The organism is Paraburkholderia sp. RL17-381-BIF-C (genome assembly GCF_046026435.1).
Classification (GTDB): Bacteria; Pseudomonadota; Gammaproteobacteria; order Burkholderiales; family Burkholderiaceae; genus Paraburkholderia.
Genome location: NZ_JARESX010000020.1, coordinates 1 through 57,671, shown reverse-complemented (window position 1 = coordinate 57,671; position 57,671 = coordinate 1). Strand labels below are relative to the sequence as shown.

At 62.7% G+C, this 57,671-nt stretch carries 47 protein-coding genes (1 of these 47 running past the window's edge); 14 read left to right on the top strand and 33 right to left on the bottom strand.

The annotated features are described in order from the left end of the window. The 4 genes in view from P0D70_RS14895 to P0D70_RS14880 are tightly spaced (at most 25 nt apart) and all read right to left on the bottom strand, a layout consistent with a single transcriptional unit that may run on beyond the window. On the bottom strand, nucleotides 1-92 hold the start of the coding sequence (locus P0D70_RS14895; protein WP_408185062.1) for a UxaA family hydrolase. The gene continues 235 nt to the left of window position 1, outside the view; only the first 92 of its 327 coding nucleotides appear in the window; its start codon is at nucleotides 90-92; its stop codon lies beyond the left edge, outside the window. Between the two features lie 25 nt (nucleotides 93-117). Then, on the bottom strand, nucleotides 118-1,167 hold the full coding sequence (locus P0D70_RS14890; RefSeq protein ID WP_091805124.1) for an ABC transporter permease: 1,050 nt from the start codon (nucleotides 1,165-1,167) through the stop codon (nucleotides 118-120). Then, nucleotides 1,157-2,677 carry a sugar ABC transporter ATP-binding protein gene (locus tag P0D70_RS14885; protein WP_408185061.1) on the bottom strand — a complete coding sequence of 507 codons (1,521 nt, stop codon included), beginning with the start codon at nucleotides 2,675-2,677 and terminating at the stop codon, nucleotides 1,157-1,159. The genes P0D70_RS14890 and P0D70_RS14885 overlap by 11 nt, the downstream gene beginning before the upstream one ends. Before the next feature lie 8 nt (nucleotides 2,678-2,685). Beyond that, complete coding sequence (locus tag P0D70_RS14880; RefSeq protein ID WP_408185060.1) at nucleotides 2,686-3,735, bottom strand: sugar ABC transporter substrate-binding protein; 1,050 nt, start codon at nucleotides 3,733-3,735, stop codon at nucleotides 2,686-2,688. Nucleotides 3,736-4,079: 344 nt separating this feature from the next. On the opposite strand from P0D70_RS14880, the gene P0D70_RS14875 reads away from it, so the two are divergent. The 3 genes from P0D70_RS14875 (at nucleotide 4,080) to P0D70_RS14865 (ending at nucleotide 6,650) form a co-directional block, all read left to right on the top strand. Then, nucleotides 4,080-4,868 carry an IclR family transcriptional regulator gene (locus P0D70_RS14875; protein ID WP_091805133.1) on the top strand — a complete coding sequence of 263 codons (789 nt, stop codon included), beginning with the start codon at nucleotides 4,080-4,082 and terminating at the stop codon, nucleotides 4,866-4,868. A 194-nt stretch (nucleotides 4,869-5,062) separates the two neighbouring features. Next, on the top strand, nucleotides 5,063-5,995 hold the full coding sequence (locus P0D70_RS14870) for a fimbrial protein (protein ID WP_408185059.1): 933 nt from the start codon (nucleotides 5,063-5,065) through the stop codon (nucleotides 5,993-5,995). Between the two features lie 109 nt (nucleotides 5,996-6,104). Continuing rightward, entirely contained in the window at nucleotides 6,105-6,650 is a 546-nt protein-coding gene (locus tag P0D70_RS14865; RefSeq protein ID WP_091805141.1) for a hypothetical protein, read from the top strand. A 136-nt stretch (nucleotides 6,651-6,786) separates the two neighbouring features. Here the strand turns inward: P0D70_RS14865 and P0D70_RS14860 are convergent, their stop codons facing one another. Then, complete coding sequence (locus P0D70_RS14860; RefSeq protein ID WP_408185058.1) at nucleotides 6,787-9,216, bottom strand: bifunctional acetate--CoA ligase family protein/GNAT family N-acetyltransferase; 2,430 nt, start codon at nucleotides 9,214-9,216, stop codon at nucleotides 6,787-6,789. A 396-nt stretch (nucleotides 9,217-9,612) separates the two neighbouring features. On the opposite strand from P0D70_RS14860, the gene P0D70_RS14855 reads away from it, so the two are divergent. After that, nucleotides 9,613-10,488 (top strand): LysR substrate-binding domain-containing protein, encoded by an 876-nt coding sequence (locus P0D70_RS14855; protein ID WP_408185057.1) that lies wholly within the window; start codon nucleotides 9,613-9,615, stop codon nucleotides 10,486-10,488. 110 nt (nucleotides 10,489-10,598) lie between these two features. Here P0D70_RS14855 and P0D70_RS14850 read toward each other — a convergent pair whose 3' ends face one another. From P0D70_RS14850 to P0D70_RS14785, 14 genes are all read right to left on the bottom strand, one after another. Next, complete coding sequence (locus P0D70_RS14850; protein ID WP_091805156.1) at nucleotides 10,599-12,200, bottom strand: peptide chain release factor 3; 1,602 nt, start codon at nucleotides 12,198-12,200, stop codon at nucleotides 10,599-10,601. Nucleotides 12,201-12,935: 735 nt separating this feature from the next. Next, nucleotides 12,936-15,518, bottom strand: a complete 2,583-nt coding sequence (locus P0D70_RS14845; protein WP_408185056.1) for a fimbria/pilus outer membrane usher protein — start codon at nucleotides 15,516-15,518, stop codon at nucleotides 12,936-12,938. Nucleotides 15,519-15,702: 184 nt separating this feature from the next. Next, nucleotides 15,703-16,446, bottom strand: coding sequence for a fimbria/pilus periplasmic chaperone (locus P0D70_RS14840; RefSeq protein WP_408185055.1), 744 nt, complete (start codon nucleotides 16,444-16,446; stop codon nucleotides 15,703-15,705). 74 nt (nucleotides 16,447-16,520) lie between these two features. After that, the gene (locus tag P0D70_RS14835) at nucleotides 16,521-17,078 is read right to left on the bottom strand and encodes a fimbrial protein (protein WP_091805162.1); all 558 of its coding nucleotides are present in this window, start codon (nucleotides 17,076-17,078) and stop codon (nucleotides 16,521-16,523) included. A 277-nt stretch (nucleotides 17,079-17,355) separates the two neighbouring features. After that, nucleotides 17,356-17,916: a fimbrial protein gene (locus P0D70_RS14830; RefSeq protein ID WP_408185054.1), complete on the bottom strand. Its 561-nt coding sequence runs from the start codon at nucleotides 17,914-17,916 to the stop codon at nucleotides 17,356-17,358. Nucleotides 17,917-18,334: 418 nt separating this feature from the next. Then, nucleotides 18,335-19,717 carry an MFS transporter gene (locus P0D70_RS14825; protein WP_408185053.1) on the bottom strand — a complete coding sequence of 461 codons (1,383 nt, stop codon included), beginning with the start codon at nucleotides 19,715-19,717 and terminating at the stop codon, nucleotides 18,335-18,337. Nucleotides 19,718-19,835: 118 nt separating this feature from the next. Then, complete coding sequence (locus P0D70_RS14820) at nucleotides 19,836-21,275, bottom strand: NAD-dependent succinate-semialdehyde dehydrogenase (protein ID WP_408185052.1); 1,440 nt, start codon at nucleotides 21,273-21,275, stop codon at nucleotides 19,836-19,838. Further along, entirely contained in the window at nucleotides 21,272-22,309 is a 1,038-nt protein-coding gene (locus P0D70_RS14815; protein WP_408185051.1) for an aldo/keto reductase, read from the bottom strand. Before P0D70_RS14815 ends, P0D70_RS14820 begins: the two co-directional genes overlap by 4 nt. An 83-nt stretch (nucleotides 22,310-22,392) precedes the next feature. Continuing rightward, entirely contained in the window at nucleotides 22,393-22,917 is a 525-nt protein-coding gene (gene fae / locus P0D70_RS14810; RefSeq protein WP_408185050.1) for a formaldehyde-activating enzyme, read from the bottom strand. Between the two features lie 604 nt (nucleotides 22,918-23,521). Continuing rightward, on the bottom strand, nucleotides 23,522-23,812 hold the full coding sequence (locus P0D70_RS14805) for an H-NS histone family protein (RefSeq protein ID WP_408185049.1): 291 nt from the start codon (nucleotides 23,810-23,812) through the stop codon (nucleotides 23,522-23,524). A gap of 138 nt (nucleotides 23,813-23,950) precedes the next feature. Next, nucleotides 23,951-25,150 carry a serine hydrolase domain-containing protein gene (locus P0D70_RS14800; protein ID WP_408185048.1) on the bottom strand — a complete coding sequence of 400 codons (1,200 nt, stop codon included), beginning with the start codon at nucleotides 25,148-25,150 and terminating at the stop codon, nucleotides 23,951-23,953. Between the two features lie 241 nt (nucleotides 25,151-25,391). Beyond that, complete coding sequence (locus tag P0D70_RS14795) at nucleotides 25,392-25,595, bottom strand: hypothetical protein (RefSeq protein WP_007178697.1); 204 nt, start codon at nucleotides 25,593-25,595, stop codon at nucleotides 25,392-25,394. Nucleotides 25,596-26,094: 499 nt separating this feature from the next. Further along, nucleotides 26,095-26,355: a YgdI/YgdR family lipoprotein gene (locus tag P0D70_RS14790; protein WP_408185047.1), complete on the bottom strand. Its 261-nt coding sequence runs from the start codon at nucleotides 26,353-26,355 to the stop codon at nucleotides 26,095-26,097. 87 nt (nucleotides 26,356-26,442) lie between these two features. Then, nucleotides 26,443-27,918, bottom strand: a complete 1,476-nt coding sequence (locus P0D70_RS14785; protein ID WP_408185046.1) for a sigma-54 interaction domain-containing protein — start codon at nucleotides 27,916-27,918, stop codon at nucleotides 26,443-26,445. A 311-nt stretch (nucleotides 27,919-28,229) separates the two neighbouring features. Here P0D70_RS14785 and P0D70_RS14780 point away from each other — a divergent pair, with 311 nt between their 5' ends. Both P0D70_RS14780 and P0D70_RS14775 read left to right on the top strand, forming a co-directional pair. Beyond that, on the top strand, nucleotides 28,230-29,630 hold the full coding sequence (locus P0D70_RS14780) for a GntP family permease (RefSeq protein WP_091805191.1): 1,401 nt from the start codon (nucleotides 28,230-28,232) through the stop codon (nucleotides 29,628-29,630). Between the two features lie 103 nt (nucleotides 29,631-29,733). Further along, nucleotides 29,734-30,135, top strand: coding sequence for a RidA family protein (locus P0D70_RS14775; RefSeq protein ID WP_091805194.1), 402 nt, complete (start codon nucleotides 29,734-29,736; stop codon nucleotides 30,133-30,135). A gap of 22 nt (nucleotides 30,136-30,157) precedes the next feature. Here P0D70_RS14775 and P0D70_RS14770 read toward each other — a convergent pair whose 3' ends face one another. Further along, on the bottom strand, nucleotides 30,158-33,682 hold the full coding sequence (locus P0D70_RS14770) for an ATP-binding protein (protein WP_408185045.1): 3,525 nt from the start codon (nucleotides 33,680-33,682) through the stop codon (nucleotides 30,158-30,160). 301 nt (nucleotides 33,683-33,983) lie between these two features. Here P0D70_RS14770 and P0D70_RS14765 point away from each other — a divergent pair, with 301 nt between their 5' ends. From P0D70_RS14765 to P0D70_RS14740, 6 genes are all read left to right on the top strand, one after another. After that, the gene (locus P0D70_RS14765) at nucleotides 33,984-35,687 is read left to right on the top strand and encodes a methyl-accepting chemotaxis protein (RefSeq protein ID WP_408185044.1); all 1,704 of its coding nucleotides are present in this window, start codon (nucleotides 33,984-33,986) and stop codon (nucleotides 35,685-35,687) included. Between the two features lie 549 nt (nucleotides 35,688-36,236). Next, nucleotides 36,237-36,488 carry a hypothetical protein gene (locus tag P0D70_RS14760; RefSeq protein ID WP_007178686.1) on the top strand — a complete coding sequence of 84 codons (252 nt, stop codon included), beginning with the start codon at nucleotides 36,237-36,239 and terminating at the stop codon, nucleotides 36,486-36,488. A 339-nt stretch (nucleotides 36,489-36,827) separates the two neighbouring features. Next, the gene (locus P0D70_RS14755; protein ID WP_091805204.1) at nucleotides 36,828-37,820 is read left to right on the top strand and encodes a DedA family protein/thiosulfate sulfurtransferase GlpE; all 993 of its coding nucleotides are present in this window, start codon (nucleotides 36,828-36,830) and stop codon (nucleotides 37,818-37,820) included. A gap of 90 nt (nucleotides 37,821-37,910) precedes the next feature. Further along, nucleotides 37,911-39,644 (top strand): FAD-dependent oxidoreductase, encoded by a 1,734-nt coding sequence (locus P0D70_RS14750; protein WP_408185043.1) that lies wholly within the window; start codon nucleotides 37,911-37,913, stop codon nucleotides 39,642-39,644. Nucleotides 39,645-39,813: 169 nt separating this feature from the next. After that, a complete protein-coding gene (locus tag P0D70_RS14745; protein WP_408185042.1) occupies nucleotides 39,814-40,086 on the top strand; it encodes a hypothetical protein in 273 nt (90 codons plus the stop codon). 97 nt (nucleotides 40,087-40,183) lie between these two features. Beyond that, complete coding sequence (locus P0D70_RS14740; protein WP_408185041.1) at nucleotides 40,184-41,437, top strand: winged helix-turn-helix domain-containing protein; 1,254 nt, start codon at nucleotides 40,184-40,186, stop codon at nucleotides 41,435-41,437. Nucleotides 41,438-41,457: 20 nt separating this feature from the next. Here P0D70_RS14740 and P0D70_RS14735 read toward each other — a convergent pair whose 3' ends face one another. The 7 genes from P0D70_RS14735 to P0D70_RS14705 form a co-directional block, all read right to left on the bottom strand. Then, entirely contained in the window at nucleotides 41,458-42,057 is a 600-nt protein-coding gene (locus P0D70_RS14735; RefSeq protein ID WP_408185040.1) for a LysE family translocator, read from the bottom strand. A gap of 226 nt (nucleotides 42,058-42,283) precedes the next feature. Continuing rightward, nucleotides 42,284-42,541, bottom strand: coding sequence for a hypothetical protein (locus P0D70_RS14730; RefSeq protein WP_091809029.1), 258 nt, complete (start codon nucleotides 42,539-42,541; stop codon nucleotides 42,284-42,286). Between the two features lie 202 nt (nucleotides 42,542-42,743). Beyond that, nucleotides 42,744-43,952 carry an osmoprotectant ABC transporter ATP-binding protein OsmV gene (locus P0D70_RS14725; protein ID WP_091805223.1) on the bottom strand — a complete coding sequence of 403 codons (1,209 nt, stop codon included), beginning with the start codon at nucleotides 43,950-43,952 and terminating at the stop codon, nucleotides 42,744-42,746. Next, complete coding sequence (locus tag P0D70_RS14720) at nucleotides 43,949-44,602, bottom strand: ABC transporter permease (RefSeq protein WP_121320045.1); 654 nt, start codon at nucleotides 44,600-44,602, stop codon at nucleotides 43,949-43,951. The genes P0D70_RS14725 and P0D70_RS14720 overlap by 4 nt, the downstream gene beginning before the upstream one ends. 15 nt (nucleotides 44,603-44,617) lie before the next feature. Continuing rightward, nucleotides 44,618-45,514 (bottom strand): glycine betaine ABC transporter substrate-binding protein, encoded by an 897-nt coding sequence (locus P0D70_RS14715; RefSeq protein WP_408185039.1) that lies wholly within the window; start codon nucleotides 45,512-45,514, stop codon nucleotides 44,618-44,620. Then, on the bottom strand, nucleotides 45,511-46,227 hold the full coding sequence (locus P0D70_RS14710) for an ABC transporter permease (protein WP_091805232.1): 717 nt from the start codon (nucleotides 46,225-46,227) through the stop codon (nucleotides 45,511-45,513). Before P0D70_RS14710 ends, P0D70_RS14715 begins: the two co-directional genes overlap by 4 nt. A gap of 617 nt (nucleotides 46,228-46,844) precedes the next feature. Then, nucleotides 46,845-47,744 (bottom strand): DMT family transporter, encoded by a 900-nt coding sequence (locus tag P0D70_RS14705; RefSeq protein WP_408185038.1) that lies wholly within the window; start codon nucleotides 47,742-47,744, stop codon nucleotides 46,845-46,847. Between the two features lie 157 nt (nucleotides 47,745-47,901). Between P0D70_RS14705 and P0D70_RS14700 the strand changes: the two genes are divergently transcribed. After that, complete coding sequence (locus tag P0D70_RS14700; protein ID WP_408185091.1) at nucleotides 47,902-48,819, top strand: helix-turn-helix domain-containing protein; 918 nt, start codon at nucleotides 47,902-47,904, stop codon at nucleotides 48,817-48,819. A 35-nt stretch (nucleotides 48,820-48,854) separates the two neighbouring features. Here P0D70_RS14700 and P0D70_RS14695 read toward each other — a convergent pair whose 3' ends face one another. The 4 genes from P0D70_RS14695 to P0D70_RS14680 form a co-directional block, all read right to left on the bottom strand. Next, on the bottom strand, nucleotides 48,855-51,875 hold the full coding sequence (locus tag P0D70_RS14695; protein ID WP_408185037.1) for an FAD-binding and (Fe-S)-binding domain-containing protein: 3,021 nt from the start codon (nucleotides 51,873-51,875) through the stop codon (nucleotides 48,855-48,857). A gap of 32 nt (nucleotides 51,876-51,907) precedes the next feature. Further along, nucleotides 51,908-52,657, bottom strand: coding sequence for a 2-keto-4-pentenoate hydratase (locus P0D70_RS14690; RefSeq protein ID WP_408185036.1), 750 nt, complete (start codon nucleotides 52,655-52,657; stop codon nucleotides 51,908-51,910). 39 nt (nucleotides 52,658-52,696) lie between these two features. Continuing rightward, entirely contained in the window at nucleotides 52,697-53,983 is a 1,287-nt protein-coding gene (locus P0D70_RS14685; protein ID WP_408185035.1) for an MFS transporter, read from the bottom strand. A 180-nt stretch (nucleotides 53,984-54,163) separates the two neighbouring features. After that, nucleotides 54,164-55,384 carry a pyridoxal-phosphate-dependent aminotransferase family protein gene (locus P0D70_RS14680; protein ID WP_408185034.1) on the bottom strand — a complete coding sequence of 407 codons (1,221 nt, stop codon included), beginning with the start codon at nucleotides 55,382-55,384 and terminating at the stop codon, nucleotides 54,164-54,166. Nucleotides 55,385-55,545: 161 nt separating this feature from the next. Between P0D70_RS14680 and P0D70_RS14675 the strand changes: the two genes are divergently transcribed. Then, nucleotides 55,546-56,259 carry a GntR family transcriptional regulator gene (locus P0D70_RS14675; RefSeq protein WP_408185033.1) on the top strand — a complete coding sequence of 238 codons (714 nt, stop codon included), beginning with the start codon at nucleotides 55,546-55,548 and terminating at the stop codon, nucleotides 56,257-56,259. A gap of 413 nt (nucleotides 56,260-56,672) precedes the next feature. Here P0D70_RS14675 and P0D70_RS14670 read toward each other — a convergent pair whose 3' ends face one another. After that, entirely contained in the window at nucleotides 56,673-56,933 is a 261-nt protein-coding gene (locus P0D70_RS14670; protein ID WP_408185032.1) for a hypothetical protein, read from the bottom strand. Beyond that, the gene (locus P0D70_RS14665) at nucleotides 56,933-57,304 is read right to left on the bottom strand and encodes a hypothetical protein (RefSeq protein ID WP_408185031.1); all 372 of its coding nucleotides are present in this window, start codon (nucleotides 57,302-57,304) and stop codon (nucleotides 56,933-56,935) included. Before P0D70_RS14665 ends, P0D70_RS14670 begins: the two co-directional genes overlap by 1 nt. Between the last annotated feature and the right edge of the window lie 367 nt (nucleotides 57,305-57,671).

Genomic DNA, 57,671 nt, shown 5'->3' with positions numbered 1-57,671 from the left:
CCGCCGTCCAGCCGCGCCGCCGCGATCAGGCAGTTGTCGGCGGGGCTGAGCAGGATCAGGCGTGGGTCCGTTTGCATGGGGCGGCTGGTCAAGTGAGGTCTCCGGAATGCGTGTGCATTAGTTCTGGCCTTCGCCGCTTGCGAGGCGCGCCACCATCAGCGAGCCCAGGATGATCGCGCCGTAGATCGCCTGGATCCAGAAAGACGGCACCTGGGCAAGCGTCAGCAGGTTCTGCACGACGCCGAGCAGCAGCACGCCGGTGAGCGCACCGAACATGGTGCCCTTGCCGCCGTCGAGCGAAATGCCGCCGATCACCGCTGCCGCGAACACCGTGAAGATCATGCCGTTGCCCTGGTTCGCGTTGATCGCGCCGACATAGCCGGTCACGATCAAACCGCCTAGCGACGCGAGCACGCTGCCTAGCACGAACACGCCCCACGTAATGCGCTCCACCCGAATCCCCGCGGCGCGCGCCGCCTCGGGATTGCCGCCGATCGCATACAACGCGCGACCCAGCCGGTGATAGCGCAACACGAAGGCCGCGATCGCGAACGCCACTGCCGCGAGCCACACGGACAACGGCAAGCCGAACACGATGGTGGTCGCGAGCGTGAAGAACGACGGCGGCATATCGAACAGCGTGCCGCCCTTGGTCGCACCGACCAGCATGCCGCGCAGCACGATGAGCATGGCCAGCGTGACGATGAACGCGTTCAGCCGCAAACGCACCACCAGAAAGCCGTTGATGAAACCGATCACCGCGCCGACCGCCACGATGGCCAGCAAGCCGGCTGCCGCAGGCCATTGCAGGCCGAAGCCCGCGGACGCCGCCGGCATCACCAGCATCGCGCCCACGGCGGGCGCAATGCCAACCGTCGATTCGAGCGACAAATCGAACTTGCCGGTCAGCACGATCAGCGATTCGGCGAGCACGACCAGCGCCAACGCCGCGGAGGCGCCCAGTACGCTGATGAGATTCGCTTTGGTCAAGAAGCTGGGGCTGACAAATGCGCCGATCACGATCAGCAATGCGAGCGCGGGCAGCAATGCCAACTCGCGCAGACGCGCGAGTTCGGAGCGCGCGCGTTTGCCGCGAGTGGACTGCGCCAGCGGCTGAGCCTGAGCTTGCGCGGTGCCGAAGGCGGGACTGGGCACACTATTCTTCATGGAGACTGACTCCTTCAACGGATGCGATCAGGTCGTGGTCCTGCCAACCCGCCGGAAATTCGGCCGCGACACGGCCACGGAACATGACCAGCACGCGGTCACAGGTGCGCAGATCGTCGAGTTCGCCGGACACGACCAGCACGGCCTTGCCCTCTTCGCGCACGCGATCCACGACGGAGAGCAGTGCTTCTTTCGATTTCACGTCGACGCCTGCCGTGGGATCGATCAGCACCAGCACATTGGGATTGGTGGCGAGCGCACGCGCCATCACCACCTTCTGCTGATTGCCGCCCGACAGGCCGGACACCACATGCTCCGGACCTTGCGCAACGATGCCGAGCGCGTCGATCATCTTCTGGCCGAACGCGTTCTTCCTCGCGGGCGGGGCGATGCCGAACTTGCCGAGCAAACGCGCGATCGTCATCGAGGCGTTTTCCGCGACCGATTGCGTGAGCACGAGGCCTTCGTGATGACGATCCTTCGGCACACAGCCAATGCCGTGCGCGAGTGCCGCGGGCACGTCGCCGGGCGGCAAGGTCTTGCCATCCACCCGGATCGCGCCGCGTTTGGCGGCACGCAGGCCGGCAATCGCTTCGGCCACGCTCGTACGGCCGCTGCTCGTCGCGCCGGTCAGGCCGACCACTTCGCCGCGCTTGACGGTGAACGACACGCCTTCGTAATCGGCGCCCGCGAGGCCGTCGACGTGCAGCGCGATCGCCGTGTCGGCGGGCAATGCGTCGCGCGCCGCCGCGTCGGCGACGGCGAGTCCGCCGCGTTCGCCGGTCATCGCTTCGATCAACTGCTCGCGCGGCAGCGCTGAAACCGGCGCGCTGACGATATGCCGCGCGTCGCGCAGCACCGTCACGGCCTGGCAGATTTCATAGACTTCCTGAAGATGGTGCGAGATGAACAGGAAGGTCACGCCTTCGCGCTGCAACTCGCTGATGCGCCGGAACAGGCGCTTGATTTCGTCGCCGTCGAGCTGCGCGGTCGGTTCGTCGAGAATGATGAAGCGCGCGCCGTACGACAGCGCACGTGCGATTTCCACCAGCTGCCGTGCCTCCACCGTCAGATCGCCGGCGCGGGCGTCTTCGCGCACGTCGATCTTCCAGTGATCGAGCAGCTCGCGCGCATCGCGCCGCATGGCTTGCCAATCGATCACGCCGCCGCGCAGCGGCTGCCGGTTGATAAACAGATTCTCCGCGACGCTCAGGTCGCGGATGATCGTCGAATGCTGATAGACACACGCCACGCGCTCGCGCCACGCGTCGCGATCCGCGATCGACGGCGCGGCCGCTCCGCTGAAACGCACCTCGCCGGTGTCGGGCTTGCGCAGGCCGGTGAGGATCGACACCAGCGTCGATTTACCCGCGCCGTTGCGCCCGACGAGCGCATGCGACTCGCCGGGCATCACGCGGATGCTCACGTCTTTCAGAGCGGCCGTCGAACCGAAGCGTTTGGTGACTTCGAACGCTTCGACGACGGGCACGGAGGGCGTGGAATCGCTCATTTGACCGCTCATTTGACGGTATTGCCCCACAAGGCTTTGTCGTCGACATTCGACTTCGTCACGAGCGGTGCGGGCAGTTGGTCTTCCAGAATGCCCGGCGCCAGCTGGATGATGTTGCTGCCGTGATCGGTCGGGCCCGGCTTGAAGGTCTGCCCTGCCAGCGCCGCCTTGATATAGAACAGCCCGTATTTCGCGTACGAATCGGCGGGCTGCGACACGGTTGCGTCGATATCGCCGCGGCGGATCGCATCGAACTCCTGAGGAATGCCGTCGTTGCTAACGATCACGACGTGCTTCGCGTCGCCGACAGGAAAGAGCATTTGCTTGCGGCGCAGGGTTTGCAGCGTCGGCGACAGATAGACGCCGCCAGCCTGCATGTAGATGCCTTTCACGTCGGGATTCGCGGTCAGCAGGCTGTCGAGCGCGGTCGCCGCGACGTCGCCTTTCCAGGCCGCAGGGATCTCCAGCACCGACACGCCAGGATAGCCTTTCATGCATGAGCGGAACGCTTCGGACCGGTCGCGTCCGTTGACCGAGGCGAGGTCGCCCATAATCTGCACGACCTTGCCCGACTTCACGTGATCGCCAATGTACTTGCAGGCCTTTTCGCCATACGCGCGATTGTCGGCGCGGACCACCATCGCAACCTTGCCTTGTGTGGGCGCGACGTCCACGGCGACCACGGGCACGTTCTTCGCCGCGGCGGCGTCGAGCGCGCGGCTGATCGCCGCCGAATCCAGCGGGCCGACCACGATGCCCTTCGCACCGAGGTTCAGCAGGTTGTTCATGTCCGTGATCTGCTGCGCGGGATCGCCGTTTGAATTGACGGGCGCAAGAATGTCGAGGCCCATGTCCTTCGCGTACTTGGGCAGATAGTTGTTGTACGACTGCCAGAATGGCGACGTGAGCAGCGGCAGGCCGAGGCCGATCTTGCCTGCGTCGGCGGCCTGCGCGGCGCCGGTCACGCCAAGGCCGGCGAGACAGACGGCGGCCGCCGCGGCGGATAGCGAACTGCGGAACAAACTGCGAGCCGCGTGCGGCCCTTTCGCGAACGACATGGTTGTCTCCTGATATGCGTTGTTGAACTGCGTGAACCGACACGGAATGCCAGCACTTCGTCCTGCGCTTTCTTATCGAGGGCTCCCAAACCCGCCGATTCGCGCCAGGCCCCCGAGGGTGCGCGAACAATTTGGGATAACCCAGTGTTTTTCTTGTCGAGTATTGGCGTGCGTTCATTCACCAATGAACGTATTATTCATATACGGACTTTTCGAAGTCAAGCAATGTGCACTGCACCAAGCGTCCGTGTTTTCCCTGGACCGGTGCCAGCTCGCACGAGATTCGTCACGCACTTACACTCACGCGCCAGATAATGAGAACTGCACACGGAACCTCGCTCACGATGGACGCAGAAGACAAAGACGACGCCGACCGTTATCGTGCCCCGGCGCTCGACAAAGGCCTCGACATCCTCGAACTGCTCGCCGAGCAGAAGGAAGGCCTGACGCGCGCCGAAATCACCAAACTGCTGGGACGCAACGCGAGCGAGATGTATCGCATGCTCGAACGGCTGGTCGCGCGCCAATACGTGGTGCGCTCGGCGGCGGGCGACCGCTATTCGCTCAGTCTCAAGCTGTACGCGCTCGCCCATCGTCATCCGCCGATGAACCGTCTGATCTCCGAAGCGCTGCCGCTCATGCAGCGCTTTGCCGATGCTGCCGAACAATCGTGTCACCTCGTGGTGTACGACCGCGGCAATCTGCTGGTGATCGCGCAGGTGGATGGTCCCGGCACGTGGGGTATGTCGGTGCGACTCGGTTCGCGCGTCGGTCTGATCGATACGGGGTCGGGCCGCGTGATGCTCGCGTTTCAAAGCATCGAGCAGCGCGAACAGATGCTGGCCGAACATACCAAGGTGAAGGGCGAGGTGACGATCGACCGTGACGCGCTCGAACAGGCTTGCGCGCGGATTCGCGCGGCGGGCTTCTCGCAGAAAGACAGCCAGCAGACGTTCGGCGTGACCGACGTCACGTTTCCGATCCAGGGGCCGTCCGGCCAGGCGATCGCGGCCCTCACCTGTCCGTATCTGCGGCGTATCGACGAATACGTCGCGCCGACGCTGGAAGCCGCCACCGCGCTGCTGCGCGAGACGGTAGAGGCGTTGTCGATGTTTCGTGAGAATGCCGCGTAGCGTGACGAACCGTCGCGTGTATTCACCGGGCTAAACAAGTACTATGCGAGGCCGCCCGAATTCCCTCAGGCAGTGGCGAATTCACTCGCATACGAAACTCTGCCATGCACGAGTACTCTCCCCGAATTGCACGTCGTCGATGTCTCGCTGTTGCCACTCTGGGAGCCGCCGCGCTCGCCGCACTGACAGTTAGCATGCCTGCTGATGCATTTCCACAGTGCACGGTCACCGGGAACGGATCCGTCGACTTTGGCACGATAGCGGTGCCGCACGATGCGCCAATTGGTTCATCGATTGGTCCGCCCGTGTCCATCACGTTGTGGGTAAGCTGTCCGCGTAATGACTATGATGGCGGACACGGCTATTTTCTCCAGTACGCCGCCTACGCAGCTGTAAACGCATCCGTGCGCGATGTGTGGGATACGAGCTTGACGGGCATCGGAGTCCGGGTCACCGACGTCACTTATAACAACGCAATTCTGTCGCGTACACGGGAGGGGGATTTTGCGCCGGCCGTCGGGTCCGGGGTAACGTATAACGCCAACTATGTTTTCACATTTCAACTCGTGAAAACTTCGGCTGAAGCAAGCAACGGACAAATCCTCAACCTGGTGTTGGCGTTGCTGAAAAGTCACGACATTAGTCACAATGTCGACTCCGCGCCTCTCAACACTTTGTCGATCGGTACAGCGACAATCGCCGCGAGTACCTGCGACGTGACGACGCCGTCTCTCAGCGTCTCGCTACCGCCGGTCGCTGCGAATGCATTTCCCGCGCGGGGTGCAACGGCCGGCAATACGAATTTCAGCATTGACCTGTCCTGCCAGCCTGGCGCCAACGTTTTCGTTACGCTGACCGACGCTACCGATCCGGGCAACACAACGAGCAGTCTGACACTCACCGGCGATTCGACCGCCTTGGGCGTCAATCTCCGTGTGCTGGACAGTAACGGATCGCCGGTCAGTTTCGGACCGGACTCGGCTGCACCGGGTACGACAAATCAATGGCTGGTCGGCCCGTCTGCGACCACAACCGGCATCCCGCTCACGGCACAATACGTTTCAACCGGCAAGGTTTCACCTGGCACGGTAAAGGGGCTGATGACCTTTACATTGAGCTATCAATAGGCCAAGCACCCGGGCTCGAAACCGGACCGCTCCCGCACATGGTTTAGAATGGCGACCCTCTCAAAAATCACGCCGCATGGGTTCGCTCATGCGCGCCCATCGATAAGCAATGGCGAAACTTCTGACCGATTCCGAATTCCAGCGTTTTTCCGAACTCCAGCAGAAGCAGTCGAGCTTCACGATCACGCCTGAAGAAGCCGACGAACTGCGCGACATCGTCGCTCACGCGCAAAAGCGGCGCGACGATCGCGCGGCGGCGATGCAAAGCATCGAGACCTTCATTCAGCAATTCGACATCAGCCCGGACGAGCTGTTTTCGCCGGAGCAGATCGGTGAGGCCGCGCGCACGTATGGCCTGATTCCGGCCGCGAAGAAAGAACGCGTGCTGCCGCCGCAATTCACGTTCAACGGCAAGCCGTACCAGTGGACGGCGCGTCCGCTGCCGGACGATATTCGCGTGCCGCTGTTCGATGCGTTCAAGGCCGGTGAGTCGGTCAAGTCGTTCATCGCGACGCCGAAGGATGCGAGCCGTTGCGCTGCGACCATCGCGCGCCTGGAGCGCGAGACCGGCGCGGTGTATGGCGATGCGTGGCTTGAAGAACTGTCGGTGACGCGCACGCAAGTCGACGAAGCTGCGGCCAAGCTGGCGGCCTGAGGCGGCTCAGCTCATTCACGCTTCCTGCGGCGAGATGCCTTCAGCGCCTCTCGCCGCTTCGATCACCGCTGCAATTGCCGCAGTTGCCGCGGCCGCGCCGCCGACCCGTTGTACCGGCGACGCGACAGTGATCCAGTTAACTCTGCACCGTCGGCGCTCCGCCTTCCGCGCTTGCGTCGGCCGGTTCATCCAGCGCCATACGAAAGCCAACGACACCCGGATCCTCCGTCCGCGTAATCGTAAAGCCGCAAGCTTTGGCGAGCGAGATCATCGCCACATTCTCGCGCAGTGCCTCGCCGATCAGCCAATGCGTGCCGCGCGCCCGCGCGTATTTGATGATCCGGTCCATCAGCAATTGGCCAAGACGCCGGCCTTTCTGGTCCGAGCGCACCGCCACCGCGAATTCGGCCGTTTCGTTGTCGGGATCGGCGACCGCGCGCACCACGCCCAGTGTCCGCGAGAAACCTTCTTCGCTTCGCACGGTGGCGATCAGCGCCATTTCGCGGTCGTAGTCGATCTGCGTCATGCGCGCGAGTTGCGAGTGGTCGAAGCTGCTCACCGCGCCGAAAAATCGCAGGCGCAAATCTTCGGGCGTCATCGCTTCGACGAAGTCATGATGCGCGGCCTCGTCTTCCGGACGAATGGGCCGCACCGTCACCCGCAAACCCTGCCAGTCCAGCGTCTCTTCGAAGCGGCGCGGATAAGGCACGATCGCGAGGCGGCTGCGCTTCGCCGCGACGCTCAATGAAGGATCGACCACCGTCACCTGATCGCGATACACCCTGAGCGTCAGCGTAAGTCCGACGAGTTCCTTGACGTCGCACACGGCTTGCGAGAGCCCCGTGAGCGCGGCCAATGCCGGTTCCGGCGCAACCAGCCGCGCGTAGCGCGAGCGCGCGACGATGTCACGTGCGAGCATGGGATTGAGCGGCGGCAAGCCGTAAACCCGCAGCGGCTCGGCCAGGCCATCAACCGACGGCGCGGTGAAGCGAAATACGGGGCCGAAGTTGTCGTCGTCGTGAAGTTCGACGATGAGGTCGACTACGGGCTTGCCGGCTGATCCAGAGCTGGCTTCCGTGCCATCGGCGGCCTGCGGCGCCGTCTCCACGCGCAATCCGAATCGCTCCAGAAACCGCGCCGCTGCTTCGCCGGTGAGTTGGTGCTCACCTGCGGCGAGCGCTTCGCGTGCCTGTGCTTGAGCCGCGTCGATTGCGGCGGGGATTTGCGCCGGCAAACCCTCGGGCGTCTGCATCAGCAGTTCGCGTCCCATCCGATAATCGACCAGCCGCGCGAAGGCGCGCGCCAGCCGCTGCGGTGTCGTATGAACGGGAATGCCCTGCGCATGGAGCGCGTCGCGCGTGGCGGCATCCACGCCGCCGAAAAAGCACGCGAGCAAACCGCGATACGCGAAGCGCTGATTCGCGATCAAGGCTTGCGCCACTTCGCCCACCGGTGCGCTGTGCGTCGACGCATGCACGACGAAAGCCGTGCCCGTACTCCGCTGGTTCGCCAGCAGTTCGAGGGCGGTCCCGAAGTGCTCGGGGCGCGCGTCGTCGCCGAGCCGCAGTGGATTGCCGCCGATCGCATGCGGCAATGCCTGTTTCAATGCCTCGGACGCTTCGTCGGGCCACGGCGCGAGCGTGTCGCCGGCCGCCGCGAAGGCATCGCAGGCGAGCGTGGCGAGGCCGCTGTCGCTCGTAATCAGTGTGGCCGTTGCACCCGCCGCCACGCGGCCCACGCCCAGCGTCTCGATTTCGTCGAGCAGATCGTCGAGCGAGTCGACCCGCACCATGCCCGCACGGCGGAACGCAGCGGTGTAGAGTCCGTCGGCGGGATCGGCGCGGCCGGAGCGCAGCGCCAGCACCGGCTTGTTGCGCGCCGCCGCGCGAGCGGCCGACATGAACTTGCGCGCCGCGCGCACGCTGTCCAGTTCGAGCAGGATGGCGCGTGTGCCGGGGTCGCTGGCCAGATAGTCGAGCACGTCGCCCGCGTCCACGTCCGCCTCGCCGCCGAGCGCCACGGCGTGCGAAAAGCCGAGGCCGCGCGCCCGCGCCCAGCCGAGCACGGCATTGGTCAGCGCGTTCGACTGCGATACCCACGCGACGCCGCCCGCCTTCACCGTGCACGACGGCGCGCCCAGATGCGCGCGCAGCGCCGGCGACACCACGCCGAGACTGCCCGGCCCGACGATCCGCAGCAGATTGGGCCGCGCTGCCGAGAGCGCATGCCGCAGCGCGAGCCGGTCGTCATCGCTGCGCACCTCGCCGACAATGATCGCCGCGCGCGTGCCCAAGCCACCGAGCTGACGGATGATGCCCGGCCACGTCGCCGGCGGCGTGCAGATCACCGCGACTGTGGGCGCTTCCGGCAAGTCGCCGGTCTCGCCGATCACGGCATGGCCGCCGAGCGTCTGATACTTCGGATTGACAGGCCAGAGCGGCCCGTCGAAGCCTCCTTCCAGCACGCGCGTCCACACCATCGCGCCGGTGCTGCCGGGCCGCTCGGAGGCACCGATCACGGCGACGGATTTGGGTCGAAACAAGGCGTCGAGATTGCGAACGGTCACGGGCGCTCCAGGACTGGGGACAGCGAGCCGCGTGGCGGCCGGGCATGCGTCTCCGTCAGCATAGGCGAAGTCGGGCGCTCGCGCGGCGCTTCTCGGCGAACACGTCGGTTGCGGCGCATCGCCGACGACAGCCCTGGGCGCGCAGCGGATATTTCTTATCGAGATCAAGCAAAATGACAGAGGCAAATGCGACAATCGCCAGGCCGCCACGATGGCGGCCTATTTTGAATAATCGCTGGCCCATGGTGATTCAAATCATGCGCGCAGGAGACGCTCCCAAGGACGTGTGCTTGAGAGACAACGCGCGGCTGGCGACGCACCACGAACTCGATCCGCCGTTCCGCCCGATATCCGCCGGCCGGACTGTGGACGACTAAAAGCAAGAGAAGGTGATTTATGCGGCGCTTGCCATCGCTGATCGCGTTGCGCTTCTTTGAAGAGACGGCCCGTCACATGAGTTTCAATCGCGCGGCCATTGCACTGTGCGTGACCCAAGGCGCCGTGAGCCGGCAAATCAAGCTGCTCGAAGAATCGCTCGGCGCGAAACTGTTCGAGCGCGACCACAAGGGCATTCGTCTGACGCAAGCCGGCCTGCAATTGCTGCCGTGCCTGTCCGAAGCTTTCGATACGATCGAGCGCGGCTTTCGTCAGATTTCGGTGGCCAAGGGGCGGCGGCGCCTCGTACTCGCCGTACCGCCCACTTTCGCCACGCAATGGTTTTCGCCGAGGCTCGGTTCGCTCGCGGTGGAGTTGCCCGACGTCGAACTGTCGGTTCGCACGGAAGCGCACGGCGACTTTCACTGTCAGATCCGCTTTGGCCGCCACGCGCTGCCGGACGGGCATTCCGAATTGCTGATGACCGAGCGCCATGTGCTCGTGGGCACACCTCGCCTGCTCGATCAACCGCTCGACGCGCTGCTCGAACGCATGCCGGCGTTGCATGTGCTGCACAACGACGCGCGGCTCGACCTGTGGCCGAACTGGCTCGCCAAGGCGGGCAGGCCCGCGCGTTACGCGGACAACGGCATCGAGTTCTCGACACTCGAACAGGCGATTCGCGCGGCGAGCAAAGGCGCGGGGCTGGCGGTCGTGGACCGGAACATGATTGTGGAAGAATTGGCGGACGGCAGTCTCGCGCAGTTTTCGGATGTCGAAGTGAGCGGGCCGTTCGGCTACTGGCTCGATATTCCGCAGCGGCACGTGGGGCTCGAACATGTGCAGGCGTTGGCGGGGTGGCTGCGGGAAGAGGTGTTGAAGCTGGACCCGCAATGATGAACCAGCAGCAACCTTAGTGCCGTTAACGCAAATGGCCCCGTTTTCACGGGGCCATTTGCGTTGCGTTGCATTGCCGTGCGTTGCGCCCGACTACGGGCGCTGCGGACTTACATCGCCTTCTTGAACGGCGCGCCCGAGTGCTCGCGCAATTCGTTGAACACGATCTTCGGCCACGCCTTCTGCGCGACTTCGATCTCGGACACGTGCGAAGCAAGATAAGTCGGCGCATCCGACGCGTCGAGCGCAATGCGCGCCGCGTACGAATCGGTGAAGCGGCGCAGTTCGGCCGGATCGTCGCAGGTTACCCAGCGCGACATGCGGTAGCGCGCCGGCGCCATACGCACGTCGACCTTGTATTCGGTCGACAAACGGTGCGACACCACTTCAAACTGCAGTTGGCCGACCGCGCCGAGAATCATCAAGCCGCCCACTTCCGGGCGGAACACCTGAATCGCGCCTTCCTCGCCGAGTTGCTTGAGCGCCTCGCCGAGCTGCTTGGCGCGCATCGGGTCGACCACTTCCACCGTCTGGAAAATTTCCGGTGCGAAGAACGGCAGGCCGACGAACTGCAACTGCTCGCCTTCGGTCAGCGTGTCGCCGAGACTCAGCGTGCCGTGATTCGGAATACCGATGATGTCGCCCGGATACGCCTCGCTCACCGTCTCACGACGCTGCGACAGGAACGTCACCACGTTGTTCGCACGGAACGTCTTGTTCGTGCGCGTCACCTTCACGGCCATGCCGCGTTCGAAATGCCCCGAGCACACGCGGATGAATGCCACACGGTCGCGGTGCGCCAGGTCCATGTTCGCCTGCACCTTGAACACGACACCGGTGAACTTGGGCTCGTCCGGCATGACCGGACGCTGCACGGTCATGCGCATGGAGGGCGGCGGCGCCAGATCGACCAGCGCGTCGAGAATTTCCTTCACGCCGAAGTTGTTGATCGCCGAGCCGAACAGCACGGGCGATTGCTGACCGGCGAGGAACTGCTCGCGATCGAAATCCGGCGAAGCACCGGTGATCAGATCGATCTCTTCCTTCGCCTTGATCCAGGCATGGCCGAAGCGGCGTTCGCCTTCTTCGTCGCTCGGCGCTTGCAGCGTTTCCACTTCGCCGCCAGCCTTATCCTGTCCCGCGCGGAAAATGCGCACCTGATCGCGCTGGATGTCGTAGACACCCTGGAAGTCCTTGCCCATGCCGATCGGCCATGTAAACGGCACGGCGGCGACGCCCAGATGCTGCTCGATTTCGTCGAGCAGTTCGAGCGGTTCGCGCACTTCGCGGTCGAGCTTGTTGATGAAGGTGACGATCGGCGTCTTACGGCTGCGGCAGACTTCGAGCAGCTTGAGCGTTTGCGCTTCGACGCCGTTCGCGCCATCGATCACCATCACGGCGGCGTCGACCGCGGTCAGCACGCGGTAGGTGTCTTCAGAGAAGTCTTCGTGGCCCGGCGTGTCGAGCAGATTGATAACGGCGTCGCCGTACTCGAACTGCATCACCGAGCTCGCCACCGAAATGCCCCGCTGCTTTTCGATCTCCATCCAGTCGGACGTCGCGTAACGGTTGCTCTTGCGGCCCTTCACAGTACCGGCGATCTGAATCGCGCCCGAGAACAGCAGCAGCTTTTCCGTGAGCGTGGTCTTACCCGCATCCGGGTGGGAAATGACCGCGAACGTGCGGCGGCGTTTGAGTTCGGAGACTGACATCGGGTCTGGCGGTCACGGATAGGGGTTCGGGCGGTTCCCGGCGGCTTGTGGCTGCCGGTGTGCCACGCCTTGCGCGGCGGCGTCGAGCTGCGGGAGTTGGGCCGGCGGCCCGCGTCACAATGGCAACTCGACCGTGTCGGAAACAGGTCACGAACGAGCGTTCGACAATACGGGAATCGCCAGCGCAGAACAGCGCAGGGAACGAATGATACACGTCATGGGGAACGGCGTATCGAAAAGGGGCAGGTGCGGCGGAGAAGCGGCAGGCGGGTCTGCCCCAGAAGGCCTACTGATAGGACATCGTGAAAGTGGCCAGCGCTCTGATCGAGCCTGCCTCCATATCTCCCGTTCGGCCAAAGCGTAGCAGTCGTCTCTACCGGTGCTGAATCGTCAAATCTGCAGGGCATCTGAAACTGTGTTGGCGCGAGCGTGGCAATCGTCGCACCAACCGTTGGATTGGCGGGCACGGAGATCGATCCCGCGCTGATTATGTTGTCTGCTCCGCTTGCATTACAGATAAGCGCTGCGTGAGCAGCCCTGGCCGCGAACAAATTGAAAACCAGTAATAACATGAGGCACCCGACGATACGAATGTGCGAACGGCGGTCGCGCCGCGCAACGGTCGCACAGAACAATGCCTCATAGACTGTCGCTTTTCGACTGCAAAGTTGCAGACAAGATTTGAACGCTGAGATTCAATAACCCTTCGAATTCAGTTGCTGAGTACTACGGCAATCAAGGTTCGCCTTTTCCGGTTGGCGCCCCATCCACGCAGTGCCCTTCCACAGACATGTAGACCGCCCCCGCGTTACGCGTCTGCGCCGGCAGCACATAGTCAATGTGGCATTGCTCGGAGGCCGTCGCACCCCATTTCACGAACAGCGAGCCTTTGTCTTCGATCCCGCGCGCGAAAATCCGGCTGTCCTGCGCAACGACGCCTACCGTGCGTCCACTTGCATCGACGACATCCGCGCCGAACGGCAACGCCTTGTCGCCGAGTTGCGGCGCGCGAATCAGCGCGGCGCGTCCGGTCACCGTCTTGTACCTGATCATCACCACTGAGCCCAGCCGCGGCACCGCCTGCTCCGACGTCGATTCAAACTCGACATCGGTCGAGGTGCCCTTCGGATCGATATCCACCGTGTTCATGCCATACGGCGTCAAATACGGAACCACCGCAAAGCCGCCTCCGTTGAGCTTCACGCCGGGTGAACTGGTGACGCTCGCGCCTGCGGCGCCCGGCGCTTCAATAACGCCGAACGTGTCGCCCACCGTCTGCGAGAAGGTGACGCCGCCCGGATGCGCGACGATCGACCCGCTCACCCCTGCCGACACCTGGCTCGATCCGGTTCCCCCGCTCGCCGATCCCGTCAACTGCGCGTACGGTGCGCGATAGGTACCGCTCGCGCCCGCGCTCGCCGTGCTGGCGCCGGAGCCGCCGCCGTACGTCCCATACGCGTTGTATGAGTACTGGTTACGCTCGCCCAACGAACCACTCACGTTGGCCTGCAAACTGGTGTTGCCGCCGGAACTGCTGAGGTTCGTCGACATGAGCGGCGAATGCGGATCATGGCCGAGCGGCAACGTGGTGCCCAGCATGATCTGGTCCGACATCGATCCGTTCGAACTGCGCGTGCGCCCTGCGCTGACGCTGTACGTACCGTACCTGAAACGATTGGAGTAGCCGGCCTGATAGAACAGATCGCTGCCGCTGCGATTCCAGTATTGCTGTGCGGAAGCGTTCAAGTAGACCGTGCCGTATTCCTTGAAATTCTGATTGAGCGTGGCCTGGAAACGATTGCGCTGGCGATACACCGAATTCGGATCGCCGCCGCGCATTGCGAGGTCACGCGCGGACGCGGCATCCCACAAGTTCATGTACCCAGCCGTCGAATAGCGATACGCCGCGATCGCAATGTTGGTGTTGGTCGGATTGATGAACTTGCTATAACCAACGCGCAAGCTCGTGCCACGCGAGGTGGCCTGATTCGGAATCTGCGTCTCGGCGGCCGTCACGTCGACGGAGAAAGCACCCAGCCGCGTGTTCAGTGCGGTGCCCAGGTCGGCCGCCAGATAGCCGTCCGCAGCGACACCGCCGCCATAGAGCGTGATCAGATTGGTCAGCCCGCGCTGCAATGTGAACTGCGCGAAAATCGGGTTGGTTTCGAGCGTGGCATAACGAAGCTCACCGGCAGTGACCGAAAACCGTGTGGTGCCGGGCCGCAACGATTGGGCGACCGAGGCGTAAGGCACGGTAAAGCTCTTCGTGCGGCCATTGGCTTCGGTGACGGTGACATCCAGGTTGCCGCCATAGCCGGTCGCGTACAGGTCATTGATTTCGAACGGGCCCGGCGACACGGTGGTTTCATCAATCACCTGCCCGTTCTGCCGAACCGTCACGCGCGCATTCGATTCAGCCGTGCCACGCACGACCGGCGCATAGCCGCGCAGGGATTCTGGCAGCATGCGGTCGTCGGTGGCGATCTGCGCGCCGCGAAATTGCACGCTGTCGAACACATCGCCGGTCGTGTAGCCGTCACCGACCGTCAACTGCGACTTCATCGCGGTGATATCACGCTGAAGGTAGGTCGCAATGTTGTCGAACTGCGTGGCGGCACCGGCTTGCTGGGTCACCGAGGACTGATGGCGGAAGTGCCACGCGCCGATGTTCACGCCGGCATTCAAACCGACATAGCTTTGAGTCGATTCAACAGCCGATCCAGCGCTGTGGTACGCGTTCGCGTTGTAGCTCAAGAAACCTGCGTTGACTCCGTTCTGCCACATCTCGGGCGGCACGTAACCGCGCGCGGTGTTTCGCATGTACTTTTGCGGCACGCTGAGGCTGATCTTCTGTTCCGCGAAATCGAAGTCAACGGTCGCGTCGGGCACGGCCGCCGTGAGGTCGACGCATTCGCCGGTAACGCCGGTGTCGGCCCCCGGTTCCGCCTTCACCTTCGCCTCGCTGCTCGCCGCGACCTTGGCGAAGTCGACGCCAAGCTTCTCCAGCATTTGGCGGCTAAGGCAAGGACGCGCCGCAGTCGTTCCGCTCGCGGCGACAAACCGCACGTCATGACGCGCGACACGAATACCGTTGAGGTACACATCGACGGAATAAATGCCTTCAGATACCGGGTTGCCACGCGCGAAGCGCGAGACGTCCACCGTCGCATTCGGATCGACGCGCAGAAATGTCGTATCGAACTCCACGGCTGCGCCCGCTTGAGCGGGTTCGGACGCCTGTGCGCCTGTCGGCTGAACGCCACCCAGCGCCGCGAATGCCAACGTGACAACGGCGGCGACCGGGTTGAGATTGAACACACCCGCGCGTTCAGTGCCACGACCGGCCGCCCTGCGACAGCGTAGGTCCTTCATGATGTGATCGGAATTGAATGTCCCGCCGCAGGCGTGCGTCATCCATGCGTTGCCGGCGCAACGCGCGCCGTGCAGGAGAAAGGGTTGGCCAAAGGCGGCACGCTGCCGCCCCCGGCCGGGCTGTGGCGGTCTAGTCGCCGAGCGCCGCGTCGCCGGTGATCGGGCCGCCGTAGTCGCTGATCGCGATGTAGTGCACCTTCGCGCCCGCGGCGACACCATTCATCTTCGCCATCGGCAGGACCGCTGATGTGCGCGGTGCAACCATGCCACCTTGCTCGTTCCTGAAGGTGTGGCCATTGCTCTCGACGTCGATCTCGCTGAACGAGACGTAGTAAGGCGTCGGATTCGAGACGCTGAGCGCCTGCCCTTTGCCATCCGCCGACGCCGCCATGCTCCAACGCAGTTGCGCGGCCGCATCTTCAGGTTTGCCGGGTAGCTTGTCCGGCCGCGCGAAAACCTTGATGCGGGTGCGATAAGCGAGGCTCAAAATATTGGCGTCCGAAGCAGCACTTGCCTTTGGTGGGATGTCCAGCACATTGAGCCAATAGACCGACTCGCGGTCCTGAGGTAATGATTCGCCCGTGTACATCACGCGTAACGTCTGCGCCTTTTTCGCGTCCATGCGGAAAATCGGCGGCGTAATCACGAACGGCACTTTGATTTCGCCGGGTTTGGCATCGGCATTGCCGTCGTCGATCCAGACCTGCACGAGGGAGGGTTTGTGGCTGTCGTTATCCAGTTTGACCGAGACTTCACGCTGCTCGAGTGGATACACCACACGCGTACCGCCAATAGTCACGCTTGCCTGTGTGCTGCCGGCCAATAGCGCACAGGCAAAGCCGATTACTATCGGCATATTTTTGAGCAGCTTCATTGCAGTCTGTCTTTCAATAATCCAGAGGAAGGTCGCAAAGAAGCGCCCGCCCGGCGAGCGCTTCGGACCTTCGCTTACTGGTATTCCATCGAGTATTGAACCGACGAGGTGACCGTACCGGGAGCCGCAACGCCTGTCGCGTAGTACTGCGCGAAATACTGCAGGGTTGCCGCGCCGCCCGTGATGGTTGCCCCGTCCGTGGAGACATCGTTGTTCGCGCCCGTCGTCACGTTGATCGGTTGCATCTGCGCGTTGAGGAGACGAACCTCCACGTTTTGCGCGGTGCCGCTGTTCGACAGATAGCCATTCGTCTGGTCGACCGTCGGGCCGTTCTCGAAACGCGCAACTGCTTTGGTGGCCGTGCCGCTGCAGCCGCTCAGTTTCAGTTGCAGATCTGCAGGGTTCGACGTACCGGCCACTTCGCCTGACGACGAAAGCGAACCGGTCGGGACCGGCGCCAGCGTGACTGCCTTGTCGGCCGGGGTACCGCTTGCGCTGCCGTTGATCGAACACGTGCTATCGGTCACGGTGCCGGAGATGGAGATCGTGCCATCCGCCGCATGGGCGCCAAGGGGTACGAGACCGAACAGAGTGCCGGCGGCGATCGCGATTGCGGGGAGGGATAACTTCATAACGTTCAGTCCAATAAACTAAGAAAAGCTGATCAAATCAAAACGCGATCCTTGTATTGCTCAAGGATCGCCACATGCGTCAAGCATGCCAATCATTCAGTTCAGGAATACGATAGTTCCTGCTCTAAACGCCTGACCTATCCTTCCGAGATAGGAGAATGCGATGTTAAGTTGTCCCACATCAAAATTACATGAGACAAATCGCCTCTTTCCGTGATTTCAGTCAATGGATTGATTGAATCAATGCACGCCGGTAAGGAGCGTCTCTATCTGGGGTTTACTGATATTGCATCGTGTATTGAACCGACGTGTAGACCGTACCCGCCTGGGCTGCATCGAGCGCGTAATACTGTGCGAAATACTGCAACGTTGCCGCGCCGCCGGTGATAGCCACCCCGCTCGTACTGATATCGTTGTTCCTGCCCGTCAGCACATTGATCGGCTGCATTTGCGCGTTGAGCAGTTGAACTTCCACGTTTTTCGCGGTGCCGCCCTGGTTCGCCAGAAGGCCCGTTGACTGGTCGACTGTCTGGCCGTTTTCGAAGTTGGCAATCGCCTTGGTAGCCGAGCCAGTGCAACCCGTCAAAACGAATCTCAGATCTGCCGCGTTCGACGTACCAGCCACGGCACCTGATGTCGTAAGCGCACTGGCCGGAACCGATGGCAGCGTGACTAACAGGTTGGCGGGCGTGCCACTCGCCGAGCCGTTGATCGAGCAAGTGGTGTCTGTCACAGTGCCACTTATGGTGATCGTACCGTCCGCCGCATTGGCGCCAGCCGGCGCGAGACTCAACACACCGCCAGTAGCGATCACGAATGCGGAGATCATCGATTTCATTGCTTGTATTCCTAAAGATTAGACAGAAAACTCAACGGCAGTCGCAGAGATACGTCGTACCGTTGCCCACCTCGATCACGCTGATTTCGCAAGGCAAACAGGCAAAATAAATGCCGAATAACTTGATTTCGCGCAAAAAAAGTCAATCGTAAGTTTTACTGGATAAGAAATACATGAGGCAAATTGCCTTTCCTGAGATTTCGACGGGGATATCCGGCACCAAGTGGCTGGCTGTGTGTCCGGCAGAGTGATGCATCAATGCACGAAGAATCGGTCAAACTGGCTCTTCGTGAATAGGCTGGACGCGGCAATACGCCACGCAAAATTTGTGTCGGCCAGCAAGCTGATCAGCCTGTCCAAACAAAAACCCGCCGCATCGTTGCCAATGCGGCGGGTTATTTTCTAGCAGAGAAAAGCGCTACGCGCCGCTCGCCTCGTTCAACGTCAAATGCTTCGTCTCGGGCGCCCACGCAATCGACACCACCATCCCGATCAGCAATACTGCGGCAAGCACCATCATCGTGATATGGAAACCCAGATGCACGATGCCGAGCGGCAGCAAAAACGTGCCGACCGCCGAGCCAAGACGGCTGCACGCAATCGCGAGACCAACGCCGCAAGCACGCACCTCGGTGGGAAAACACTCCGGCGGAAACACGCCAACCAGATTGGAAAACGCCGACATGGTCAGCGTGAAAATCGCGAATGCGACAATCATCCCCAATGCCGCCGACTCCGGCAGCACACTCAATGCGATCAGCGAAACACACGTCACCGCGAACGAACCGATCAGGAAGACACGACGCGGCAGCTTGATCGTCAGCCAGATACCAAGCAGCGCGCCGAGCACGAGAAACCCATTGAGCAGAAAATCCGCGCTGGAATCGTTGTTCAAATGAATCGCTTTCAGAATGGTCGGCAGAAACGTATAGACCGCGAAATACGGAATGACGAGACACACAAAGAACGCGCAATTGAAGATCGTGCGTCGAATCAGATCCGGTTTGAACAAACGCATAAAGCCGCCCGCCGTTTGCGCGTGTTCATCATGACCGCCGTCGAGGGTCACGTTCGCGCCAAAATGCTTGAGCATGACCGATTTGGCCTCCGCGACCCGGCCTTTGCCATGCAACCAGCGCGGCGACTCCGGCGTGCCTACGCGCAACACGAGCACGACCAACGCCGGCACGCCCGCCGACGCAAGCAACCAGCGCCATGCATCCGGCGAAGCATCGGCGTAATGCATGCCCAGCACGTTCGCCGCCACGTAACCGATCGTCCACACCACGCTGAACGACCCGAGCAACGTGCCACGGTGCTTGCGCGGCGAGAATTCCGCGAGAATGGCGTGCCCCACCGCGAAATCGCCGCCCATGCCGAAACCGATCACCACCCGCAGCAGACACAATTCGAGCGGTGAGCGCACATAGAACTGCGCAAACGCGGCTGCGGTAATGATCAGAAAGCTCAGCAGAAAAATCTTTTGTCGTCCCAGGCGATCGGACAACCAGCCGAAAACCAGACTGCCGAAGAAAATGCCCATCAATGCGGAACTGCCGATCATGCCCATCCAGAAAGCGTCGAGCGGCATCTGCCGATTCATCGATGCCAGCGCGTAACCGATCGTGCCGAGCGCGAAGCCTTCGGTAAAGTGCGCGCCGAACGTCAAGCCGGCGATCTTGACGTGAAAGGCATTGAGCGGAACATCGTCGAGAGGAATGGGGCGGTGCGCGGGTGCTGCTGCCGCCGGCAAAGTGGGGGCGAGGCCGAGAGTGCCCGCCTGCATGTCCTGATTGCTCACGCTGTCTCCTTCGTTGGTATGAGTCGTCGGGCGTGGCTGGCGTGCTGCCGGTCGCCCGATTGCGTGGTCCGCCAGTGCGGCACGCGTGTGCATGCCGCAGCGGCCCGCGGTCTGAAGATCAGCGCCCGAGGCCGCCCATCATCATGTATTTCAGTTCCGTGTATTCATCGAGCCCGTACTTCGAGCCTTCGCGACCGAGCCCGGACTGCTTGACGCCGCCGAACGGCGCGACTTCCGTGGACAGAATCCCTTCGTTGATGCCGACCATGCCGCTCTCCAGCGCTTCGCCGACGCGCCAGGCGCGGGCCAGGTCGCGTGTATAGAAATACGCCGACAAGCCGAACGGCGTGTCGTTAGCCGCGGCAATGGCTTCCTCTTCGGTCTTGAAACGAAAGCATGCGGCCACCGGGCCGAAGGTTTCTTCCCCGGCGATCAGCATCGAACTGGAGGCGTCGGCAAGAACGGTCGGTTCATAGAACGTGCCGCCTAGCGCATGCGGTTTGCCGCCCGTCAAAATCTTCGCGCCATTTTGCAATGCGTCGGCAACGTGCGTTTCGACCTTCTTCAGCGCCGCCTGATTGATCAGCGGACCTTGTTCGACCTCGCCTTGCAACGCGTTGCCCACGCGCATCTTGCACACGGCTTGCGTCAGCGCAGACGTGAATGCTTCGTAGATGCCGTCCTGCACGTAGAAGCGATTCACGCACACACACGTCTGCCCGGTGTTGCGGAATTTCGAAGCCATCGCGCCCTGCACGGCGGCGTCGAGATCCGCGTCGTCGAATACGATGAAGGGTGCGTTGCCGCCCAGTTCGAGCGAGAGCTTTTTCAACGTGTCCGCCGATTGCTTCGCCAGCAGCTTGCCGACGCGCGTCGAGCCGGTGAACGACAGCTTGCGCACCACGTCGGATTCGGTGAGCACGCTGCCGATCGCGACGGCGTCGCCGGAGACGATGTTGAACACGCCCGGCGGAATGCCCGCCTTCTCCGCGAGCACCGCCAGAGCGAACGCGGATAACGGCGTTTCCTCCGATGGCTTGAGCACCATCGTGCAGCCGGCCGCAAGCGCGGGACCGGCCTTGCGCGTAATCATGGCGAGCGGAAAATTCCACGGCGTAATCGCCGCCACCACGCCCACCGGTTCGCGCGTCACAATGATCTTCGCGTTCGGATTGGGACTCGGGATTACGTCGCCATACGCGCGCTTCGCTTCCTCAGCGAACCATTCGAAGAAGCTGGCCGCATAGCCGACTTCGCCGCGGGCTTCGGCAAGCGGCTTGCCTTGTTCGAGCGTCAGCAGTTCTGCAAGCGCGTCGCGATTCTCGAGCATCAACTCGCCCCAGCGTTTGACGCGCACGCTGCGCTCTTTTGCGGTCAGCGAACGCCATGCGGGAAACGCGCGCTCGGCAGCCGCGATGGCTTGCGCGGTTTCCGCCGCGCCACCTTTGGCCACTTGCGCAACCACCTCGCCGGTTGCGGGATTCAATACGGCGTATGTGCCGGCGCTTTCGTACCACTCGCCGCCGATGTAATGCGCTGTGCGGAGAAATTCGTTCATGCCGCCTTCTCCAGCGTTTCGACGAACACACCTTGTGCGAGCCGCGGTTCGCGGGCAACACGCTTGCCGGCGGTGTAATCGTTGATCAGATCGCACGGCGTGTAGTTGCGTTCGAGTTCGAACAGTTCGTCCGCCGAGAGCGTCGTGCCGAGCGCCGCGAGCGCGCTATCGAACTGCGCCGGCGTATCCGCGCCGACCAGCATGCTTGCGACGCCGCCATGGTTCAGCACCCACGCCTGCGCGATTTGCGCGGCCGACACCCCGCGCCGTGCGGCCACGCGCGCCACCGAAGCGGCAATCTCACGCGAAGCCACATCGCCATACATTTGCGCGGTGAAGAAGTCGGTCTGATTGCGCGTCGAACCCGGATCGCACGTCAGCAGCCCACGCGCCAGCGGACTGAACACCGAGACGCCGACGCCCTGATCCTGGCAATACGGAATCATTTCGCGCTCTTCCTCGCGGTACGCCAGGTTCAACTGCAACTGCATGTTGATCGGCTTGTGCCAGCCGTTGCGCTCGCAGACCTGCATGATCTTTGCGAACTGCCACGTGTACATGGTCGATACGCCAATGTAGCGGGCCTTGCCGGCGCGCACGATATCGTTGAGCGCACCCATGGTTTCCTCGACCGGCGTATTCACGTCGAAGAAATGCAGCATGTAGATGTCGACGTAATCCATGCCGAGACGCGTGAGCGAGGCGTCGATGCCATCCATGATGTGCTTGCGCGAATGGCCGCCGGCGTTCTGATACGCCCCCATGTCGTAACCGACCTTGGTCGTCACGACGATTTCCTCGCGGCGCGCAATACGCTTCAGAATGCGCCCCACCACTTCTTCGCCCACGCCGGTCGAATAGAAATCGGCGAGGTCGATGAAATTGACGCCCGCTTCCAACGCATGACAGACAATCGGCTCGCTTTGGGCTTCATCGAAAATCCACGGCTTCCATTGCGGCGTGCCCATATTCATCGTGCCGAGGCACAGACGCGAAACCTTCAGGCCGGATTGGCCGAGGCGAATATATTCCATTGTGCTTGTCTCCTTCCTGGTCGCATCCAGCGGCGCGGACCGTGAGTGGCGCATCCGCGCTCACCGAACCGCGCGGCATGCGATTAACGTTGTTTCGGTGTGTAGAACGGGTTCGATACGTCGCGTGCCGCGGCGAATACTTCATCGCGATGCGGCAGGCCTTTCATCGCCGCGAGGATCGCGTTCCTGCATGCGCGGTAGTTGTTTTCGAAGACGGCGTCGAGATCGTCCGTACTCGGGTTGACCCAGTTCGCGGACACCACCACCCAGTCGTTTTCCGCTTCGGGCGGCAGCGTGCCGTTCTCCAACGACTCCGCCACCGCCTTCGCAATGCCGGCTTGCGAGGCGCCCCATGTCGCATTGCCGTGGAAGTCGCTGCCGATCTGCGCCTTGTTCACATAGAGCGTCAGCGGCTTGGTCGGCACGCCCGGACGCGCGATGACGACGAAAGGCGCGTGGCCCGCGGACGGCGTCGCCAGTGCGGTGGCGAAGGCCTGCCCTGCCGGGCCGTTACGCGGGCCGACCAGTACGTTGATGTGCGCGAGGTTGACGCCGGGGCCTTCGAATCCTTCGCCGATAAAGAGTTGTTTGTCCGTCGATGCGCTCATGGTCGTTCCGTCGAGGTTGAGTGGATGGCCGATTGTGACGTTCGGCATCCGCGACCCTGTATCGATGAGTTTTGATGCGGGGTATGAGAGGAACTCAACTCCGGGTTAGTCCCGAGCGCAGTGGTGTGCGCGTATCGGTGAGCGCAAAGGTGAGGGTTTTCGGGACTCTCGCCGACGCACCCTCGAATGGCGATGAAAGGTGAGCATGCCGAAGCTCGTTCTCGCACCTGCACGAACGCGAACTGCGGCGTGTCGAGGGCAACGCGACAACTGGAAAGGGAATGGGGCTGGGGCTGCAGCGATTCTTCGCAGAGCCTGGGAACGCGCGCCAGCAATGGCTGGCGCGGGTTTCCGCGAAACAGGATGAGTTCCCGCGAGACGCGGCGTCAAGGTGGACGCAAGGTGCGCCACTCGCCAAAACCTGGCTCACCGAAGCACAGAGCCGAGGCGCAAACAGCACAGCCTGTCGAACGACTCCGGCTCCAGGTTCACGCGAAAGGTGAGCGTTTTCGGGACCTGCGTGACGGTGCGAGAAACTCCGCTCGCGACATCACTTCAGATAATCCGGCGCACGACGAGCAGACACGCCATGCGCCGACGCGCTTCAGACTTCGATCAGAAAGCGCTCGCGATTCTTGCCGGCAAGCCACGCGGGCGAGCGCCCACGGCCGCTCCAGGTTTCGCCGGTTTTCGGGTTGCGATACTTGGCAACCGAAGCGGTTTTACGGGCCGCAGTGCGCTTGCTCGTAAAACCCAACTCTTCGGCTGTCAGATCGTATTCGGCCACCTTCTGCTTGATGTCGGCGATCGCCTGCGCAATTTCCTTCTCGCGGGCCGCTGCGACTTCCTTGTGGAGTTTTTCGAGTTGGGCAGTCAACTGCTTGTACGAGGCCATGGCGGGTGCTCCGATCGTTTTGACGAGTACTGAAGTGCGGACACTATCAGACGAATAAATTACCGGATAGAGAGGCGTAAAGCCAGGCGCCGTTGACGCGGCCAGCAGCCGTCGGCCTGCCCGCCGCAGCCCGGTCTCTCAATCGTCAATCGCATCGTACACGCGGCGTTCGAAGTCGACTGCCATAGAAAACGGTTCGATCGACCGCCGTTGAATCAGCATCAGCCCAATCAGGTCCTCGACCGGATCGGCGAACCAGCTCGTGCCATAGGCACCCGGCCAGCCGAACGACCCCGCCGAGCGATAGCCGAGCGGCAACTGCTGCGCAGGATCATCGACGACCGACACGCCGAGGCCGAACCCCTGGCCTGCCCACAGCACATGTCCGAAGGCCGGCACGCGGCGTTGGTCGCGCGTCAGGAAGTTCGAGCGCATCAGATCGACTGAGCGATGCGACAGCAAACGCGTCGTACCGACCCGCCCACGTCCGAGCAGGAGTTGCGCGAATTGCAGATAGTCCTGCGCTGTCGAAATCAGGCCACCGCCGCCGCTCTGGAATCGATCCCGATTCGCCCATCGGCTCGAAGCAGGATGATCCTCGACCACCCGCCGTCCCGAGCCCGCTTCGACGCCATAGGCGGTGGCCAGCCGTGCGAGTTGTGCGTCGGGCACCCAGAACGCCGTATCGCGCATGCCGAGCGGCTCGAAAATCCGCGTGCGGAAAAACTCGCCGAGCGGCATGCCGCTCACGCGTTCGATCAGCACGCCGAGCACGTCGGTCGCGATGCCGTAGTGCCAGCGTGAGCCGGGCTGAAACATCAGCGGCAAATCCGCGATGCGGGCGAGCCACGTGTTGGCGTCCACGCGCGCTTCGAAACCGTTGAATGCGGCTGCGTAGGCTTTGGACAGCGGCCCGGTTGCAGTGAAGGCGTAGGCGAAGCCCGCGCGATGCGTCAGCAGATCCAGCACGGTGAGCGACGCTCTGGCCGGGTCGGTTTCGTCGAGCGGACCGGTGGGGTCGCGCAGCACGCGCGGTGCGGCCAGTTCAGGCAACCAGAGGGAGATCGGCGTGTCGAGGGCGAGCCGGTCCTCTTCGATCAGCATCAGGATCGCGGCGCTGGTGACCGGCTTGGTCATTGAGGCAATGCGGAACAGCGTATCGCGCTCCATGGGCAATTGCGCGGCTTCGTCTCGCATGCCGAGCGGCTCGAAGTAGCCGATCTCGCCGCGCCGCCAGACCATTGAAACCACGCCCGCCACTTCACCGCGTTCCACATAGCCTTGCATGGCGTTGGTCAACGCCGTCAATCGAGACGCAGAGAGTCCTGCTCGTTGCATGTTCGTCCTGAGTCAGTGGGTGGGAATGCCGGCCTGCTCGTTATGGCTTGGGGGCGCCGTCCGTCCGCAGTTGGTCTAATGCCCGCATCCATCCGTCTGGCGCGTACGCAGCAAATGCGCGGCTTGCATCGAGACAGCCGTCCGGTACGCGGCAACCTGCCCGGCCGTTACGTTCCTTAATTTTTGCAGACGATGTTACCCGATGAAAGGGAACGTCGACGCCGCCCACAGTTGCGGTAGTTCAGCCTTTTTGCCGCTCTTCCAGCGCCGAAAGCGCGGCGTTGAGCCGTTTCACGCGGCTCGCTTGCGCCGGCACCCGAACCGCGCCCGATACGGAATCGATGCGGCTGCGCCAATACGATAGCGGGATGCGGTCCTCAGCGGAGATATGCGAGATTACGTGTTCAAGATGTTCAATATCTTTTTCGAGTTGGTGGTGATTCATTGCTTTCCCCGGATTACTCGTTGAACTATTTTCACTGCGCAAATAAAAGCATAAAGCGTGCCGTTTTGGTTCTTTTTAACTGAAACGGAAAATCCTTCCTGAGCACCCTCCACGCGAGGACTGAAGCGGCAAAACCTGCCTGCGGCCTGATTTCCAAGGCTGTCAGAAAAGAATAGCGCCGCTAAACTTCGCGTTCCGTTAGGTTCCGCACCGACTTAGCTTAACGGCAAAAAATTCGCGGATTTAATTTCGGCCGGCGGTTGGAAATAATATGAAGCGCGGCATTAAAAACCATTACGCATAAGTGCCGCAGGGCGAAGCGGCATTAGACGCAGGTCTTTACGACCGCCATGCACTTGTCGTCCCGATCTCGAGGAATCGAATGAACCGATTTGCCGGGTGCAGATGAAATCGGCGCTGCGATAGAGGCGCCCGCCGTCACGATCGAGCGGCGGGCCGAAGGAAAAGAATGCCAGAGACGCTTATCGCGCCCGCGCCGTTACTTCGCCCGGCAGGCGTAAATCAGATTGAGCGTGCCATTCTCGGTCGACTGGCGCACCACGTCGAACGCGCCGCCGCAACCCGCGCTGGCCTGCTGCGAGCAGGAGTCGGAACCGGCCGGGCACTGCACCAGCGTCGTTGCGCGACCATCCGACAGAAACAGCGGCGCGCTACTGCTGCAACCGCTCAGCGCGACCACGGCGCCGACCGCCAGCGTGGCGCTGGCCCGGCTCGCAAAGGAGGAGAGACTGCGTTTCATCTGAAACCCCGATCACATCTTGTTTTTCGATCACGCGATTGTGCCACGCGGCAATTACGCTGCGTCACTCGACGTCGCCGAACGTGGTCATACGCCGATGCCGTAAGCGGCGATTTTCTTATAGAGCGTCGCGCGGCCCATGCCGATCTGGTTGGCCGTCTCGATCACGCGGCCACCGTTGGCGCGCAAGGCGTCGATCAGGAAACGCTTTTCGAAGGCCGCCATCGCGTCGCTCCACGACGCCGGTTCGGGCGCGCCGGCTTGCGCGCCCGGAGCGTGCGCCGCCGACAGCGCCTCGGCTGCCGCCAAACGACGATGCCCACCGCCCTGCGCCGAGCCGATAAACGGCGCCAGCGCCCGCGCATCGATCCGTTCGCTGTCGGAAAGCATTACGGCGCGCTCCAACGTATTGCGCAATTCGCGCACGTTGCCCGGCCAGTCGTAGGAACACAGCAGCCGCAGCGCGTCGTCCTGCAATTCGAAGTGACTGCCGCCACTTGCCTGCGTCGACAGGTCTTCGAGCATGGCGTAGGCGAGCGCTTCGATATCGGAGACCCGCTCGCGCAACGGCGCCGCGTGGATGGTCAGCACATTCAGCCGATAGAACAGGTCGGCGCGAAAGCGCCCCGCCGCGACCAGCGCCGGCAAATCGGCCGAAGTCGCCGCGATGATCCGGACATCCGCGCGCACGATCCGGTTCGAGCCCAGCGGTTCGAACTCCTTGTCCTGCAACACGCGCAGCAGCTTGCCCTGCAACGGCAGCGGCATATCGCCGATTTCGTCGAGAAACAGTGTCCCGCCGTTCGCGAGCTCGAACTTGCCGACACGGCCTTTGCGGTCCGCGCCTGTGTACGCGCCGGGCGCGGCGCCGAAGAATTCGACCTCGAGCAAGGTGTCGGGAATCGCCGCGACGTTGACCGTCACGAGCGGCTGATTCGCGCGCGCCGAGCCGCCGTGGATGGCATGCGCCAGCAACTCCTTGCCGGTGCCGGTTTCACCGAGCAGCAGCACGGGCGATTCGAGTTGCGCCGCGCGGCGCGCCTGCCGCTTCACTTCGAGACTGGCCGCGCTCGTGCCGACGAAACTGCCGAACGTATATTTCGCGCGACGCGCCTGGGCGAGCGACCGGCGCGTTGCGATCAACTCTTCCTGCACGCGCGAGTAGTGGGAAAAGAGCGGCGTCAGTGCCTTTAGCTCATCGAAGAGCGCAAAGCCGACGGCGCCGACAGTGACGCCCGCGTCGTCCTTTAGCGGCAGACGCGTCACGACGAGCGGTTCGCGGTCCGTTTCCAGAATATCGAGCAGAATCGGTTTGCCGGTGTTGACGACCTCGCGCATCAGGCTATTGGGAATCACCGCCTCGCAATCGCGGCCAATTGCCTGCTCGGGGTCCGAAAAACCGAAGCGCGCCGCATAGCGCTTGTTGATCCAGACCACGCGCGCGTCGGCGTCGACGATAAAGGTGCCTTCGCTGAAATTTTCGAATGTGCGAAAGAGCGAATCCATCGCCCGGCGCAATACGTCGCCGTAAGTGGCAGGCAGGCCTGCCCAGTCGTTCATCATGCTGTCGCTGTCTCCGGCTAACATCTTTTTATGATTGTCTCATTTCGTAGACAAGCTTATCTCATCGAAGAGATCGCCAGCAAGCCTGCGGCATAAGGGTTTAACCTTGGTTTGGCCTATGTTCAGCGGATTTACGTCCCGTTTTGGAGACGTTTGGGTACAATCGGCCGCACCACGTTTCGAGCTTCGGCCCGCGCTATCAGGCGGCTGGCCGCTAGCGTGCGCGTGGCACGAAACCTGCGTTTGCCGGCGCCGTGCCGTCGCACCTTCGGGACGGCGACCATGTAGAACAACCAAGCTTTGGAGACTCAATGTCCTTTGTTATCGTCCTCGCCGCGCTGGCGTTCCTGATGTTTGCCGCCTACCGCGGCTACAGCGTCATTCTATTTGCGCCGATCGCCGCGCTAGGCGCCGTTCTGTTGACCGATCCGGCCGCCGTCGCGCCGGTTTTCACCGGCATCTTCATGGAGAAGATGGTCGGCTTCGTGAAGCTCTACTTCCCGGTGTTCCTGTTAGGCGCCGTGTTCGGCAAGGTCATCGAACTGTCGGGCTTCTCGGAATCGATCGTGGCCGCTGCCATTCGCTATATTGGCCGTTCGCGCGCCAATGCGGTGATCGTCGCGGTGTGCGCGCTGCTCACCTACGGCGGCGTCTCGCTGTTCGTGGTGGTGTTCGCGGTCTATCCGTTCGCCGCCGAGCTGTACCGCCAGAGCAACATTCCGAAGCGCCTGATGCCCGGCGCGATCGCCCTGGGTGCGTTCTCGTTCACCATGGATTCGCTGCCCGGCACGCCGCAGATCCAGAACATCATCCCGACCACGTTCTTCAAGACCACCTCGTGGGCCGCGCCCGCATTGGGCGTGATCGGCTCGCTGTTCATCATCGTGGTCGGCCTCACGTATCTTGAATGGCGCCGCCGCGCAGCAATGGCAACCGGCGAGGGTTACGGCACGGATCTGGTCAACGAGCCGGACCGCGTCGAATCGAAACAACTGCCGCATCCGTTGCTGGCAGTCGCGCCGCTGGTTCTGGTCGGTGTCGCGAACTTCCTGCTGACCCGCTGGATCCCGAACTGGTACGGCGCGTCGTACACGGTTGCACCGGACATCCTGCCGGGCATCCACGCACCGGTCACCACGACGATCAAGGCCGTGGTCGCCATCTGGGCCGTGGAAGGCGCGCTGCTTCTCGGCATCATCATGGTCGTCGTCACGGCGTTCAACCGCGTGCGCGAACGCTTCGCAATCGGCACCAAGGCCGCCGTGGCCGGCGCGCTGCTTGCTTCGTTGAATACGGCGTCGGAATACGGTTTTGGTGGTGTGATCGCAGCGTTGCCGGGCTTCCTGGTGGTCAGCAACGCGCTGAAGAGCATTCCCAATCCGCTCGTCAATGCAGCTGTTTCGGTGAGCTCGCTGGCCGGTATCACGGGTTCGGCGTCGGGCGGCATGAGCATCGCGCTCGCGGCCATGTCGGACACGTTCATCAAGGGCGCGGAAGCCGCGCATATCCCGATGGAAGTGCTGCACCGTGTCGTCGCGATGGCGAGCGGCGGTATGGACACGCTGCCGCACAACGGCGCGGTGATTACGCTGCTGGCGGTCACGGGCTTGACGCATCGACAGTCGTATCGCGACATTTTCGCGGTGACCGTGATCAAGACCATGGCGGTCTTCTTTGTGATCGCGGTCTACTACGCGACCGGTTTGGTCTGATCCGGCGGGAGTTGGGCAGGATGCCGCGCACTGCACCGGCATCCTGAGTTTTGATCGGTTACCTTGTCATCCCGACATTCGATCAGACCCAGCGCACCCGCCCATGAGCTCAACCCCCTCCTTCTGGATGATTCCCTCAGCACCCACGCCGGTCGGCCCGTTCTCGCATGCTGCCGAGGCCGACGGCTGGGTCTTCCTGACCGGCCAGATGCCGACCTCTCCCACCGACGACGCAGCACCGCTTCCCGAGGGTGTCGTCGCCCAGACCAAGCGCGTGATGGACAATCTCGTGCTAGTTCTTCAGGGGCTGGGCCTCGGCCTGCATAACGTGGTTGCCACACGTATCTTCCTGACCGAGTTCAAGCGCGACTACGCGCCGATGAACGAAATCTACCGCGCCTACTTTCCGGCGGATGCGCTGCCCGCGCGAACCTGTATCGGCGTGACAGCGCTGGCGCGCGATGCGCTGGTCGAAATCGACTTCGTCGTCAAACGGCCGGGTTGATTTCGCAGGGTTGGACGGCAACTCAACGCGCGGGTTGCTCGTCGACTCCGTAGTGATCTGATAAGGCTTCGTGCAGCGAGATGGCCCGCTCGTCCATCTCGGTTGTCCAATGGCTGGAGTCGGCGCATAGCCTTTGCAACTGCCGGCATTCTTCGAAAAACCGTGGTTCCTGCACGACCACGAATGCACCGCTCGCGCTGTGCGCCCAGCCGGCCAACGCCTGCACGTCCTCTTCTTCGACAATCGCGAGCAGCCTCGGCAGATCTTTCTGCAAGTGGTCTCTGAGCATGGCCGTGTAACGCGCCTTGTCGTCCGCGCTGAGCGTGCTGGTTGCGTTGGCGACGGGAGGCGTGGAGTCCGCGGAAGCAGAAGCCGAAGCCGAAGCCGAAGCCGAAGCCGAAGCCACCTTAGCCTGAGCCGCCCGCGCCTGCGCGGGCACCACCGCCAGCAAAGCCGCTTGCAGTTCGCTCAACGACGCCGGCTTGGAGACATACCCGCTAAAGCCGCTCTCGTGCCAGCTTTGGGCCTGCTGCTCTTCGGCCACGGCACTGAAGGCCAGCACCGGCAGTTCCGCGTGCCGCTCGCGCAATGCCGCCAGCAACTGGTGGCCATCCATGACCGGCATATGGATGTCGGTCAGCACCACCTCGAAGGGCGCGCGTTCGAACAACCTCAGCGCCTGCTGCCCATCCGCGGTGATCGTGGGCACGCAGCCGAGCGCCGCCAGTTGCTCGGCGATCAGGTTCTGAATCAGAGGATTGTCTTCTGCGACGAGGACTGCAAGACCCAACAACGCGGGATCGATCTCAGCAGCAGGCACAGCGCAGACGCGCGCGGACCCTTCGTCCAGCGCGGCGACCGTGCCTTCGACGGCCAGCTCGACTGCGGTCAAACACGCGGTCCGGCTGAACTCGCTCACTTCGAGCACACCCTGACCGCGCGCCTCCGGCCGGGTCGGGCCGCCGCTCGTCATCCACACCGCGCCGACCGCCTGCAACGCGCGCAACGTGGTAATCGCTTCGAGATCGTATTCACCGGACACGATCAACACTACCGGCTGATTCGCTTTCAACCATGCCTGCGCGTCGGCGAGCGACACCACTGCGTGGCTCGACCAGCCCGCTCGCTGAAGCCAGCCGTCCAGAAACTCGCCGGCTTGCTGCTCGGTGCACAACACGAGCGCCGTCCCGCGTGGCGCGGGGAGACTCGCCGCTGCGCGCCGCTCGTCGGGCACCGCGACGAGCGGGATCGATACGTGAAATACGCTGCCCGCGCCAGGCACGCTTTCGGCGGAGATCCGACCGCCCATCAATTCGCACAGGCGCGCGCAGATCACGAGCCCCAGACCGGTGCCGCCAGTGCCGCGCGACGTACCCAGTTCCCCTTGCACGAATGGCTTGAACAGTCGCGCCAGAAGCGCCTCGCTCATGCCGGCGCCGGAGTCCGAAACCCGGCAGCGTAGCGTCGGGCGGCCCAGCGAATCGTCCTTCACTTCCGCGTACAGCGTAATCTTGCCGGAGGACGTGAATTTGAACGCGTTGCTCAACAGGTTGTTGACGACTTGCGCGATTCGCATGCGATCGCCGATCAGGGTGCAGTCGAGTGTCGGCGAAAGGAGTGCATAGAAACGGATCGGGCGGTCTCCGCGCATCGGCGCGTGAGAGAACGCGATGTTTTCAAAGTCGTCGATGGGGCGGAAGGCGTCGTTCGCGAGCAGCATCTCGCCGGCATCCATCTTCGAGAAGTCGAGTATGTCGTTGACGACGCGGCGCAGCGCATCGGACGCCACGCCCAACGTCGCAAGCCGCTGCGCATGCGCCTCGAGACCGGGTGTGCGTGCGAGCAGTTCGAGATTGCCGAGCAGCGCATTCAACGGCGTGCGGATTTCGTGGCTCATCGCCGCAAAGAAATTCGTCCGCGCACGCATCATGGCGTCCGACGCCTGCTGCGCGTGCCGCAATTGTTGTTCGAGCAGTGTCTGGGCGGTGACGTCGAGAATCGCGCAAAACAGCACGTTCTCACCGGCGTACCGCGCGGGCGCATAGGTAAACTGCAAGAACCGCGCGGGCGTAGCGCCTTCGTCTGAAGGCGGCGAAGCCGACGCCTGCGGGTGCGGCTGAGCGACCACGACGAAAGCGGTGATCCGTGCAATTGCCGCGGCCGAAGGTTTATCAGACGTCTGCGTGCGAAATTCGCTCACAATATGCGGCGGCAACCGGTTGCTGCCTGGTTCGATCGGCAGCAACACCGCTGCCAGCGCGTTGACGGTCAGAATGGAATAGTCGCTTTGACGGACGACGCACAGACCGACCGGCGTCGCACTCACCAGAACGTGATTGATGGTTTCACTTTCCAGTGAGCGGGAGGTCTCGGCAAATGCATTGCGCAACAGCCGAAGTCCGAAATAACGCGCCGTCAGCGCAACCGCCAGAAGGATCAGCGCCGCGAGGCCGCCGATCACAGCGAGTTGCCAGCCAAGCGCGACAGCAAGCGCGCCCCACGACATATAGCCGACCAGGAAGCCAAACCCAGGCTTCAGCGGCTCATGAAAGATCACGCCTTCACGCCCGTAATGAAATACATGCGACGGCGTTGCCGCCACCGTCTGTTGCAACATTTTGCCGGTCGGCGCGCTGATCGGCTCCGAGGAAACGACAATGCGGTGATCCGCGGTCATGAGCAGTATCGTGCCCTCGTTGCCGGGTGGCGCAATGCGCCTCGCGAGCACATCGAGCCGGATCGTCATGCTGATCAACGTAGTGGGCGTGTCGCCGTCGTAGTAGACGCTCACCGCGGAGATCACCGGCACGTTCTCCAGCGGATCGACATACGGACCGAGCCAGACACGCTCGCCTTTGCCGGGCAGGCGCTTACCGGTTTGCACCTCGAGTTGGCGTTCGAGCGTGTCGCGCAGCGTCCTTATGACTGCCAGCCGCTGCTGGGGCATGGCGGACAGGTCCGCTGCGGCGGCTTTTCCCGCCACCGTTTGCGAGAGCGAAGGCAGGATCACCGCATAGTCTTCCTTCAGCCCGACCAGCGTTGCCCGTTGCTGCAACTCGAAGGCCTGCTGCGTCGCAAGGGTCGACTGCGACGCTTCGTAGAGGCGGCCAAGCTTCTCGCCGAGTTGTGCGCCCCACGCGGTGGCGGTGGCTTCGCCGACCAGCATGTCGAAGCCGGCGTCGATCCTGTCCACCTTGCCGCTCACCATGCCGGTCCGGCGAACCGATTGCTGAATGGCATCCGGCGCGCTGCGCACCTGGGCAGCGGTGTAGTAATAGTCGAATGTGAGCTCGACGCGTCGCGAGAACGACTCCTCCTGGTGCAGCAGAAGGGAGATGTCGGTTGCATTCTGCGACGTGAAAGTGCGGCGATAGTCGAGTTGCGCGAGCCCGGCAACGACAGCGAGCACGAGCGCGAAAATCGCCACGATCAGCATGAGGGAACCGATCGTCGCCAGATAAACCCGTTGTTGGCGCTTCGCGTTCTGCGCGAGCGTGGCGAAAGCCAGCGCCAATGACTCTTGTGTGCGGTCGAGGATCTTCTGCATCAGCTCGCTGGAATAGCGGATTCGTGCAGGCAGACCACTGCGAAATCGAGGGACGAACTACGTCTGCAGGCCTTATATACGGGCGCAGTGTAGCCCTTTTGAAGGTATCGCGCGACGCATCCGGCACCGTTTCCGGCGGCATCCGGACGCACATCAGACAACCTTGCATTAACGGCCCGACCCCGGCTAAACCTGAGTGGTTTACTGGGAAACCCTAAAGAGCACGGGGTTAATTGCCGTTAATCCTTGCGACCCAGTAAGCAGCGCGCGCACATGCGCGTCAGCACCAGCAAGGAAAGCCATGCGCAATAACCAGCCTGTCACCGGGCACGAGTACGAGTACCCTTCGTCGAATATGCTTGTCTCCGCGACCGACCTGACCGGCCGCATCCAGTATTGCAACCCCGCCTTCATCGCCGTCTCGGGCTTTACGCGCGACGAGCTGATCGGCCAGCCGCACAATCTGATCCGTCATCCGGACATGCCGCGCGAGGCCTTCGCCGACATGTGGGCGACGATCCGCGACGGCCGCCCATGGACGGCGCTCGTGAAGAACCGCCGCAAGAATGGCGATCACTATTGGGTGCAGGCCAACGTCACGCCAGTGGTCGAGAAAGGCACTGTGGTCGGCTATTTGAGCGTGCGCGTGAAACCGGAACGTGACGCGGTGCGCGCCGCCGAGACGCTGTACGCGCGCATGCGCGCAGGCGAGGCGCGCGGCATCCGGCTGCGCCGCGGCGTGGTGGTGCGCACCGGCCTGCTCGGGCGTCTGCAGGCGCTGATGCGCCTGCCTGTCGCCACGCGCGCGGCGGCTGGCTACGCGATCACGTTGCTGGCGCTGCTGCTGACCGGCCTCGTGGCTTGGGAAGGCACGCCGCCTGTGCCGTTCTGGATTGCGTTCGGCGTGACCGCGGTCGTCAGCATCGTGTCGTGGCAGATGTTGAAGCGGCAACTCGCCGCACCGATCAGCGATATGTCGGGATTCGCCACACGGCTCGCCGCGGGCGATCTGACCGCGGATCTGCAAATCGCGCGCCACGACGATCTTGGCGAAGTGCTCCAGGCACTGAATCAGTTGAAGGCGAATCTCGCCGCAATCGTCTACGACGTGCGCGCGCAGATCACCGGCATGCTCGACAACGCCCGCGAGATTTCCAGCGGCAATGTGGATCTTGCGCGGCGCACGGAGTTGCAGGCGGCGTCGCTCCAGGAAACCGCCGCCACCATGGAAGAGCTGACCACCACGGTGCAGGCCAACGCCGACGCCACCGTGCGCGCGCTCGATCTGGCGCGGGACGCGCAGGCAGCCGCAGCAGTCGGCGGCAAGATCGCGGGCCAGGTCGAGCAGACCATGGCCGGCATCACGGCGGCGTCGCAGCGTATCGCCGACATTACCAGCGTGATCGACGGCATTGCATTCCAGACCAACATTCTCGCGCTCAATGCGGCCGTCGAAGCCGCGCGGGCGGGCGAAGCAGGCCGTTCGTTCGCCGTGGTCGCGAGCGAAGTGCGAATGCTGGCGCAACGCTGCGCGGCGTCGTCGAAGGAAATCAAGTCGGTGGTCGAAGCGAGTACGACCGAAGTCGCGGCGGGCACCGAACTGGTTGCGCGCACCACCTCGCAAATGCGCGTGATCGACGAAGCGGTGGGCCGCGTGTCGTCGATCATCGTCGAAGTGGCGAATGCCAGCAGCGAACAGGCGGAAGGGATTCGCCAGGTCAATCAGGCGGTCTCGCATCTGGATGGCGCCACGCAGCAGAACGCGGCGCTCGTCGAGCAGGCGGCAGCGACCGCACAGCGTCTCGCGGAACAGGCCGACGTGCTGGATGAGGCGGTGCGTCTGTTCACCGTTGCGCAAGCCACGCCCGCGCCACGCGTCACCAGTACGAAGCGTCATCAGGGCTTCACGCCCGATGCCGCGCAAACCGTTGCCGCCGACATCGAGCGACGCAGCGCGCCGGGCGTCGCACGCGATCTCGAACAGGACGAAGCCACAATGGTCTGATAGATCGGCGTTACTCCCACCTCGACAGCCCAGTATTGGCGCAGCACGATGGATCCCGTCAGCGCCCAGTTGGTTGTAAGGGCAGGCTGACCCAAGTAACAACGGCGTTTAGCGGCCCGTCCCACTCATGGACGGGCTATTTTTTTGCCGGCTCTCACCACCTCTCACCACTTTCGACATCGCACTGCCCTATTCGCGCGCAGCTGGTCTGCGCGATGCACTAGCGCGGAGCGACCGACCGGCAGTGGGTCGCCGCATCCGCCTAACCAATGCGCGCGTCAACAGCGTGACAGTCATGGAGAAGAAGCGCACCGCCTCGGGGCACGAAAAATGCATTCGTCGTTGCCGGGAGTCGCGTTAAACTGGTTGTCACGGCGGGACGTCACGTCACGCGTTGCCCGGCGGGCCGCGCCAGTCAACGCGCCTGGCGGCTTGCGGCACACAGGCCGGTGAACGGGCAAATCCGTAGAGCGTGACCGTGGCGCGACAGACGTCGCACTATCCTGCCCGTACAATGGCTCGATCAACAACGGAACAAGGACAACTTCGATGCGCACTACCGGGTCCTCCGGGTCAATGGCCCTGCTCACCGAATACGACGACGCAACGGCGCGCGAACTCCGCTCGCTGCGCCTCGAATCGACAGAAGACGGCAAAGGCATTCTTTTGATCGAAGTCGATGAGCGCAAGCCAGGCATTCACCGCGAAGTGCGCTACGAAATCACGCCAGCCGAACTGATTGCCGCGATTCGCGCGCATGGCGCCGAACTGCCGGGCGAACAGCACAATCATCGTCAATGAAATACGTCACGCGGCATTGCACTCGGGTGCAATTGCCGCGTGACGCTTACGCGGCGCCGCTCTTAAATTGCTTACCGATACGACGCCTACGGCATGTCAATCGGGCATTATTTCCGCTTCGGCATGCGGCGTGTCATTCAAGCCTTTTCGCTTTGTTCGAATTGCGCTCCTAATGCGCCTTTCGAACGGTTCAGTGTGCTTGCGATAACGCTTTGAACGCCCGAATAACGGACGTCTTTTCGGGGCGTTTCCTCGTCTCGAAAATGCGTCCATAATCCTTGCATTCTCCTTCGCATTCCCTACCTGCGCCGCGCCCGAAAGGGCTGCGGATGTAAGCCGATGCTACATGATCTCGTCGAGCAGTATGGGCCGGCGCTCGTGTTCGTGAACGTGCTCGCCGCCTCGATCGGGCTGCCGGTTCCGGCCATGCCCTCGCTCGTGCTGTTCGGGGCGATGGCGGCCATGCATCCCGGCTCAGTGGGCACGCAGTTGGCGCCGGTGCTCATCCTGTCGATATTCGCCACGCTGATCGGCGACAGCGCGTGGTATTTCGCCGGCCGGATGTACGGCGGCAACACGCTGAAAGCGATTTGCCGGCTGTCGCTCTCGCGTGACACCTGCGTGAAAAAGACCGAACGCTTTTTCGGCCGCTGGGGCGTGCGCGTGCTGGCCGTGGCCAAGTTCGTGCCGGGCCTGTCGATCGTCTCGATTCCGATGGCGGGCGCCATGGGCACGCGCTATCGCACGTTTCTCACTTACGACAGCATCGGCGCCGCGTTGTGGTCCGGTACGGGCCTGATCATCGGTGCGTTGTTCGCGAAGCAGATCGATATGCTGTTCGCCCTGGCCGGGCGGCTCGGCCGCACCGCCGCGCTGGTCGCGGTCGCGTTGCTGCTGGCGTATGCCGCGTACCGCTGGATCCGCCGGCGCCAGCTGATTGCGAAGCTCGCGTCGGCGCGCATCGAAGTCGACGAACTGGCGGCGCTGGTGAAGGCCGGCAAGACGCCGGTGCTGTTCGACATCCGTTCGCATGAGAAGCGCAAGCTCGATCCGTTTGTGATTCCGGGCTCGCAATTCGCCGACGAGCGGCAGCTCGACGAGATCGTCGCGACCTATCCGCGCGATCAAAAGTTGGTGATCTACTGTTCCTGCCCGAATGAGATTTCCGCGGCATGGATGGCCAAACAATTGAACGAAGCCGGCTTCTCCGACGTGCTGCCGCTGCGCGGTGGCATGGAAGCCTGGCGCGACTCGGGCAAGCCGGTGGATTCGCTGCCCGACATGCCGCCGCCGGAAGTGGCGGTCGAGGACGTCGCGCCGAAGGCCGTGTAGCGCAAGCAGCGCAACTTGCATCTGCGCCATTCGGCGCCGCGCCGCTTCGCCTCCCGTTCGATCCGTCAATGAACACGAAGGAGCGGTTCAATGCTTTCGACTCAAGAAACTGAAGCACAACAACAAGCGGAAGGGCAACAGCAGGCCGTCGTCGCCGACGCGCCGTTTTCGTCTCTCTCGACGCGCATGCATCAGATGTTCCCCGCGCTCACCTGCGCGGAAATCGGTCGCCTGCGGCGGTTCGGCGAGATCGGTCACTGGAAGGCGGGTGAGCTGCTGTTCGAGACCGGCCACACCGGTCCCGGCATGTTCGTGCTGCTCGAAGGACGCGTGAAAGTCTATCAGCGCGATGGCATCGGGCGTGAAGTCCTGATCGGCGAGCACGGCGCAGGGCATTTTCTTGCCGAAGTCGGTCAATTGTCGGGACGGCCCGCGCTGGTCAACGGCATGGCGCTCAGTTCGGTGGAGGCATTGCTGATTCCACCGGAGGGGCTGCGCGCATTGATCGTCGCCGAAGCGGAACTCGGCGAGCGCATCATGCGCGCGTTGATCCTGCGGCGCGTGTCGCTGATCGAAAAAGGCGCCGGCGGGCCGATCCTGATCGGCAGCAGTAACGACGCGCGGCTCGTCATGCTGCAAGGCTTTCTGTCGCGCAACGGCCATCCCCATTCCGTGATCGACGAACGCGACGAAGACGCGTTGCGTCTCATCGAGCAATTCGCCGCGCAAAAAGAAGACATGCCGCTGGTGATCTGCCCGGACGGCTCGGTGCTGCGTCATCCGAGCATGCCGGAACTTGCCACGTGCCTGGGCTTGCTGCCCGATCTCGACGATGCGCATGTGTACGACGTCGCGATTGTCGGCGCGGGCCCGGCTGGGCTCGCCACCGCGGTGTACGCGGCCTCCGAAGGCCTGTCGGTGATCGTGCTGGACAGCCGCGCGCCAGGCGGCCAGGCCGGCGCAAGTTCACGAATCGAAAACTATCTCGGCTTTCCGACCGGTATTTCCGGCCAGGCGTTGGCCGGCCGCGCATTCGTGCAAGCGCAGAAATTCGGCGCGCACGTCGCGATTCCGGTCAACGTGAAGGCGCTGCATTGCGCAGAGCGGCCACATCGGCTGGAACTGAAGTGCGGCGGGCATATCACGGCGCGCGCCATTGTGATTGCGAGCGGCGCGGTTTACCGGCGCCCGGCGCTCGAAGGGCTAGACCGCTTCGAAGGGCGCGGGGTCTACTACTGGGCGTCGCCCGTCGAGGCGAAGCTGTGCAAGCGCCAGGAAGTCGTGCTGGTGGGCGGCGGCAACTCGGCCGGCCAGGCGATCGTGTATCTGGCCACGCATGCGGCCAAAGTCCACGTGCTGATCCGGCGCAGTGGTTTTGAAGCCACCATGTCGCGCTATCTGATCGACCGGATCCGCTCGTTGCCGAATGTGTTCGTGCATCCAAATTCGGAAATCGGCAAGCTGGATGCCGACGAAAGCGGCTTGTCGTCAGTCCGCCTGAAAAAACCGTTGCCCGATGGCACCGATCATTTCGACACGCGCCATCTGTTCCTGTTCACCGGCGCGGATCCGAATACCGACTGGTTGCGCACCTGCGGCGTGGAACTCGACGACAAGGGCTTCGTGCTGACGGGCACGAGCGTTGAAGGAGCGTCGGTCTGCGATCTCGCCACCACGGTCGAAGGCGTGTACGCGATCGGCGACGCTCGCGCCGGCTCGACGAAACGGGTGGCGGCGGCGGTCGGAGAAGGCGCCGCCGTGGTCGCTCAAATCCATCAACTACTGGCAGAGACAGCGGGCGACGCGGTCGCGCTGGGCGCCTGAAACAATCTCTCCTGAACCGCCCGCCGGCCTTGCAACCGCCGGCCGGCGGGTAACCTGCTGTTACACACCCCTTCAACTGGTTGCACCTGCCTTGCTTTCTGTCTCGTAATATTGCCGTCAGCCATTCGACAGCGAATGGCCGGCTCTTTCGACACGACAGGAGACAAGCATGATCCAACGCGCGATCCTTTTCGCCGCCTTCGGCCTTGCCGCCGCCTGCGCCTCGACTGCCGCCTCGGCCAGAGTGGGCGTCGGCGTCTTCGTCAACACGCCGGGACCCGTGTATGCAGCGCCGCCGGTCTATGCGCCACCGCCGGTCGTGTACGCGCCGCAACCGGCCTATGGCTACGGCTACCGGGACGACTACTACCGCGGCCGCCGCTGGCATCACGATCATGGCCGTCACCGCGGCTGGGACCGGCATCACGGCCGCGAGTGGTGACAACATGGTTGGGCGCTTCACGCTACAGTAGCGGCTGCTGATTCAGGCCGGACCGGATGTCCGCCACCATCGCACTCACTCACTGATCGAAGCCCGCGTGAAGACCCTTCCGCTTTCCGCCGCCCGCACCTTGCATCTGGCCGCGCAAGGTTTGCTGACGCCGCCGCGCCGCAAGGCCGTCAAAGCCGACGTGCTCGACGCGATTCGCCGCATGGCGCAATTGCAGATCGACACGATCCACGTCGTCGCGCGCAGCCCTTATCTGGTGTTGTTCAGCCGGCTCGGCACCTATCCGCAGCAATGGCTCGACGAGCATCTCGCCGAAGGCAAGCTGTTCGAGTACTGGTCGCATGAAGCCTGTTTCGTGCCGACCGAAGACTACGGCCTGCTGCGCCATCGCATGCTCGATCCAAGCGGCATGGGTTGGAAATACGCGGCCGAGTGGCACAAGAAGCATCGCAAGGACATTGAGAAGCTGCTCGCCCATATTCGCGCGACCGGTCCGGTCCGCTCCGCGGATTTCGCCCGCGAGGCGGGCAAGGGCAACGGCTGGTGGGACTGGAAGCCGGAGAAACGCCATCTGGAAGTGCTGTTCGCGATCGGGCAACTGATGGTGGCCGAGCGGCGCAATTTCCATCGCGTCTACGATCTGGCCGAACGCGTGCTGCCCGACTGGGACGACGCACGCGATCTGCCGCCGGCGCACATCGTGACCGAAGAAGTGTTACGCCGCACCTGCCGTGCGCTCGGCGTGGCGCGCGCCGATTGGGTCGCCGATTACTACCGCTTGCCGCGCCGCCCCTACCGCGACGAACTGCATGCGCTCGCCGAGCAGGGCGAGCTGATTCCGGTGCGCGTGGAAGGCTGGAAGCAGGACACGTTCGTTCATCACGACTTCGCCGCGATGCTCGACGACGCCGCGAGCGGCAAGCTCGCGTCGACTGTCACCACGGTGTTGTCGCCGTTCGATCCGGTGGTGTGGGACCGCAAGCGCGCCGCTGCGCTGTTCGACTTCGACTATGCGATCGAATGCTATACGCCTGCCGCGAAGCGCAAATATGGTTACTTCGTGTTGCCGCTGCTGAGCCGCGGGCGTCTGGTCGGCCGCGTGGATGCGAAAGCGCATCGGACCCAAGGCGTGTTCGAACTGAAGTCGTTGCACATCGAACCGGGTGTGCGGCTGAGCGCCCGTCTTGCCGGCGATCTGCGCCGCGCCTTGCAACGCTGCGCGGATTGGCACGGCACGCCGCAACTGGAAATCACTGCCGCGCCGCCGGAATGGCTCGAAGCGCTAAGCGTCGACGACGCCCCGCAAGAAGAAGTCCGCTCGCGAGCCGGCGCGGTCGCCTGAATGCGAGATCAGCGCCGCGCTCAATGCAGCGCCGCCCATGCCAGCGACAAGGAAAACACGCCGAGCACGATCGAAGCGCCGCGCTGTACCTTCACCGGATTCAGCCAGGTGAGCTTGCCGCTGCCAAGCGCGGCACCGAACGCGATCCAGGCGAGCGCGATCGGCACCAACAGGCACGCGAACATCAGCATCGCAAACGCGTAGGCCGGCAGCTGCGCGAAGGCGATAGCCGGAAAGATCGTGCCGGCGAACAACAAGCCCTTAGGATTAAGCAGCGTCGCCACGAACAGCGTGCGCATGCCGTTCGCGCGCTGCGCCGAATCGGGCAACGCCACCGCCGCACGCCACATGTCGACGGCGAGGTAGGCAATGTACAAGCCAGCCGCCACGCGCAGCAGCGAGGGCAACCACGGCAGCGCATGGGCGGCCTGGGCGAGGAAATGTCCCCAGACGGAGATCGAGATGAAATAGCCGCCCAGTTCGGCTGCGATCAGCGGCAGCGAGCGCCGCACGCCCTGGCGCAAGCCGGCTGCCGCAAGCAGCGTATTGGTGGGGCCAGGCGTAATCAGCACGACGACAATGCCGACGGCCAGTAGCGCGATAGCAGACGCAGAGAGCATAAAAAAGGACGCAGTGTTGGAAACAGTGCGCCCTTTTTATCATAGACAGCCGTGCCGCCGAAATGTAGCGGCTCGATGCGGTGGGAATCGAACGGCGATTCGCCGCCGCGTTATTCCGCCGCACCGGGCAATCACTTGGAAATCACCTGACAATGGCAACGCCCGCGCCAGATCGGCCAGCATGCCGATGCGAAACGCGCCGCCAGCAGGCGGCGCGCCATTGCCTTTAGTGATCCAGCTTCGCGCGTAATTCGCGCGCGGCTTCCAGCAATCCTTCGTAACCCGAACGTGCGTGCTCCGGCAAATCGGGGTCGCCGACAAACGTACCGAGCGTTTCGATCAGGCTATACAGAATGCCCTTCGCGGCACCCGATGCAATGCTGCCCGAAGAGACCTGCTGATCCACGTGAGTGAGCGCTGCGTCGAGGTGCTCCAGGTCCGGCCGGTCGCCCGTGGGCGGTTTGGGCGTTACGTCTTGCGTCATGATGAAACTTCGCTCCTGTTAATGCATCGGTGAACAAGCCATCCTTTCACGTTGTTATATACCGATCGTGCGTTGCCGTCTATTCGTGATCAGAGCGAATGCGATCGACGTTAAGGCGTCGATCGATAAATCAGAAATTTCGCGCGGACGCTGTCGTGTTCGAGGAGGACGGCGCCCGCACAGCTTGACCTATTCGCCGATTTCACGCGTGTTGAGTCGCTGCAGCCTGCGCGGCCGCAGCGGCCGCCTCCGCCACGGCGACGGCAGGCGACACGATGGACGGCTGCCCCGTCTGCCGGCGCGAGCGGCCCGAACTGAGGTAGTCCGCAATCGAATCCTGTGTGACTTCGCCGACGTAACGGCCGTCGCCGTCCAGCACCGGCATCCATGACGAATTGAACTGGTACATCTTGGACAGCACGATGCGCAGATGCTCGTCCGCGCCGACCGTCGCCTTGAACGCGCTCAGATGGTCGCCGCACACGCCTTCGCCCGCACGCGCCGCGCGGCGCGTCACATAACCGAGCGCCTGCTGGTTTCCGTCGACGATGGTCAGATAGCGGCTGTCGTTGTCGTCCATCATCTGGAACGCACGCGAGACCGGCGTATCGGCGCGCGCGGTCTCCGGCTGGGTGGCGGCGTCGCCGGCTTTCACCAGCAAGAGGCGCTTCAACGTGCTGTCCTGACCGACGAACGCACCGACGAACTCGTCGCGTGGATGCGCGAGCAGCGTATCCGGATGGTCGTACTGCACCAGTTGGCCACGGCGGAACACGGCGACGCGGTCGCCGAGCTTGATCGCCTCGTCGATGTCGTGGCTCACCATGATCACCGTCTTGTTCAGTTGGCGCTGCATCTGGAAGAACTCGTTCTGAATCGACTCGCGATTGATCGGGTCGACTGCGCCGAACGGCTCGTCCATTAGCAGCACGGGCGGATCGGCGGCCAATGCGCGAATCACGCCGATGCGCTGCTGCTGACCACCCGACAGCTCGCGCGGATAACGCTTCAGATACTGCTTCGGATCGAGCGCCACCATCGACATCAACTCCGTGGCCCGCTCGCGGCAACGCTTCTTGTCCCAACCGAGCAAGCGCGGCACGACGGTGATGTTCTCTTCGATCGTCATGTTCGGGAACAGGCCGATCTGCTGGATCACGTAGCCGATGTGGCGGCGCAGTTCGACTTCATTCAAACCCGAAGTGTCTTCACCGTTGATCAGCACGCGCCCTGAGGTCGGCGCGATCAGACGGTTGATCATCTTCAGCGTGGTGGTCTTGCCGCAGCCCGACGGGCCGAGAAACACGCAGATTTCGCCTTCGCCCACCGTGAGGCTCACCGAGTCGACGGCCTTCACCTGCTGGCCGTCCTTTTGCGTAAACGTCTTGGTCAGTTTGTCGAGTTCGATCATGTCTTTTGTACTCCCTTCGGGGTCAGCAAGCGTTGCAGCGCCTGCAGCAGCAGGTCGGCGACGATCGCGAGCAAACTCACGAGCACGGCGCCCACCAACAGTTTCATCATGTTGCTTTGGCCAATCGCGCGGATGATCAGCGTGCCGAGACCGCCCGCGCCGATCACCGCGGCAATCGTCATCACGCCGATGTTCATCACCACCGCCGTGCGCACACCGCCGAGAATCACCGGCACGGCGAGCGGCAAATCGACGAGGCGCAGCCGCTGCCACACCGTCATGCCGATGCCGATACCCGCTTCCTTGATGCCGGCGTCGACGTTGCGTAGCGCGAGGTAGGTGTTGCGCATGATCGGCAGCAGCGAATAGAGGAACACGGCGGTAATCGCCGGCACCGCGCCGATGCCCTGGCCGAAGCGCGAGAACACGGGAATCATCAAGCCGAAGAGCGCGATGGACGGCAAGGTCAGCACCACCGTCGCAATGCTCAGCAGCGGCGCGGCGAGCCATTCGTGCCGATTGATCAGGATACCCAGGGGTACGCCGACAACAATCGCGCAACCCACCGCGATCCCCACCAGCCACACGTGTTGCGCCGTGAGTTGCAGTAATTCAGGCCAGTTGGCCGATAGATAGTCGAATACAGTCATCGTGAGGTTCTCCGCTCAGGGCAGCTTGTGCGTGCGCAGGAATTCCGCCGCGACCTCGCGCACCGGTTTGCCGTCGACGTCGACCTGCTTGTTCATCTCGAGCATGGTGTCGTTGTTCAGCGCGTCGGACAACGCGTTCAACTGCGGCGCGAGTTGCGGGTTCTGGTCGAGCGTCGCTTTGCGCACCACCGGCGTGGCGTTGTACGCGGGAAAGTAGTGGCGATCGTCTTCGAGCGGCACGATGTTGAAGCCCTTCACCCGGCCGTCCGTCGTGTAGATGAGTCCGATCGGCACCTGGTTGTTATGCAGTGCCGTGTAGACGAGGCCCGGATCCATCTGCCGCGTTTCCTCGCGGCTGAATTGCATGCCATAGGCGGCTTCGAGCGGCTTCAGCCCGTCCGGACGATTGGCGAACTCCGCGTCCATCGCGAACACGTGCTTCTTTTTCGGCTCCGCCGCCATCTTCGTGGCGAGCTGCGAAATCGTGCGGATGCCGGTTTGCTGCGCCACCTGTTGCGGCAAGCCGAGCGCGTACGTGTTGTTCAACGGCGAGCAATCGAGCCAGACGAGGCCACGTTTCGCGTCCAGCGCTTTCACGCGTTCATACATGGTCTTCGGATCGAGCTTTTCGGTGATCTTGTTGTAGACGATTGCGGCCGTGCCCGTGTATTCCCACGTGATATCGACCTGTCCGTTCTCCTGCGCGCTGCGCAACAGCGTGCTGCCGAGACCGGTGCGCGCATCGATCGTGTAGCCCTTCGCGCGCAGGTATTGCGACGTGATCTCGGTAAGAACGTATTGCTCAGTGAAGTTTTTTCCACCGAGCACGAGCGTTGCCGCGCTAGCGTGAAGGCTCGTGAAGAGCAAAGCACCGGCCGCGATCCAGCGGCCGCGTTTGAACAGATCGATCATGCCGTCACCCCGCGCCGTGCGAGCAGGTAGCGGCTGCCGGCCGAGACGATGCCGTCCAGCACCAGCGCGAGAATCGCGGTGGCCGCCGCGCCGAGCAGAAGCTGCTGCTGGTTGTTCAGGTAGATGCCCGGGAAAATCAGCGTGCCGAGACTATCCGCGCCGATCAGATAGGCGAGCGGCGCGCTGCCTACGTTGATCGCCAGCGCAGTGCGCACGCCGCCGACGATAATCGGCATCGCGTTGGGCAACTCCACGCGCAACAGCGATTGCCAGCCTGTCATGCCGAGCCCGCGCGCCGCCTCGCGCAGCGCGGGCGACACGTTCTTCATGCCTTCGTAGGCATTGCGTGTGATAGGCAGCAACGACGCGAGAAACAGCGCGACCAGCGCCGGTATATCGCCAATGCCGAAGATGCCGAGCGCGATGGCCAGCACGGCCAGCGAGGGAATCGTGTTGCCGATGTTGAAAATCTGCATGAAGCGTTCGGCGTGACGCGCGAACGACGGGCGGCTGAGCAACACACCGGCGGGGATGCCGACCAGCAGCGCAAGAACCATGGAATAGCCGACGAGCAACAGATGCCGCTTCGTGTAATAGACCAGATCAGGGGCGTACTGATGCAGCGCAGCGGGGTCGATCGCGCGACCCAGCAACGCGATGACAATACCGATGGCTACAAGACTGCCGATCAGTCTGGCAGGACGATGAATCATGAAGATGCGCCTCCTTGTTCGAGCGACGCGCGCAAACAGCCACGCCGCACAGGCGTCGTGACGACGCTGCGAATGGGAAGTTCGGGACGCGGCACATGCCGCGAGGTGAACCGAGGGGTGCCAAGGCGTTTGTGTTTGCCCGGCGCGAGGGCGGGGTGAATTCGCCTTCGGTGGCGAACCAGTCAGCAAAACTGGTGCCAGATCCATCGATGATTTGGACAGCGGCGTCGAGCCGCTTGTCCGACGGAGGTTTGGGGCCTCCTTTGAGTGCCGGTTCGCACCGGCGCTAGGGCGTTTGCAAAGTGTTGCCAGTTTGCACTCAACCCCTTCCAACTTAGCCTATTTGGCTGCTATCTCGCGATTAGGATGCAACGATTATAAGTGCGTTGGGCGGATCCGTCTACCCATGTGGTTAATGCGGAGGCGCTGGCGGCGTTCGCACGCCTCCATTTCCGGCTGTACTCGGGGTCCCGAATAAGCTCACCAATGCGCTGACCGACCGCGTCATTAGCTCCCGAAAATGCTCACCTCAAACGCCGGGTGCGCAGACGACCGTTGGGAATTTCACCTTTGAGCGAACGGATCAATGCGACGCCCGCCCCCTGCCAGGATGCCCGTCAGGAGGTTCGCACCCGTCGCACGAAGATGCGCCGCGTAAGGTCGAATGCCACCAGATTGCCGGCGACCACCAGCAACAGGCCGACCACGGCTAGCGCCGACCACTGATAACCTTCGAATACCGTCGATACCGCCAGCGCCACGATCGGGAACAACACCGTGCAGTAAGCCGCACGCTCGGGTCCAATGCGCCCGACCAGCATCAGGTAAGCCGTAAAGCCGATCACCGAGCCAAAAATGGCGAGATAGGCGAGCGCGCCGAGGTAACGCGCGGACGGTTCGACCGCGAACGAGAAACCTGCCAATACGCTTCCCACCGTCAAGACGCTGGCGCCGATCATCATCGCCCAGCTATTGGTGGCGAAGGGGTGCAAGCCCATCGATTGCATGCGGCTCGACAGCAGGTTGCCGGCCGAAAAGCACAGCGTGCCGAGAAACGCGATTCCCAGACCGAACCATGCCGCGTGATCACCGAGGTGTCCGGTCATCTGCTGCACGAACAGACACACGATGCCAACGAGCCCGAGCAACGCCCCGGCAATTGCAGTGGGTTGCAAAGGCCGGCCCATGAACAGCCGACCGTTGATCGAATTCAGCAGCGGCGCGGTGGAAAACACCACCGCCACGAGGCCGCTCGGCACGACCTGTTCGGCGTAGTAAAAGCACAGAAAGTTAAGGCAGAAGAGCGCCAACCCTTGCGCGACCAGAAATCGCCACGCGGCGCGCGGCGGCCAGATCGGCCGGCGCATGATACGCAGCAAAGCGAACAGCACCAGTGCGGCGATCCAGAAACGCCAGGCAATCGACACCGGCGGCGGTACGGCCCCCAGTTGCCATTTGATTGCGATCCACGTGGTGCCCCAGATCAGAACGGTGGCGACATACAGCGACAGATTCATGGCCAAGCCTGCAACAGCGAATACGGGAACTCACTATGCCGCAGCCCCGTCGGTTGCACTTGTCCAAAATTGCGCATTTTCCGGCAGCGGCAAGCCGCCTCGCGCGGGTCGCCGTATACTGACGCTCATTCAGTCAAGACAAGTTTCCGCCCGTTTCGTGAACGCCAGACCGCCCGCCACCGCGACCCACTCCGCCGAAACGCCGTTTGGCCTTCAGTCGGTGTGTCACACGCTGAGCAGCGCCAACGCCAATCTGGACCGTTTCGCGTGGCTCGGCGACCGGCTGGCCATCGCCGTCTGGACGCGCGACACGGAAGAAGCCGAAACCATCTACGAACGCCCCGGCCATCACACGCTGTCGTGCTACCTGGATGGCGGTTATCGCACCGAGCGCCAGAAAATGCCCGGGCATTACGGCGCGCCGTCGCGACTCTGCGCACTGCCCGGTGACCACGAGTCACGCTGGTGGGTACGTGGCCACATGCATTTCATGCATCTGTACTTCCTGCCGGAGCATTTCACCCAGCGCGCCGTTCAGGAGCTCGATCGCGAGCCGCGCGAACTGACCCTCGCCGACCGCACGTATTTCGAAGACGCGCGCATCGCCAGTCTGTGTCAATCGCTGGCGAATGAGGACTGGCAAGATCCTGACGGCTTGCTGCGCACCAATGAGACCGCCCATCAGGTGCTCAGTCTGCTGTTGCGCGCCCAAGGCGTGCGCCGCACGGATGCGTCGCTCAAAGGCGGGCTGTCGGTTGCGACTCGCCGGCGGCTGCGCGACTATATTGAAAGCCATCTGGCGCAGACGCTCACGCTCGGCGAGCTTGCCGGCGTCGCGGCGTTGTCGGAATTTCATCTTGCGCGCATGTTCCGCACTTCGTTCGGACTGCCACCCGCCGCGTGGATCGCGCAGCAGCGGCTCGAACGCGCGCGTACTTTATTACGGACTACGACGCTGCCGCTCGCGCAGGTCGCCGAACAATGCGGCTATGCGAATGCCAGCCATTTCAGCCACCGGTTCCGCGAGAGTGTAGGCGTGGCGCCGACCGCGTATCGGCAGGCGGTTGCCGGCTGAATGCGGAAAGACGGCATGTCCCGCGCTACGCGCCGTTATTGCAACGCCATTGCCAGCAAGCGTGCCACGTGGATCGCCTCGACGCCCGCACCGTCGTGAATCTGATGCCGGCAACTCGTGCCGTCCGCGACCATGAGCGTGTTGTCGTCCATCTTGCGCACCGCCGGCAGCAGCGATAGCTCCGCCATCGCCTGAGACGTCGTGTAGTGCTCGGCTTCATAGCCGAAACTGCCCGCCATGCCGCAGCACGACGATTCCACCGTCGACACCTTCAACTCAGGAATCCATTTCAATACCGTCTGCACGGGCGTAAAGGCGTCGAAGGCCTTTTGATGGCAGTGGCCATGCACCAGCGCCTGCTGTTTGGCCAACGGCTTCAGCGCAAGCTGCAAACGTCCGGCTTCGTTCTCGCGCACCAGAAACTCTTCGAACAGAAACGCCTGTTGCGAGAGCCGCAGCGCTTCGTCGCCGAAACCGTAGTGCAGAAACTCGTCGCGCAACGACAGCAAGCATGACGGCTCCAGTCCGACGATCGGCACACCGCGCTCCACGAACGGCTTGAACAGATCGAGCATGCGCCGCGCTTCCTGCCTCGCTTCATCGACGAGACCCGCCGCGAGGAACGTGCGGCCGCAACATACGGGCCGCTCGCCATGGCGCTGATTGAAGTGCACCGTGTAGCCGGCGGCTTCCAGCACTTGCTGCGCAGCGCGCGCGTTGTCCGGCTCCATGTTGTTGTTGAACGTATCGACAAAGAGCAGCACCTCTTTCAGCGCGGCGCCGCGAGTCGCCTTGGCCGGCACCGCACTAGCCAGAAACGACTTCTGAAAGCGCGGCAAGCTCCGCTCGGGCGCGAAACCCACGGACCGCTTGAACCACGCCGACAGCACCGGCACGTTGTCGGCCAGCGCCATCAAACCCGGAAAGCGGCTCGCCGTCGACGCGTAACGCGGCATGAAAGCCACCAGCCTGTCACGCAAACGCAGTCCGTGATGCTTGACGCGCGCGGCCCGCGCCTCGATCTTGAACTTCGCCATATCGACGCCCGTCGGACAATCGCGCTTGCAGCCCTTGCAGGACACGCACAGATCGAGCGTGTCCTTGACGTCGTCGCTGGCGAGGCCCGCTTCGCCGAGTTGACCGGAAATCGCGAGACGCAAGGTATTCGCACGGCCGCGTGTGAGGTGCTGTTCGTCTTTCGTCACGCGATAGCTCGGGCACATGGTGCCCGCGTCGAACTTGCGGCAGTGGCCGTTGTTGTTGCACATCTCCACGGCCTTCGCGAGCCCGCCGGACAGATCGTTACCGGTGCCGGGCAGCGTCTCCCGTCCGGTCAGCGGGTCGCGTTCGACATTCCATGCCGACCAGTCGAGCGCCGTGTCGATGCGCTGCTCCTTGTAGCCTGGCGCGAAGCGGAAATTGCCAGCGTCGTCCATTTTCGGCGGACGCACGATCTTGTCGGGATTGAAGCGGTTATCCGGATCGAACAGCATCTTGATTTCGGTGAACGCCTGATTCAGGCGCGGCCCGTATTGCCATGCGACCCATTCGCCGCGGCACAATCCGTCGCCATGTTCGCCGGAATACGCGCCCTTGTACTCGCGCACGAGCGCCGCCGCTTCGTCGGCGATGGCGCGCATTTTCTGCGCGCCGTCGCGCCGCATGTCGAGAATCGGCCGCACGTGCAGCGTGCCGACGCTCGCATGCGCGTACCAGGTGCCCTCCGTGCCGTGCCGATGGAACACCTCGGTCAAACGGCTCGTGTATTCGGCCAGATGTTCGAGCGGCACCGCGCAATCTTCAATGAAAGACACCGGCTTGCCGTCGCCCTTCATGCTCATCATGATATTGAGCCCGGCCTTGCGGACTTCCCACAACGCTTTCTGTTCGTTCGCGTCCGGCATCTCGACGACCGAATCGGGCAAGCCGAGGTCGGCCATCAGTTCCGTGAGTTGTTTGAGCGACGCGAGTTGCGCTTCGCGGTCCTCGCCCGCGAACTCGACCAGTAGAATGGCCTGCGGCTCGCCGACCAGCGCCTTGCCGATCACCGGACGAAACGCCGGATTGCTCATCGCCAGATCGATCATCGTGCGATCGACCAGTTCCACCGCCACCGGCTTCAGCTTGACGATGTGCTGCGTCAGATCCATCGACTGCCAGAAGGTCGGGAAGTTGACCACGCCGAGTGTTTTATGCACTGGCAGCGGCGCAAGCCTGAGCGTGAGTTGCCGGCTGAACGCGAGCGTACCCTCCGAGCCGACCAGCAGATGCGCGAGATTCGCGATGCCGTCGTCGGTATAAGCGCGTGGGTTCTGGCAATCGAACACGTCGATGTTGTAGCCCGCCACGCGTCGCAAGACCTTCGGCACGCGCGCCACGATTTCGTCGTGCTCGCGCTCGGCGATCTGCTTCACGCCCGCGAGTATCTGCTGCAAGCGCGCAGCTTGCGGCGCGTCGCGCAACGAGCCGAAATGGGCTTCGCTGCCGTCCGCGAGAATCGCGTCGATCGCGTCGACGTTGTGCACCATGTTGCCGTATTCGATCGAGCGCGAGCCACACGAGTTGTTGCCGGCCATGCCGCCGATCGTGCATTGCGCGGCCGTCGACACATCCACCGGGAACCATAGACCGTGCGGCTTGAGCCAGGCGTTCAGGTGGTCCAGCACGACGCCCGGTTCGACCGTCACCGTGCGCGCTTCGGCGTCGAACGCGACGATATTGTTCAACCACTTGCTCGTATCGATCACCAGCGCTTCGCCGACCGTCTGGCCGCATTGGCTCGTGCCCGCGCCGCGCGCGAGGAGCGGCACCTTCTCGCTGCGCGCGATTTCCAGCGCGATGCGCAAATCGTCCTGGTCGCGCGGCACCACCACGCCGATCGGCGTGATCTGGTAGATCGACGCGTCGGTCGCGTAACGGCCGCGGCTCGCCGCATCGAACAACACGTCGCCGCGCAGCGATTTACGCAGATGCTGCGCGAGCGGACTCGTCAGACGCGCGGCGGAAGGGACCAGATGGATCGGCTTGACGAGTAGAGCGGAAGTGGGATTCGGCATTTCGTCGCCTATGGCTATAACAGAGGAAACGGCTAGTAGAGCGTGAGGCTGACCGGCGCGAGACCTTCAATGCGCCCGCTTGCCGTGCCCGCGTTCTTCGGGAAGAACATGCCGGTATACGAACCGGTCGTGACGACCATGGCCGGCGTCACGACAATGCCGCGCGACGTGGCGTGATTGACGAGCCACGTCAACAGACGCCGCGGATCGCCGGCCGGGTTGGCAGGCGTGCTTTGCACCACATCGTGCCCGTCGAAACTGAAACGCAGCGACGGCGCCACGAACGGAAAGTCCTCGCGATACGGTGTGAATTCGCCCACGATCAACGCGCCATGGTTCTGCAGATCCGCGAGTTGTGCGAGCTTGTCGACCGAGGGCCACGCCGCGTAGCGGCTCGATACGATTTCAATGGTCGCGCCGATCGAACCGATGCCCGCCCGCACCTCGTCCTCGCTATACGGCGTGGTGGACGGTTCGAAGCTGCGTCCGAAGCGAAACGCGATTTCCAGTTCGAGCCCCAGCGGCGCGAAAACTTCACGGGGCAGACGCGCACCGTCGGCAAGCAAGTCGAGGTCGGGCAACGGCGCCCCCTGGATCGGACCGCTGTCGGACTTCGCGCCGATCTTCCAGCCGGCGATCCGCGCGCCGCATGCGTCCAGGATTTCGTGCTGAATTGCGTAGGCTGCCGCGGCATCGGCGGGCGTGTGCTCCGGCGACAACGTGTCGAGCGTGGCGTGATTGCGGCGTGCGTCGGCAAGAAACCGGCTGAGTGCTGTCGTCATGTCGTCAAAGGCAAAGAGAGAGGGAACGGTGCGGTGTGCTCAAACGCCCATGCTGGTGGGAACGTGCGCCTTGTCGCCTGCGTTGAGCGCGAACTTGCTTTCCGGCTGCATGCGGAATGCGAGCACCACGCCGATCGCCATCAACAGCATGCTGCCGACGAACGGCAATTCCCAACTGCCGAAGTAGTCGATCAGAAAGCCGCCGACCACTGGCGAGATAATCGCGGCCAATGCCGAGCCGGTATTCATCATGCCGCTCGCCGTGCCCGAGAATTCCGGCGCGATGTCCATCGGAATCGCCCACATCGGACCGATTGTCATCTCCGCGAAGAAGAAGCCGGACGCGAGACACGCCATCGACAGATACAGGCTGTGCGTGAACATCAGCGGAATCAGCGAGAGCAGGCAGAAGAACATGCAGACCGACACCATCCAGCTGCGTGCGCGTTTCAGGCTGCCGGTGCGCGTGAAGATCCAGTCGGTCACGATGCCGCCGAGCGTGTCGCCGATCACGCCGGCGAAGAACACCACCGAAGCGAAGATGGCCGACTTCTGCAATTGCAGGTGATAGCTGTGCAGAAAGTATTGGGGAATCCAGCTCAGGAACAGCCACAGCGTCCAGCCATAGCAGAAGTACACGATCGTGACCGGCCACATGCGGCGAAACAGTTTGCCCCACGGCACACCAGCGGCTTTCGGCTTTGGCGCGGGCAGCACGGCGAGTTCGTCGGTCGTGATACGCGGGTGGTCTTTCGGATGCTCGGTAAAGGTAATGGCCCACACGGCGACCCACAACAGGCTGAACACGCCGCAGATATAAAATGATTCACGCCAGCCCCAGGTCGCCATCACGAGCACGATCAGGCCAGGCGCTACCGCATTGCCGATTCGCGACGCCGCATGCGTGATGCCCTGCGCGAAGCCGCGTTTTTCCTTGGCAACCCAGCGGGCCATCGCGGAGGTGGCGGCCGGAAACGTCGCGCCTTCGCCGAAGCCGAGCAGCACGCGCGCGGCCAGCAGCGAAACCAGACCGCCGGCAAAGCCGGTCAGCAAGGTCGCGACGCCCCAGATGGCCCCGCAAAAAATCAGCGTGCGTTTCGCGCCGAAACGATCGCTGACCCATCCGCCGATGATCTGAAAGATCAGATACGGATACGCGAAGGCCGAGAACACCAAGCCGACTTCCGTATGCGAGAGATGGAATTCCTTGCCGAAGCCCGCCGCCGCGGTGCTGACGTTGACGCGGTCGAGGTAGGTGATGAAGTACATGATGCATAGCATCACTAGAACGATACTGGTCGCACTGGTCACACGAAACCGCTTCATCGTCTCTCTCCATTGCATGTGTTGACGGCGGGCCTGATATGGCGCGCTGCGTCTCGGCCCGTCGGCGTTTTGCTCCGCGAGCCCATCGCATGTTGTTCGGACCGCTTTCTATGCGCGGCTCCTTGAGGGAAGCGCAGCATGCCTTCCCTATCTCTGCGAGTCGCTGGTCGCGCGCGATACTCAGGCCGCGGCTTTCAGGCCTTGCGTCTTGATCGGCTGGCTCAACCACTCCATAGCGGCAGGCAAGCCACTTTCCTTGAGGGGCACGCCCGCGAGCCGCAGTCCCATCTCGCAACCGGCAAGCGTGGCCAGCAGCATCAGGTCATTGCAGTCGCCGAGATGGCCGATGCGGAACATGCGTCCTTTCATCTTGCCGAGACCGGTGCCGAGCGACATGTCGAAGCGTTCATAGATGAGCTTGCGCACCGCATCGGCGTCGATACCGTCGGGCATCATCACGCCCGTGAGCACTGGGCTATACACCGACGGATCGGCGCACTGAATCTCCAGGCCCCATGCGCGCACCGCGCGACGCGTCGCTTCGGCGAGACGTTCGTGACGGGCGAACACGTTGTCGAGCCCTTCGCCGAGAATCATTTCGAGCGCTTCGTTAAGGCCGTAAAGCAGGTTCGTGTTCGGTGTGTACGGCCAGTAGCCCGTCTTGTTCATCTCGACGATGTCGCTCCAGTCCCAGAAGCTGCGCGGCAGTTTTGCCTGCTTGCTGGCGGCCATGGCCTTCGGCGAGATCGCGTTGAAGCTGATGCCCGGCGGCAGCATCAAACCCTTTTGCGAGCCCGAGACGGTAACGTCGACGCCCCATTCGTCATGACGGTAGTCGGCGCAGGCGAGGCCCGAGATCGTGTCGACCAGCAGCAAGGCCGGGTGACCCGCAGCGTCGATTGCGCGACGCACGGCGGCGATGTCGGAGGTCACGCCGGTCGACGTTTCGTTGTGCACCACGCACACCGCTTTGATGGTGTGTTGTGTGTCGGCGCGCAGGCGCTCCTCGATCATTTGCGGCTGTACGCCGCGACGCCAACCTTCAATGCCCGGCAGGCCGAGAAACTCCGGCTTCAGCCCAAGGCTTTCCGCCATCTTTTTCCACAGCGTGGCGAAGTGGCCGGTTTCGAACATCAATACGTGATCACCGGGGCTCAACGTGTTCGACAGCGCCGCTTCCCAGGCGCCCGTGCCCGAGGCCGGGTAAATCACCACGGGCTGCTGCGTCTTGAAGATTTTCTTGATGCCGTCGAGTACCGCGAGACCCAACTCGCCGAACTCCGGGCCGCGATGGTCGATGGTCGGATAGCTCATCGCCCGGAGGATACGGTCGGGCACCGGGCTCGGACCCGGGATCTGCAAAAAGTGACGGCCAGCGGGGTGAAAGTCTAATTTGAGCATTGGGCTCCTCCGATTGAATTTTGCATTCAAAAAACTATATCAGACGATCTTCAGCGACCCAAGGTGAAAGTTGGCCGTCGACACCGGTGTTTACCCGCGCCGTTAACTAATCTTTCAGCTTCCTATAAAATCCCGCCTAATGAGATGTGGAGGGCTTTTGTATGCAAAATTCGGATTTCGAGGCGGGCATCTCCCCGTCGCCGCTCATGCCGAAGGTCGAGCGGCAGCGCTTGCACGATACGGTGGTGGAGCACATTCGCGGCTTTATCGTCGAAGGCGTGCTGGAGCCGGGCAAGAAACTGAACGAGCGCGAGCTGTGCGAAACGCTCGGCATTTCGCGCACGCCGTTGCGCGAGGCGCTGAAGGTGTTGGCCGCCGAAGGGCTGATCGAGATTTCGCCGAATCGCGGCGCGTCCGTCTCGAAGATGTCGGAGGCCGAGTTGCGCGAGACCTTCGAGTTGATGAGTGGTCTCGAGGCTTTTTCGGGCGAGTTGGCGGCTGAGCGGATGACGGCGGCCGAACTCGCCGAGATCAAGGCGCTGCATTACGCCATGCTCGCGTGCCGAACGCAAAATGATCTGGCGGGGTACTACAGCAGAAATCAGGCGATTCACGACAAGATTAACGAGGCGGCCAGGAATTCAGCACTGCGGCAGACTTATGTCTCGGTGAATCGACGCTTGCAGGCGCTCAGGTTCAGGTCGAACTTCCAGGTTCCGAAATGGGATAGGGCGATTCACGACCACGACGAAATGCTCAAGGCGCTCGAGGCGCGTGACGGGAAGAAGCTGAGCGCGATTCTCCGGCAGCATCTGCTTGATAAGCGCGATGCGGTTTTGCAGGTGCAATCGCAGGAGGCGGCGGCGGGGGGTTGAAGGTTTGAGGCGGGGCGGGTTGAGCTAAGGCACCTAAGCGGTGTTTGGCCGATGCGATGTTCCCGGTCAGGTGGCCGATCAGCGACGAGCCCGTCGCACCTGCAACGGCGTCGCTAAGTTCTTTGTCTGCGGCGCAAGGAGCGAAGACATACCCGCACCGGCAGCGCCGCCAATCGTGCTGAACGCACTGCGGCTGCCAAGGCAACCAATTCACCACACCGCCAGTCGCGTGCAGTTCGGCACGCGAATCACCTCCTTCGCGCCAATTGTTGTAGTCAACCAGCGCGGCGACCATGCCTTCTGTATCGCCCCTATCCTTGGCAGCCTGCAGCGCAGTAACCGCGTCCCCGCTCTTTTCAGGTGCAGAGCCGAGCCTATTTCTCTAAGGCTCGGTTCTCATTGTCTCCATCAAGTTAGTCGATCGGATCCTCCGTAAGACTCATGTATTGGTTAAGCTCAGGCTGCCCCAATGCAATCAGCGTAAGCATCGCTGCCCCAAGCCTTCGCGCGAACGCGTCGTCAAGCTTGAACCTATGCTCGTCCAGCAGAATCGGCACCTCGAACGTCCCGGCCACGACCGGTGCCAATCTGCTTCGCTCAACCGCTTGCACTGCAAACTCTTGACGATCTTCGATGTAGGTCAGGACTATGGAAAACGGTCTATTTTTTTCCATTAATATCCTCTGCATTTTTGATAGATTTGAAATGCCTTCTCTTTACACAGCGCGATTGCCCGGGCGCCGCCCATATGACGAGCAACCGAATTGCACATAGTCATCTGAGCATCATACTGTGCGAAGCATGCTGTTTCGTGATCTTCCCGGCCACCGCACTTCACTAATCCGCCGTCGCCGGTTCCAGATTTGAAAAGAGCGCTGTAAAGCGTTGACCGCTTCGCAGAACTCGTCAAATCCGGCACGAGCGAAGGATAGGGAACCTGCGCCTGATCGCTCAGCATCAACTCGGTGGTTTCGCGCCATGCCGGCAGTGTTTCGCCCAGTTCCTGGCCGAATAGCTTACCTGTCGGCAACGCCTTCCAGGCCATGTAGCATTCGACGCACATATCAGGCACAAATGCTGGAGCATCCGACTGGAGTCCTGTCAGGTTCGCAGGTGGCGCAACCGGGTCGTTCCCGAGTTCCCAGTTTGTCAGCCAGACACCCAGTTCGGCATCACTGCCAACGCAAGCTGTAGAAACCTTTAACAAAAATCGTCAGATAGGGTTGAGCCAAGGCTCAAGAACTGGCGTACCGCCTTCACTTCAGAAAATAAGCTCCGCATTCTCGCCGTGGAGATCAAGCGCAGATATCAGACTCTTTGGTGAACGATATTCCCCACAAAAGACCGGCCGTGTGCCGATGACACGGACAACCGGAGGTCGTGTGCCAACTACCAGGTTGTCGATTCAAGTG

Bases quoted from the DNA above. Each gene is read 5' to 3' on its own strand.
- P0D70_RS14890 (WP_091805124.1), bottom strand. From the start codon at position 1,167: ATGAAGAATAGTGTGCCCAGTCCCGCCTTCGGCACCGCGCAAGCTCAG.
- P0D70_RS14885 (WP_408185061.1), bottom strand. From the start codon at position 2,677: ATGAGCGATTCCACGCCCTCCGTGCCCGTCGTCGAAGCGTTCGAAGTC.
- P0D70_RS14880 (WP_408185060.1), bottom strand. From the start codon at position 3,735: ATGTCGTTCGCGAAAGGGCCGCACGCGGCTCGCAGTTTGTTCCGCAGT.
- P0D70_RS14875 (WP_091805133.1), top strand. From the start codon at position 4,080: ATGGACGCAGAAGACAAAGACGACGCCGACCGTTATCGTGCCCCGGCG.
- P0D70_RS14870 (WP_408185059.1), top strand. From the start codon at position 5,063: ATGCCTGCTGATGCATTTCCACAGTGCACGGTCACCGGGAACGGATCC.
- P0D70_RS14865 (WP_091805141.1), top strand. From the start codon at position 6,105: ATGGCGAAACTTCTGACCGATTCCGAATTCCAGCGTTTTTCCGAACTC.
- P0D70_RS14855 (WP_408185057.1), top strand. From the start codon at position 9,613: ATGCGGCGCTTGCCATCGCTGATCGCGTTGCGCTTCTTTGAAGAGACG.
- P0D70_RS14850 (WP_091805156.1), bottom strand. From the start codon at position 12,200: ATGTCAGTCTCCGAACTCAAACGCCGCCGCACGTTCGCGGTCATTTCC.
- P0D70_RS14840 (WP_408185055.1), bottom strand. From the start codon at position 16,446: ATGAAGCTGCTCAAAAATATGCCGATAGTAATCGGCTTTGCCTGTGCG.
- P0D70_RS14835 (WP_091805162.1), bottom strand. From the start codon at position 17,078: ATGAAGTTATCCCTCCCCGCAATCGCGATCGCCGCCGGCACTCTGTTC.
- P0D70_RS14830 (WP_408185054.1), bottom strand. From the start codon at position 17,916: ATGAAATCGATGATCTCCGCATTCGTGATCGCTACTGGCGGTGTGTTG.
- P0D70_RS14820 (WP_408185052.1), bottom strand. From the start codon at position 21,275: ATGAACGAATTTCTCCGCACAGCGCATTACATCGGCGGCGAGTGGTAC.
- P0D70_RS14815 (WP_408185051.1), bottom strand. From the start codon at position 22,309: ATGGAATATATTCGCCTCGGCCAATCCGGCCTGAAGGTTTCGCGTCTG.
- fae (WP_408185050.1), bottom strand. From the start codon at position 22,917: ATGAGCGCATCGACGGACAAACAACTCTTTATCGGCGAAGGATTCGAA.
- P0D70_RS14805 (WP_408185049.1), bottom strand. From the start codon at position 23,812: ATGGCCTCGTACAAGCAGTTGACTGCCCAACTCGAAAAACTCCACAAG.
- P0D70_RS14800 (WP_408185048.1), bottom strand. From the start codon at position 25,150: ATGCAACGAGCAGGACTCTCTGCGTCTCGATTGACGGCGTTGACCAAC.
- P0D70_RS14795 (WP_007178697.1), bottom strand. From the start codon at position 25,595: ATGAATCACCACCAACTCGAAAAAGATATTGAACATCTTGAACACGTA.
- P0D70_RS14790 (WP_408185047.1), bottom strand. From the start codon at position 26,355: ATGAAACGCAGTCTCTCCTCCTTTGCGAGCCGGGCCAGCGCCACGCTG.
- P0D70_RS14785 (WP_408185046.1), bottom strand. From the start codon at position 27,918: ATGATGAACGACTGGGCAGGCCTGCCTGCCACTTACGGCGACGTATTG.
- P0D70_RS14780 (WP_091805191.1), top strand. From the start codon at position 28,230: ATGTCCTTTGTTATCGTCCTCGCCGCGCTGGCGTTCCTGATGTTTGCC.
- P0D70_RS14775 (WP_091805194.1), top strand. From the start codon at position 29,734: ATGAGCTCAACCCCCTCCTTCTGGATGATTCCCTCAGCACCCACGCCG.
- P0D70_RS14770 (WP_408185045.1), bottom strand. From the start codon at position 33,682: ATGCAGAAGATCCTCGACCGCACACAAGAGTCATTGGCGCTGGCTTTC.
- P0D70_RS14765 (WP_408185044.1), top strand. From the start codon at position 33,984: ATGCGCAATAACCAGCCTGTCACCGGGCACGAGTACGAGTACCCTTCG.
- P0D70_RS14760 (WP_007178686.1), top strand. From the start codon at position 36,237: ATGCGCACTACCGGGTCCTCCGGGTCAATGGCCCTGCTCACCGAATAC.
- P0D70_RS14755 (WP_091805204.1), top strand. From the start codon at position 36,828: ATGCTACATGATCTCGTCGAGCAGTATGGGCCGGCGCTCGTGTTCGTG.
- P0D70_RS14750 (WP_408185043.1), top strand. From the start codon at position 37,911: ATGCTTTCGACTCAAGAAACTGAAGCACAACAACAAGCGGAAGGGCAA.
- P0D70_RS14745 (WP_408185042.1), top strand. From the start codon at position 39,814: ATGATCCAACGCGCGATCCTTTTCGCCGCCTTCGGCCTTGCCGCCGCC.
- P0D70_RS14735 (WP_408185040.1), bottom strand. From the start codon at position 42,057: ATGCTCTCTGCGTCTGCTATCGCGCTACTGGCCGTCGGCATTGTCGTC.
- P0D70_RS14730 (WP_091809029.1), bottom strand. From the start codon at position 42,541: ATGACGCAAGACGTAACGCCCAAACCGCCCACGGGCGACCGGCCGGAC.
- P0D70_RS14725 (WP_091805223.1), bottom strand. From the start codon at position 43,952: ATGATCGAACTCGACAAACTGACCAAGACGTTTACGCAAAAGGACGGC.
- P0D70_RS14720 (WP_121320045.1), bottom strand. From the start codon at position 44,602: ATGACTGTATTCGACTATCTATCGGCCAACTGGCCTGAATTACTGCAA.
- P0D70_RS14715 (WP_408185039.1), bottom strand. From the start codon at position 45,514: ATGATCGATCTGTTCAAACGCGGCCGCTGGATCGCGGCCGGTGCTTTG.
- P0D70_RS14710 (WP_091805232.1), bottom strand. From the start codon at position 46,227: ATGATTCATCGTCCTGCCAGACTGATCGGCAGTCTTGTAGCCATCGGT.
- P0D70_RS14705 (WP_408185038.1), bottom strand. From the start codon at position 47,744: ATGAATCTGTCGCTGTATGTCGCCACCGTTCTGATCTGGGGCACCACG.
- P0D70_RS14695 (WP_408185037.1), bottom strand. From the start codon at position 51,875: ATGCCGAATCCCACTTCCGCTCTACTCGTCAAGCCGATCCATCTGGTC.
- P0D70_RS14690 (WP_408185036.1), bottom strand. From the start codon at position 52,657: ATGACGACAGCACTCAGCCGGTTTCTTGCCGACGCACGCCGCAATCAC.
- P0D70_RS14685 (WP_408185035.1), bottom strand. From the start codon at position 53,983: ATGAAGCGGTTTCGTGTGACCAGTGCGACCAGTATCGTTCTAGTGATG.
- P0D70_RS14680 (WP_408185034.1), bottom strand. From the start codon at position 55,384: ATGCTCAAATTAGACTTTCACCCCGCTGGCCGTCACTTTTTGCAGATC.
- P0D70_RS14675 (WP_408185033.1), top strand. From the start codon at position 55,546: ATGCAAAATTCGGATTTCGAGGCGGGCATCTCCCCGTCGCCGCTCATG.
- P0D70_RS14670 (WP_408185032.1), bottom strand. From the start codon at position 56,933: ATGGAAAAAAATAGACCGTTTTCCATAGTCCTGACCTACATCGAAGAT.
- P0D70_RS14665 (WP_408185031.1), bottom strand. From the start codon at position 57,304: ATGGCCTGGAAGGCGTTGCCGACAGGTAAGCTATTCGGCCAGGAACTG.